The 57,671-nt window shown below is 59.3% G+C and carries 50 protein-coding genes (2 of these 50 cut by a window edge); 20 read left to right on the forward strand and 30 right to left on the reverse strand.

Annotated elements, in window-relative coordinates; genetic code table 11:
• The 5 genes in view from AA105894_RS04080 to AA105894_RS04100 are tightly spaced (at most 1 nt apart) and all read right to left on the reverse strand, a layout consistent with a single transcriptional unit that may run on beyond the window.
• Positions 1–1,330, reverse strand: the 5' portion of a protein-coding gene (locus AA105894_RS04080; protein WP_267310601.1) for a gamma-glutamyltransferase family protein. Its footprint begins 248 nt before the window's first position; the window shows 1,330 of its 1,578 coding nt (coding positions 1–1,330); it begins with the start codon at positions 1,328–1,330; its stop codon lies off the left edge, out of view.
• Positions 1,330–2,655: an AtzE family amidohydrolase gene (locus AA105894_RS04085; RefSeq protein ID WP_267310602.1), complete on the reverse strand. Its 1,326-nt coding sequence runs from the start codon at positions 2,653–2,655 to the stop codon at positions 1,330–1,332. Before AA105894_RS04085 ends, AA105894_RS04080 begins: the two co-directional genes overlap by 1 nt.
• Positions 2,652–2,825, reverse strand: a complete 174-nt coding sequence (locus AA105894_RS04090; RefSeq protein WP_267310603.1) for a DUF4089 domain-containing protein — start codon at positions 2,823–2,825, stop codon at positions 2,652–2,654. The genes AA105894_RS04085 and AA105894_RS04090 overlap by 4 nt, the downstream gene beginning before the upstream one ends.
• Positions 2,822–4,264, reverse strand: a complete 1,443-nt coding sequence (locus AA105894_RS04095) for an NAD(P)-binding domain-containing protein (protein WP_267310604.1) — start codon at positions 4,262–4,264, stop codon at positions 2,822–2,824. Before AA105894_RS04095 ends, AA105894_RS04090 begins: the two co-directional genes overlap by 4 nt.
• A gap of 1 nt (position 4,265) precedes the next feature.
• Complete coding sequence (locus tag AA105894_RS04100; RefSeq protein WP_267310605.1) at positions 4,266–4,949, reverse strand: HAD family acid phosphatase; 684 nt, start codon at positions 4,947–4,949, stop codon at positions 4,266–4,268.
• A gap of 373 nt (positions 4,950–5,322) precedes the next feature.
• Here AA105894_RS04100 and AA105894_RS04105 point away from each other — a divergent pair, with 373 nt between their 5' ends.
• Together AA105894_RS04105 and AA105894_RS04110 are read left to right on the forward strand one after the other, a co-directional pair.
• The gene (locus AA105894_RS04105; RefSeq protein ID WP_267310606.1) at positions 5,323–5,925 is read left to right on the forward strand and encodes a TetR/AcrR family transcriptional regulator; all 603 of its coding nucleotides are present in this window, start codon (positions 5,323–5,325) and stop codon (positions 5,923–5,925) included.
• A gap of 299 nt (positions 5,926–6,224) precedes the next feature.
• A complete protein-coding gene (locus AA105894_RS04110; protein WP_267310607.1) occupies positions 6,225–7,508 on the forward strand; it encodes a M20 family metallo-hydrolase in 1,284 nt (427 codons plus the stop codon).
• On the opposite strand, the gene AA105894_RS04115 is transcribed toward AA105894_RS04110, so the two are convergent.
• A complete protein-coding gene (locus AA105894_RS04115) occupies positions 7,497–8,651 on the reverse strand; it encodes an MFS transporter (protein ID WP_267310608.1) in 1,155 nt (384 codons plus the stop codon). The genes AA105894_RS04110 and AA105894_RS04115 overlap by 12 nt on opposite strands.
• 108 nt (positions 8,652–8,759) lie before the next feature.
• On the opposite strand from AA105894_RS04115, the gene AA105894_RS04120 reads away from it, so the two are divergent.
• Positions 8,760–10,079 (forward strand): aspartate aminotransferase family protein, encoded by a 1,320-nt coding sequence (locus AA105894_RS04120; RefSeq protein WP_267310609.1) that lies wholly within the window; start codon positions 8,760–8,762, stop codon positions 10,077–10,079.
• 233 nt (positions 10,080–10,312) lie between these two features.
• On the opposite strand, the gene AA105894_RS04125 is transcribed toward AA105894_RS04120, so the two are convergent.
• The 4 genes from AA105894_RS04125 to AA105894_RS04140 form a co-directional block, all read right to left on the reverse strand.
• Positions 10,313–11,071: a CDP-diacylglycerol diphosphatase gene (locus tag AA105894_RS04125; protein ID WP_267310610.1), complete on the reverse strand. Its 759-nt coding sequence runs from the start codon at positions 11,069–11,071 to the stop codon at positions 10,313–10,315.
• On the reverse strand, positions 11,065–12,615 hold the full coding sequence (locus tag AA105894_RS04130) for a Ppx/GppA phosphatase family protein (protein WP_373316716.1): 1,551 nt from the start codon (positions 12,613–12,615) through the stop codon (positions 11,065–11,067). The genes AA105894_RS04125 and AA105894_RS04130 overlap by 7 nt, the downstream gene beginning before the upstream one ends.
• On the reverse strand, positions 12,572–14,755 hold the full coding sequence (locus AA105894_RS04135) for an RNA degradosome polyphosphate kinase (RefSeq protein ID WP_267310612.1): 2,184 nt from the start codon (positions 14,753–14,755) through the stop codon (positions 12,572–12,574). Before AA105894_RS04135 ends, AA105894_RS04130 begins: the two co-directional genes overlap by 44 nt.
• 197 nt (positions 14,756–14,952) lie before the next feature.
• On the reverse strand, positions 14,953–15,687 hold the full coding sequence (locus AA105894_RS04140; RefSeq protein WP_267310613.1) for an HdaA/DnaA family protein: 735 nt from the start codon (positions 15,685–15,687) through the stop codon (positions 14,953–14,955).
• A 96-nt stretch (positions 15,688–15,783) separates the two neighbouring features.
• Between AA105894_RS04140 and purM the strand changes: the two genes are divergently transcribed.
• Positions 15,784–16,839, forward strand: a complete 1,056-nt coding sequence (gene purM / locus AA105894_RS04145) for a phosphoribosylformylglycinamidine cyclo-ligase (protein ID WP_267310614.1) — start codon at positions 15,784–15,786, stop codon at positions 16,837–16,839.
• Positions 16,836–17,417, forward strand: a complete 582-nt coding sequence (purN, locus tag AA105894_RS04150) for a phosphoribosylglycinamide formyltransferase (RefSeq protein ID WP_267310685.1) — start codon at positions 16,836–16,838, stop codon at positions 17,415–17,417. Before purM ends, purN begins: the two co-directional genes overlap by 4 nt.
• 54 nt (positions 17,418–17,471) lie before the next feature.
• Here the strand turns inward: purN and AA105894_RS04155 are convergent, their stop codons facing one another.
• The 3 genes from AA105894_RS04155 to AA105894_RS04165 form a co-directional block, all read right to left on the reverse strand.
• Positions 17,472–18,869 carry a DUF2142 domain-containing protein gene (locus tag AA105894_RS04155; protein ID WP_267310615.1) on the reverse strand — a complete coding sequence of 466 codons (1,398 nt, stop codon included), beginning with the start codon at positions 18,867–18,869 and terminating at the stop codon, positions 17,472–17,474.
• An 82-nt stretch (positions 18,870–18,951) separates the two neighbouring features.
• Entirely contained in the window at positions 18,952–19,938 is a 987-nt protein-coding gene (locus tag AA105894_RS04160) for a glycosyltransferase (RefSeq protein WP_267310616.1), read from the reverse strand.
• A gap of 652 nt (positions 19,939–20,590) precedes the next feature.
• Positions 20,591–20,836: a hypothetical protein gene (locus tag AA105894_RS04165; protein ID WP_267310617.1), complete on the reverse strand. Its 246-nt coding sequence runs from the start codon at positions 20,834–20,836 to the stop codon at positions 20,591–20,593.
• Between the two features lie 140 nt (positions 20,837–20,976).
• On the opposite strand from AA105894_RS04165, the gene AA105894_RS04170 reads away from it, so the two are divergent.
• The gene (locus tag AA105894_RS04170) at positions 20,977–21,915 is read left to right on the forward strand and encodes a DMT family transporter (RefSeq protein WP_267310618.1); all 939 of its coding nucleotides are present in this window, start codon (positions 20,977–20,979) and stop codon (positions 21,913–21,915) included.
• 46 nt (positions 21,916–21,961) lie between these two features.
• Here the strand turns inward: AA105894_RS04170 and AA105894_RS04175 are convergent, their stop codons facing one another.
• Both AA105894_RS04175 and ndk read right to left on the reverse strand, forming a co-directional pair.
• Entirely contained in the window at positions 21,962–22,297 is a 336-nt protein-coding gene (locus AA105894_RS04175; protein WP_267310619.1) for a hypothetical protein, read from the reverse strand.
• Between the two features lie 509 nt (positions 22,298–22,806).
• Complete coding sequence (gene ndk / locus AA105894_RS04180) at positions 22,807–23,229, reverse strand: nucleoside-diphosphate kinase (protein WP_267310620.1); 423 nt, start codon at positions 23,227–23,229, stop codon at positions 22,807–22,809.
• A 116-nt stretch (positions 23,230–23,345) separates the two neighbouring features.
• Here ndk and AA105894_RS04185 point away from each other — a divergent pair, with 116 nt between their 5' ends.
• The 4 genes from AA105894_RS04185 to AA105894_RS04200 all read left to right on the forward strand — a co-directional run bounded on the left by AA105894_RS04185 (position 23,346) and on the right by AA105894_RS04200 (position 29,768).
• Entirely contained in the window at positions 23,346–25,238 is a 1,893-nt protein-coding gene (locus AA105894_RS04185) for an ABC-F family ATP-binding cassette domain-containing protein (protein ID WP_267310621.1), read from the forward strand.
• A gap of 44 nt (positions 25,239–25,282) precedes the next feature.
• Complete coding sequence (locus tag AA105894_RS04190) at positions 25,283–26,401, forward strand: AI-2E family transporter (protein ID WP_267310622.1); 1,119 nt, start codon at positions 25,283–25,285, stop codon at positions 26,399–26,401.
• Positions 26,402–26,968: 567 nt separating this feature from the next.
• Positions 26,969–28,321 carry a glycosyltransferase gene (locus AA105894_RS04195; protein WP_267310623.1) on the forward strand — a complete coding sequence of 451 codons (1,353 nt, stop codon included), beginning with the start codon at positions 26,969–26,971 and terminating at the stop codon, positions 28,319–28,321.
• A gap of 673 nt (positions 28,322–28,994) precedes the next feature.
• Positions 28,995–29,768, forward strand: coding sequence for a MerR family DNA-binding transcriptional regulator (locus AA105894_RS04200; RefSeq protein WP_267310624.1), 774 nt, complete (start codon positions 28,995–28,997; stop codon positions 29,766–29,768).
• Positions 29,769–29,857: 89 nt separating this feature from the next.
• Here AA105894_RS04200 and AA105894_RS04205 read toward each other — a convergent pair whose 3' ends face one another.
• The 3 genes from AA105894_RS04205 to AA105894_RS04215 are packed head-to-tail and all read right to left on the reverse strand — an operon-like array spanning position 29,858 to position 33,512.
• Positions 29,858–30,319, reverse strand: a complete 462-nt coding sequence (locus tag AA105894_RS04205; protein WP_267310625.1) for a hypothetical protein — start codon at positions 30,317–30,319, stop codon at positions 29,858–29,860.
• On the reverse strand, positions 30,316–31,473 hold the full coding sequence (locus AA105894_RS04210) for a DegT/DnrJ/EryC1/StrS family aminotransferase (protein WP_267310626.1): 1,158 nt from the start codon (positions 31,471–31,473) through the stop codon (positions 30,316–30,318). Before AA105894_RS04210 ends, AA105894_RS04205 begins: the two co-directional genes overlap by 4 nt.
• A gap of 53 nt (positions 31,474–31,526) precedes the next feature.
• A complete protein-coding gene (locus tag AA105894_RS04215) occupies positions 31,527–33,512 on the reverse strand; it encodes a polysaccharide biosynthesis protein (protein ID WP_267310627.1) in 1,986 nt (661 codons plus the stop codon).
• A gap of 124 nt (positions 33,513–33,636) precedes the next feature.
• Here AA105894_RS04215 and AA105894_RS04220 point away from each other — a divergent pair, with 124 nt between their 5' ends.
• Positions 33,637–34,641 (forward strand): glycosyltransferase family 4 protein, encoded by a 1,005-nt coding sequence (locus AA105894_RS04220; RefSeq protein WP_267310628.1) that lies wholly within the window; start codon positions 33,637–33,639, stop codon positions 34,639–34,641.
• A gap of 7 nt (positions 34,642–34,648) precedes the next feature.
• On the opposite strand, the gene AA105894_RS04225 is transcribed toward AA105894_RS04220, so the two are convergent.
• From AA105894_RS04225 to AA105894_RS04235, 3 genes are all read right to left on the reverse strand, one after another.
• Positions 34,649–35,179 (reverse strand): GNAT family N-acetyltransferase, encoded by a 531-nt coding sequence (locus AA105894_RS04225; RefSeq protein WP_267310629.1) that lies wholly within the window; start codon positions 35,177–35,179, stop codon positions 34,649–34,651.
• 168 nt (positions 35,180–35,347) lie between these two features.
• Positions 35,348–35,752, reverse strand: coding sequence for a MarR family transcriptional regulator (locus AA105894_RS04230; RefSeq protein ID WP_188425234.1), 405 nt, complete (start codon positions 35,750–35,752; stop codon positions 35,348–35,350).
• Between the two features lie 268 nt (positions 35,753–36,020).
• On the reverse strand, positions 36,021–37,430 hold the full coding sequence (locus AA105894_RS04235; protein WP_408868474.1) for a leucyl aminopeptidase family protein: 1,410 nt from the start codon (positions 37,428–37,430) through the stop codon (positions 36,021–36,023).
• A 90-nt stretch (positions 37,431–37,520) separates the two neighbouring features.
• Here AA105894_RS04235 and AA105894_RS04240 point away from each other — a divergent pair, with 90 nt between their 5' ends.
• From AA105894_RS04240 to fdxA, 3 genes are all read left to right on the forward strand, one after another.
• Positions 37,521–40,079, forward strand: coding sequence for a helicase-related protein (locus AA105894_RS04240; RefSeq protein ID WP_373316725.1), 2,559 nt, complete (start codon positions 37,521–37,523; stop codon positions 40,077–40,079).
• Positions 40,079–40,369: an RNA-binding S4 domain-containing protein gene (locus AA105894_RS04245; RefSeq protein ID WP_267310631.1), complete on the forward strand. Its 291-nt coding sequence runs from the start codon at positions 40,079–40,081 to the stop codon at positions 40,367–40,369. The genes AA105894_RS04240 and AA105894_RS04245 overlap by 1 nt, the downstream gene beginning before the upstream one ends.
• 153 nt (positions 40,370–40,522) lie before the next feature.
• Positions 40,523–40,855, forward strand: a complete 333-nt coding sequence (fdxA, locus tag AA105894_RS04250) for a ferredoxin FdxA (protein WP_025841814.1) — start codon at positions 40,523–40,525, stop codon at positions 40,853–40,855.
• A 172-nt stretch (positions 40,856–41,027) separates the two neighbouring features.
• Here the strand turns inward: fdxA and cyoD are convergent, their stop codons facing one another.
• From cyoD to cyoA, 4 genes are read right to left on the reverse strand one after another with little or no spacing between them, the layout of a single operon-like run.
• Entirely contained in the window at positions 41,028–41,363 is a 336-nt protein-coding gene (cyoD, locus tag AA105894_RS04255) for a cytochrome o ubiquinol oxidase subunit IV (RefSeq protein ID WP_188425231.1), read from the reverse strand.
• Positions 41,363–41,980 (reverse strand): cytochrome o ubiquinol oxidase subunit III, encoded by a 618-nt coding sequence (cyoC, locus tag AA105894_RS04260; protein ID WP_188425230.1) that lies wholly within the window; start codon positions 41,978–41,980, stop codon positions 41,363–41,365. The genes cyoD and cyoC overlap by 1 nt, the downstream gene beginning before the upstream one ends.
• 2 nt (positions 41,981–41,982) lie before the next feature.
• The gene (cyoB, locus tag AA105894_RS04265; protein WP_188425229.1) at positions 41,983–43,971 is read right to left on the reverse strand and encodes a cytochrome o ubiquinol oxidase subunit I; all 1,989 of its coding nucleotides are present in this window, start codon (positions 43,969–43,971) and stop codon (positions 41,983–41,985) included.
• A 6-nt stretch (positions 43,972–43,977) separates the two neighbouring features.
• Complete coding sequence (gene cyoA, locus AA105894_RS04270) at positions 43,978–44,907, reverse strand: ubiquinol oxidase subunit II (RefSeq protein ID WP_267310632.1); 930 nt, start codon at positions 44,905–44,907, stop codon at positions 43,978–43,980.
• Here cyoA and AA105894_RS04275 point away from each other — a divergent pair.
• A complete protein-coding gene (locus AA105894_RS04275; protein WP_264784256.1) occupies positions 44,907–45,041 on the forward strand; it encodes a hypothetical protein in 135 nt (44 codons plus the stop codon). The genes cyoA and AA105894_RS04275 overlap by 1 nt on opposite strands.
• Before the next feature lie 460 nt (positions 45,042–45,501).
• Here the strand turns inward: AA105894_RS04275 and AA105894_RS04280 are convergent, their stop codons facing one another.
• A complete protein-coding gene (locus tag AA105894_RS04280; RefSeq protein WP_267310633.1) occupies positions 45,502–46,284 on the reverse strand; it encodes a Bax inhibitor-1/YccA family protein in 783 nt (260 codons plus the stop codon).
• Positions 46,285–46,538: 254 nt separating this feature from the next.
• Here AA105894_RS04280 and thpR point away from each other — a divergent pair, with 254 nt between their 5' ends.
• Together thpR and AA105894_RS04290 are read left to right on the forward strand one after the other, a co-directional pair.
• Positions 46,539–47,102 carry an RNA 2',3'-cyclic phosphodiesterase gene (thpR, locus tag AA105894_RS04285; protein ID WP_267310634.1) on the forward strand — a complete coding sequence of 188 codons (564 nt, stop codon included), beginning with the start codon at positions 46,539–46,541 and terminating at the stop codon, positions 47,100–47,102.
• A 20-nt stretch (positions 47,103–47,122) separates the two neighbouring features.
• Positions 47,123–47,713, forward strand: coding sequence for a uracil-DNA glycosylase family protein (locus AA105894_RS04290; RefSeq protein WP_267310635.1), 591 nt, complete (start codon positions 47,123–47,125; stop codon positions 47,711–47,713).
• 30 nt (positions 47,714–47,743) lie between these two features.
• Here AA105894_RS04290 and AA105894_RS04295 read toward each other — a convergent pair whose 3' ends face one another.
• From AA105894_RS04295 to AA105894_RS04305, 3 genes are read right to left on the reverse strand one after another with little or no spacing between them, the layout of a single operon-like run.
• The gene (locus tag AA105894_RS04295; protein WP_267310636.1) at positions 47,744–48,466 is read right to left on the reverse strand and encodes a MarC family protein; all 723 of its coding nucleotides are present in this window, start codon (positions 48,464–48,466) and stop codon (positions 47,744–47,746) included.
• Positions 48,466–50,559: a lysylphosphatidylglycerol synthase domain-containing protein gene (locus AA105894_RS04300; protein ID WP_267310637.1), complete on the reverse strand. Its 2,094-nt coding sequence runs from the start codon at positions 50,557–50,559 to the stop codon at positions 48,466–48,468. Before AA105894_RS04300 ends, AA105894_RS04295 begins: the two co-directional genes overlap by 1 nt.
• Positions 50,560–50,595: 36 nt before the next feature.
• Positions 50,596–52,221, reverse strand: coding sequence for a lysine--tRNA ligase (locus AA105894_RS04305; RefSeq protein WP_188425222.1), 1,626 nt, complete (start codon positions 52,219–52,221; stop codon positions 50,596–50,598).
• A 177-nt stretch (positions 52,222–52,398) separates the two neighbouring features.
• On the opposite strand from AA105894_RS04305, the gene AA105894_RS04310 reads away from it, so the two are divergent.
• From AA105894_RS04310 to AA105894_RS04320, 3 genes are read left to right on the forward strand one after another with little or no spacing between them, the layout of a single operon-like run.
• Positions 52,399–55,287, forward strand: a complete 2,889-nt coding sequence (locus AA105894_RS04310) for an ATP-dependent DNA helicase (protein ID WP_267310638.1) — start codon at positions 52,399–52,401, stop codon at positions 55,285–55,287.
• Between the two features lie 13 nt (positions 55,288–55,300).
• The gene (locus AA105894_RS04315) at positions 55,301–56,365 is read left to right on the forward strand and encodes a glycosyltransferase family 32 protein (RefSeq protein ID WP_267310639.1); all 1,065 of its coding nucleotides are present in this window, start codon (positions 55,301–55,303) and stop codon (positions 56,363–56,365) included.
• 24 nt (positions 56,366–56,389) lie between these two features.
• Entirely contained in the window at positions 56,390–56,560 is a 171-nt protein-coding gene (locus tag AA105894_RS04320; protein ID WP_267310640.1) for a hypothetical protein, read from the forward strand.
• Between the two features lie 140 nt (positions 56,561–56,700).
• On the opposite strand, the gene AA105894_RS04325 is transcribed toward AA105894_RS04320, so the two are convergent.
• On the reverse strand, positions 56,701–57,671 hold the 3' portion of the coding sequence (locus AA105894_RS04325) for a TonB-dependent receptor domain-containing protein (RefSeq protein ID WP_267310687.1). The gene runs 1,981 nt beyond the window's last position; only the last 971 of its 2,952 coding nucleotides appear in the window; the start codon falls outside the window, past its right edge; it ends in the stop codon at positions 56,701–56,703.

Genomic DNA, 57,671 nt, shown 5'->3' on the forward strand with positions numbered 1-57,671 from the left:
GCAGGCTCAATCCGGCAATGACATTGCGCGCCACAATGGCCGCCTGTGTCTGGGGCTGCCCCTCCCCACCCATTGTACCGTAAGACAGAAGGCTTCCGTCGTTGAGCGCCGCCATGGCGGGGTTGAGCGTATGAAAAGGCTTGCGACCAGGAACGAGGCTGCGCAGGCGACCCGGCCGGAGATCGAAACTCGCCCCGCGATTCTGCCAGACAAGCCCGCTCTCGGGCAGCACAATCCCGGACCCGAATTCGAAATAGAGGCTCTGGATCATGCTGACAGACCAGCCCTTCGCATCCATCACACCAAACCAGGTCGTATCGCCCTGCTCGACCGGATGTGGCCAGGGTGCCGCGCGATCCAGATCGATTCTGGCCGCCATGGCATCAAGGGCGGCGCTGTCTGACAGCAAAGCCTGAGGCGACGTCTCCATGATCGCCGGATCGGCGATCTTCTGATCACGCCAGATGAAGGCAGCCTTGGTGGCTTCGGCCCAGCGATGGATATCCTCAACCGTATCCGCCCCCTTCACCCCAAGCCTCTCTGCAAGGGCCAGAATGAGGAGGGACGCCGCCCCCTGTGTCGGTGGGTTGACGTTGAAAAACCGTCCATGATGAAGCTGCGTCTCGAGCGGTGCTGAAACTACAGCTTCATGATGGTTCAGATCGTCGAGCCCGACAGGTGAACCACAGGCGGCAAGCTCTGCTGCAATCAGATCGGCGAGCTTGCCGTGATAGAAATCGCCAAGCCCCGCCGTGGCGAGACGCTTGAGTGTCCGCGCCAGTGCCGGGTTGCGATGGATGCTCCCCGCTATCGGCATGTCACCGAAGGGGAGAAACAACGCGCTGAAATTGGGCATGTAGCTCAGCACATCGAGATGCGCCGCCATGAGCCCGGCCATGCTTTCTGTCACCACCATACCGTGCTCGGCATGGTCGATGGCATCGGCCAGAAGTGTCGTGAGTGGCAGGCTACCACCGGCATAGGCAAGCGCCTGACTCCACCCGGCAACAGTTCCTGCCACTGTATTGGCGGCCAGGCCGCCGCGCCAGGGCACGGCATCAAGGCCGCTATAGAGTTCGGGTGTCGCGTTCTGGGCCAGTCTGCCACAGGCATCAATCGCCAGCATGGCCCCGTCGGGCCTGCGGATAATCCAGAACCCGTCTCCACCAAGCCCCGTCATATGCGGATAGACAACCGAGAGAGTCGCCGCGACGGCTACGGCTGCCTCGACGGCATTACCGCCCTGTTTGAGAATATCCCTTCCCGCCTGAGCGGCAAGATGATGCGGGGCGGTCACCATTCCCTTGCGGGAGCGCGCACTGAAAAGCATCAATCCTCCAGAATTCGCGCACGGGCCAGCCCCGATCGCTCAAGAGCTTCGCCAAAAGCGATGAGCCGGTCTTCACGTCCCGGCGCCGCGATGATCTGCGCGCCAAGCGGCAGCCCCTCAACCGCGAGCGGCACAGTGAGAACCGGAAACCCAGCCAGCGTGAGAGGCTGGGTGTAGAGACCCAGATTGGCGCGTGCCGGTACCGCCTTGCCACCAATCATGAGCACCGGCGCCTCGATGCGCGGTGCCTCACCGACGACGGCAGGCGCGATCAGAAGATCCGTTGTCTCGAAGGCCTCATGCATCCGGTCACGAAACCAGCGACGCAGCTTATGCGCCCTGAACACAACCGGTGCCGGAACAAGCGCTCCGGCGAGAAGGCGATCGCGCACTGCAGGATCATAAAGCGCCGCCTGACGACGCAACCGGTCGAGATGCAGCCCGCCACCTTCCGAAGCGCTGATGACAAAAGCAGCCGCACGGGCTGCTGGGACCTCGGGAAGCTGTATTTCACGCCCGACATCCAGAGCACGACACAACCCGGCAAGCGCCGCCTCCATTTCCGGCGATACATCGGTGGCAAACCATCCGCCCAGTCGCGCCAGACGCAACCCGTCCGTGTCGACCCGGGCGAGCGTTTGGCCTGTCAGCGCCTCCATCATGAGGCGCATATCGCCAGCGCTAGCTGTGAAGGGCCCAACCGTGTCGAGACTGGCCACGAAAGGAAAGGACCCTTCGGTTGGCAAAAGGTTCTGTGTAGCGCGCAATCCCCATACACCACAGAGCGACGCGGGAACACGGATGGAGCCATTCGTGTCCGACCCAAGGGAGAGCGGAAAATACCCGGCAGCGACACCGGCTGCCGACCCACCTGAAGATCCCCCTGCCAGACGGGTTGTATCGTGCGGGTTGTGAGTCAGACCGTAATGCGCATTATCGGTTGCAAAGCCGTAAGCGAATTCATCCATATTGGTCGTGGCGAGCGGGATCGCACCGGCCGCAATCAGACGACGTACAAGCAGGGCATCCTGAGTGGCTGGAGGCTCATTGGCCAGCACATGTGAGCCCGCTGTCGTGACAAGCCCCTCGACATCGAACAGGTCCTTGATGCCGAACGGCACACCAGCCAGAGGCCCGGGATCGCCCCCGCTGGCCACGACCGCATCGATATGGCGTGCCTGGTCGAGCGCCCGCTCGGCAAGCAGACGCGTGACCACATTGAGAGCCCCGTCACGCGCGATCACCCGGTCGAGACCGAACGTGATGACGGAAACCGCGGAGCGTTCTCCGGATCTGACCGCCCGCGCGAGTTCCGTTGCTCTCATGGATGATACTCGTAGGCTGGCTCAAGCCGCTCAGGCAGATCGACGGCGTTTATCAATGCCTCGTACTGCCCGATAAGCGCCAGATTACGCATGATCTCGGAACGATATTCTTCTGGAACGGTCAGGTCGAGCGCAGCAGCGCGCGCCACGAGTTGCTCTTCAGCTGTCATGCCTGCTCCTCACCCTGTCGGCCGAGGCTGACCAGTTCTTCAGTGTCGTAGGAGAGCAGGCTCTCAAGATGCTTTTCGCCATCCTGCACGAAGAGATCGCAGGCAATCGCCCGGGCAAGCCTGTCGACGCCGTAGCGCATGCCGCTGATCGAAGCGCCCGAAAGCCCCATGCTCGGCGTCGCGGCGAAGGTGAAATTATAGATCGCACCCAGCATTGCGGCGTCAGGATGCGCCGCATCACGAGGCAGGAACTGACTTTGCGGGCTGAGATAGGGGTAGGAATCGAGCACAGCGCTCTCTTCTCCCGCCGGGGCGGTAAAACGATCACCCCAAAGCGCGATATTGGACGCAAAGGACGAGGTTTCGGAACGCTTGCTGAAATCGATCACAAAACCCGTACCGATGATCAGAAAGTCGAATGTCTTTTCACCATGGGGCGTTTTCACGATCACGGTTTCGCCATCGCAACGGGCATCAAGCCAGGGCGTGTCGCCGTGAAAGCTGAATCCGTCATGACGGCTGCACCGCCAGAACGTATCCTGCGGCGGAGGCTGGTTGAGATCAAAAATACGACGCATGAAACGCCAGCGCGTCAGATCCGGGAGCGACGGAAAATGGCCGAGGAAGCCGGCATTTTCCATCCAGCGATACGGGTTGATGCGCGGCAGGGTCTTGCGGCGGATACAGACAGCAACCGATTGCGCCCCGGCTTCGAGCGCCGTCGCGGCATTGTCGAACGCAGACGCCCCGCCGCCCAGCACGCCAACCCGCTTGCCACGCAGAGCTTCGAAGTCGATTTCCTGATGCGTATGGGCATAAAGATGGGCTGGTACCGACTCACGAATGAAGTCGGGCACATGCCACGATCCGCTACCCTCGATACCAGTCGCCAGCACGATGCGACGCGCCCAGACCTCGCTGATTTCGCCATCCTGCGACCGGAAGGTGAGATGCAGCAACCCGTCCTGCCACACGACATCGGCGAGTTCACGATCATGCTGCACTGGCAAGGCGAGCGTCTCGCTATACCAGTCGAGATAGGCCTGCCAGTCGCGTCGGTCGATCTTGTCGAGCGAGACCCAGGCAGCTTCTCCGTAGCGCGCCTCAAACCATGAGCGTGGGGTCAGAGAGGGAATACCCAGATCGGGCCCGGTCACATGCTTGGGCGTACGCAGGGTAATCATCCGGGCGAACGTTACCCATGGACCTGCCTTGCCATGCTGTGCCCGCTCGAACACGCGCACATTATGTACGCCGATGCGACGGAGGGCGAAGCTTGTCGCCAGACCGCCCTGACCGCCACCAATCACTGCGACATCGAGAACCGGCTCGCCATGATGCGTCAGAACTGACGAAACCCACGGCCCTGAGGCATAGGCGATTTTCTCGAGATCCTCATGAACCTGTCTGGTGAGGGCTTTGAGCGCGTCATTCTGCATGTCAGGGGACCCGATAGAAGGGATTGGGAAGAAGGAAACCGCGTTCGGCATAGCCACCGGCAAGATCCGATGGCTGGTCACCGATATTGGCGATGATGTGATAGCCGTCCTGCTCGATTTTCTGGCGGGCCGCGCTCTTGTAGTTCGACGCTGAAGCCGTGTGGCTTCCATCGGGACGCAGAACCAGACCGGCCCAGTTGTGATAGCCGGACGCCTCGAGATTTCGGGCCGTCTCGGTGCGCTCACGCTCATAACGACCGGTCACAAAAAACACCGCAACGTCATGCTGCTGGGCCATCCCATAAAGGGCGAGCATCGCAGGAAACGCTTCGGCCTTTGCCGTCTGCTCCCATGCCTCGACACCGCAAGGACCCTTGGGCAGCGTGTCGCATCGCCCCTCACGGAAATAGGCAAACTGGTTGGCGGCTATTTCAGGCCAGTTCGACAGAGATGTCTCGTCGATATCGAGAACAAGCGCAGGTCTTCTGACATGCGCGGCGCGCAAACGCACCCATTCCGACGCCTCCTGGATCACCGAGGCAAAATCGCGCTCATAGGTGCCGCTGTCGTGATAGGCCTTTGCGGCAATGGCGGCATCGCCCACATTGACCGGCACGGCATGCGCGGTGACGGCGCCCAGAGCCGGAGCGCAAAGCATAGCGGCAATAAGCGCGCCCCTGCCCACGGAACGCCATCGCCCAAACGCGGACCGGCATGGTTGAACTGTCGCACAACTCACGTGATGACCAACTCCTGCATACGATCTCTTACGGTCTGACCCTCATCTTTGCTTTCCGGAGCGACGAGCGCAACCTCGCTCTTCGTCACTGCGTGAAAGCACTCTTGGATGGTATACCAATCAGGTACGGTATTAACATCTCGTTCTTTAAGTGAAACAGATCCTTACCCTGACGTCCAGCCCCGAAAACAGGTCCGGTCGCAGATACGTGTAATGTCGCTTCGATCAAAGTTTAACGAATAGCTTTGCAACTACTTGAAAAAACCACAATTACAAACTATCCGAAAGCGATAGGTTTTACCGAAATCAGGAGTTCGTTTTGGGCGTCCCGCGCGAAATAGCAGTCGTCACCATATTGGAAGCCGCCCGGAAAATCTTTTCTGAACATGGCTTTAGCGGAGCCAGCATTGCTGCCGTCGCCCGAGAGGCAGGCATACCCAAAGCCAATATCCATTACTATTTCTCTACAAAGGAAATACTTTACCACGAAGTACTGCACCGGACCGTGCAGGAATGGCTTGGCGATTGCGAGACATGGCTCCGGCCCGAATCATCGGCTGATACGGCGCTGCGCGGCTATGTCATGTCGAAGCTTGCTTTCTCCCGCATCAATCCGCATGCGTCACGACTTTTCGCGCATGAAATCCTCGGGGGCGCGCGCCATCTGGGCGGTTATCTCTCGACCACGCTGCGCGACGCAATCCACCCCTTCAAGGAAACTTTCGAGACATGGATGGCCCGTGGAGAAATTCCCAAAGGTGATCCGACCCATTTCCTTTTTTGTCTGTGGGCCATGACCCAATGGTATGCCGACATGCAGCCGCAGGTGACGGCATTGCTCGAAAAAGAGACGCTCGAGGAAAGCGATTTCCAGGTTGCAGCCGAGACCATTCTGTCTCTCGTCCTGCGCAAGACGGCCTGAGAGAACATAACCCTGGCCCGCCCCATTCATTCCTTGGAAGCAGACTCATCAACCGGGGTCTTTATGGGTGAAGAAAGACGGGTATTCGGGGCTGCTTTGACCACCACTGGTCGCGGCATCACGTTCACGCGTTCGTAGCGCCCCTCGACGCCTCTCCCCGGTTGTCCATCTCCCTCGGTCAGTTATGCTCCACACGATAATCGCCTGTTTCACGGGCAGAGCCGACAGAACCGGCGCTGTAGTCCGTGAGGCACGATACGCAGCAGAATGCGACCAGAGGATCGAGGAAGGATCACGACATGACGGATCAGGACCATACCCTCATGGGCAACAGCGCCATCGATTCAGACGCTCTGTGGCAAGACATCATGGAGACGGCGCAGTTTGGCGCAACCGAGAAAGGCGGACTCTGTCGCCTCGCCCTAAGTGCCGAAGATCGGCAGGTGCGAAACTGGTTTACACAGACAGCCGAAGCACTCGGGGCTACAGTCACGTCAGATGATATGGGCAACCAGTTTGCCCGTTTCGAGGGCACCGAGCCGGGCCTCGCCCCTATCGCAATCGGCAGTCATCTCGATACGCAGCCCACAGGTGGCAAATACGATGGCATTATCGGCGTGCTGGGCGGAATTGCCGTTCTGCGTACGCTGAAGGAAAGCGGGCGTCGCCTTCGCCATCCCGTCGAGATCGTCAACTGGACCAATGAGGAAGGAGCACGGTTCGCGCCTGCCATGCTGAGTTCTGGCGTTTTCGCGAAGATCTTCACAGCTGATTTTGCAAAAAGTCGCGTCGATGCGGAAGGTACACGCTTTGACGCCGCACTCGCCTCGATCGATGCGGCAGGCGACGAACCCTGCGGCGAACATCCTCTCGCCGCCTATCTTGAACTGCATATCGAGCAAGGCCCTATGCTTGAAGCAGAACACTGCACGATCGGTGTCGTGACCGGTGTGCAGGGCATGCGCTGGTATGAAGTGACGGTAACGGGTCGCGACTCCCATGCTGGCACGACACCGATGACCATGCGGGCCGATGCGCTTCAGGCGGCCTCACGCCTCATGGCCAGCGTACAGGAGATCGCGCTCAATCGCCCGCCCCACGCTGTCGGGACGGTTGGCATGGTGACGGTCAAGCCAAACAGCCGCAACACCATTCCCGGAGAGGTCATTTTCAGCGTCGATCTGCGTGACCCGAATGATGATGTGGTCATTGCCATGGAGAACAGCTTCCGCGATCGCGCCGGGGCGCTGTCGCGCGAATACGGGGTCAGCATCGGTATTCGTGAAATCTGGGACTCGCCGGCCGTGCATTTTGACCAGCGCCTGATCGACGCTGTTTCCTTCGCAGCCCGCGCGCAACATCTGCCGTCACGCGAGATCACCTCGGGCGCAGGCCATGACGCGGCCTATCTCGCCCGCATCGTCCCGACAACCATGATCTTCGTTCCCTGCGCTGGCGGCATAAGCCATAATGAAAGCGAATCTGCCACGCGCGAGGATATTGCTGCCGGGGCGAATGTTCTGCTGCAGACATTGTTCATTGCAGACAGGCAGCTCGACCCCGGCTCGTCTTCAGGCAGCTGATTTACGCCGATAAAACAGCACGATCAGGAAGGCGATCAGCGCCACGGCGGTGCCACTGACCGACACCGCCCCGTAGCCGAGACCGTGTGAGAGCACCGCGCCACCCAGCCAGGCGCCAAGTGCGTTGCCGAGGTTGAACGCTCCGATATTGACCGAGGATGCGAGGGCTGGCGCCTCATGCGCTGCCTGCATCGTGCGCATCTGGAGCGCAGGCATGATGGCAAAAGACGCCGCGCTCCAGACCAGGATACCGGCTATTGCGCCAAGGGATGAGGCTGCAAGCATCGGGTAAACGAGCATGATTCCCCCGAGAACCGGCAGCATGGTCAGAAGGGCAAAGCGCGTCGAGCGATCGGCAAGCCGCCCACCAAGTGCAGCACCGATGCTGAATCCTACCCCGATGGTCATCAGCGCCAGCGTCACGAGCGCGTCGCTTGCATGGGTGATGCTGTGCAGGAACGGTGCAATATAGGTGTAGAGCACGAACATGATCCCGGCGCCGAGTGTCGTGACTGTAAGGGCCAGCAATACCTCCCCACCCAGCAGGACACGCAATTCACCCAGGATATCAGGCTTGGGCGAACGCCCTCTTGGCGGGAGCGCGATGGAAAGCGCCAGAACGGCCAGCGCGCCGAGCAGGGCTGTCACGAGAAAGGCGCTGCGCCAGCCCATCGTGTCCCCAAGCCAGGTGGCTGCGGGCACACCGAAGATATTGGCGATGGTCAGCCCCAGAAACATGGACGCAACCGCTGAGGCCCGCTTCTCTGGCGCGACGACGCTCGAAGCCTCGACCGCGCCAAGACCGAAAAACGCACCGTGAGACAGGCTTGTGACAACCCGCCAGAACATGAGCAGCGCATAGCTGTGGCTCAGCCCGGCGCCGAGATTACCGATGATATAAAGCCCCATGAGCCCTATCAGCGCTGCCTTTCGCGACATGGCCCCCAGAAGCAATGTCATGATCGGCGCGCCGATCATGACGCCAAACGCATAGGCGCTGACGAGCCCCCCGGCCTTGGGCACACTGACATGCAGATCCTGCGCGATAACGGGCAGCAGACCCATCGGCGTGAACTCGGTCGTGCCAATCGCGAAAGCGCCAACAGCGAGCGAGAATAATGCGATACGCGGCGATGCCATCATGCCTCCAGAATATTTAAAGCTCACGCAACTTCTTCTTACTTTTCAGATCGTGCCGGTCATGCCACGACTTTACCGAGTGACCTCGCAACAGGAGCCGGAAAGAAGGCCATGAATTCCCATAACGCCGACAGCAATCTCGACGCCCTCTGGCTTCCTTTTACGGCCAATCGCCAGTTTCGCGACTCACCCCGCATGCTCGTCTCTGCAAAAGGCATGTACTACCGTGACGATAAAGGGCGTGAAGTGCTCGATGGTTGCGCCGGGCTCTGGTGCGTCAACGCCGGTCATGGTCAGCCACGCATCGTCGAGGCCGTGCAGAAAGCCGTCGCGACGCTCGATTTTGCCCCGGCCTTCCAGATGGGTCATCCCCTCGCCTTCCAGGCGGCCGATCGCATTGCCCGCCTCGCCCCGAATCCTCTGAACCATGTGTTCTTCTGCAATTCCGGTTCGGAAGCTGGTGATACCGCGCTCAAGATCGCCATTGCCTATCACCGCCTGCGCGGCGAAGGCACCCGCACCCGGCTGATCGGCCGCGAGCGTGCCTATCATGGTGTCGGGTTTGGCGGCATTTCTGTTGGTGGCATCTCTGGCAACCGCAAGCTCTACGGCTCGCTTCTGACCGGTGTCGATCACCTTCCCCATACGCTCGACCTTCGTCGCAATGCGTTTTCGCGCGGTCTGCCCGAGCATGGGGCAGAGCTGGCAGATGATCTGGAGCGGATCGTGGCGCTGCATGACGCCTCGAATATCGCTGCCGTCATTGTCGAGCCGATGGCCGGATCGACCGGCGTTCTGCCCGCACCCAAAGGCTATCTCAAGCGCCTGCGCGAGATCTGCACGAAGCATGGCATCGTGCTGATTTTTGATGAAGTGATCACAGGCTTCGGCCGTCTTGGTGCTTCTTTTGCTGCAGAAAAATATGGTGTCGTGCCTGACATCATGACCGTCGCCAAAGGGATCACCAACGGCACCATTCCGATGGGCGCCAACATCGTATCCGACGAGATTTTCAACGCCTTCATGCAGGGGCCGCGTGAAGCGATCGACCTGCCCCATGGCTACACCTATTCGGCCCATCCGATTGCCTGCGCTGCCGCTATCGCCACGCTCGATACCTATGCGGAAGAGCATCTCTTCGAGCGTGCCGCAGCGCTTTCGCCTTATTTCGAGGAAGCGGCCCACTCGCTGCGCGATGCACCGCATGTCGTCGATATCCGCAATGAAGGTCTCGTTGCCGGTATCGAACTGGCCCCTCGCAACGCCAAGACCACGCGCGCTTTCGAGGTATTCGAGCGCGCCTTCCATGAAGGGCTCCTGCTGCGTTACACGGGCGATATTCTTGCCATTTCACCGCCACTGATCATTGAAAAGAATGAGATCGACCGGATCTTCGAGATCATCGGCCGTATTCTCAAGACCATCGACTGATACGTCATCCCCCTCCCGCAAGCGGCATAGCCTTGCGGGAGGCTCCAGACTTCAGGCACAGCGCTCAAAGTGCGGAGTCACTGCGTTAATTGACGCGGCCGCCCCTAAAAGAGAGATGGTGCGACCGTCGCGCCTTCGCTGACCGCGCCCGGGAAATCGGCTTGTCACTTCAGGCACTGATCTGAAGGAAAAACCTCCGCTTTCGATCAGCCTCCTGTCGGAAGCCTCACCGATCAGCGCGTTCTCGGGACGGGGGCCTTCATCACAGCGAGACAGGCGTGATCCTGCAATTCCTCGCCTGAAGCGCGATCGCTGCCCTGCGCCACGTCATCAAGCAGGACATAGCCGGAACGCAGCGGCGCCACCACGAGCGTATGGTCACCCATCTCTGTCTCCGGATGCCGGAGCGATGCCGCCAGAACGAGAAACGGCGAGGCATCAAGGGAGGTCAGATAACGTGCCCGATAACGGTGACCATCGAGCGTGTCCGGCAATACCGCCCAGTCGGAGCCAATGCGCGACGCGTCACGATCTAGCGTCGCCCGTATTTCTGGCGCAAGGCAATCCAGATGAATATGCAACTGGTTCTGCGAACGCCCTCTGGCCGAGTTGATTGCCAGGGAAAGCATCGTTTCGGGAACGGGCATTCCGTAGGAGGCACCAACCCGATCGCGATAAGACCATGCTTCGGCAAAGTAATTGGGCTGGTTGGCCTGCAGCAGGGCTGCACTCTCCATTCCGGCCACCTTGTCAGTCGGGATCAGAAGATACTGACCACGCCCTTCGATGGAATGCAGAAGCGCTATATGGCGCGACTCATCGTAGACGGCGCAGGGTGCCGTGCCCTGCGCGCATCTCTGATGCACGATCTTCCAGAGCGCATCAGGATCATGATCCTTGTGCACCACGGTGGCAGCCGAGGCATAGGACACACCCGCAACCAGAGCCCCGCCCAGAATTGCGAGAGGCGATAGAAGGCGCGCGATCAGCACGTGCGTGTCTGTGCCGTCAGGGTCATGCTCTGGGCGAGGCGATCCAGTCTGCGCTTCACACCGCCACCCGCCGCAAAGCTGCTTTGCGAATCATGGCTCAGCCAGAGCGTACCGTCCTCAATGGCGAGCGACGTGTTCTTGAGCAGAGCTGCCGTGCCACCGCAGATCGTATAGGCAAGACGCAGCGCGAAGCCGAGCTGGATGGCGCGATCGCAATCATCGGGTGCGAGCAAGCGACGCGAAACCTCCATCAAGGGATCGGCCGGGTCGGCCTCATAGCGTACGGCCAGGGTCATGGCGACAAAAGCACGTGCCTGATGATCGAAGCCGACACCGTGCATACGCATCACGCGCAGATAGGTCTGTGCCGCCCGATATTCGGGATGATCGAAAGACCCGATATCGGACATGCGGCAGGCCATGTCGCGCAGAGACGTTTCGGAAGGCGTTTCATGCTGGAAGAGCGGCGCGGTCCAGCGTACCAGATCGCCCGGAAGCTCCATGCTGCGGCTGAGACGCTGTGAAGCCTCATCGGCCAGCGCACGACAAGGATCGAGCGAGGCCACGGCCTGACCCACCTTGCGCATATACCACCCCTCGCGGAGCCCATCGACGCTGAAAATGATCTGCGACGGCTGCACGATACGCATCAGGCGACGCAGAACGGTGGCCGAAAAAGGCACATCATCCAGTCGCTTGCGCGGAAAGCCCGGCAGTTTCTCCAGCGTCTTGCGGGGCGTATCGATGAGCCATGTCACCATCTCACGGGCCTCGTCAGCACCGAGCGTGTAGAGATGGACGATATTGAGCGGGTAATGCGTGCGCGCAATCTGCAATCGCGCCAGAGCGCGGAACGCTCCGCCGACCAGATAGAGCGGCTTGCCCTTGAGCGCAGGCAGCCAGTCCACATCGTCGAGATCGGCTTCCACCACTTCACGCGCCCGCTTGAGATCCCCTCCCGAACGATCGGAAAGGCGAATTACGCCGAGCGGCTTGGTGCAGGCCTCATGATGGCGACCATTGGCCACGCGGATCAGTTCAAGCGACCCGCCGCCGATATCGGCCACAACACCATCGGCATAAGGCAGACCACAGAGCACGCCCGTCGCAGCATAATCGGCCTCTTCCTCACCTGACAGGATTCGGATCGGCACGTCAGGCATGCATTCGTGCAGGGTCTCGACAAATTCATGACCATTGCTGGCATCACGCACTGCGGCCGTGGCCAGCACCTCGAAAGGATGGGCGTCCATGGCGCGGGCAATGGCGTTGAACCGGCTCATGACGTCACGCGACAGGCGCAGACCATCCTCATTGAGCCGTCCCGTGTGCTCCAGACCGCGCCCCAGACGCAAGGTCGCCTTCTCGTTGAAGATCGGAACAGGGTTGCGGGTAACACCTTCGAACACAACCAGTCGAACCGAATTCGACCCGAGATCGACGATGGCTGCGCGATGATGGCCTTGGGGCGCGTCAGAACCGGTCACTCTACCCTCTTTCTCAATCTTCGCGGATGCGCTCGGGCCGTTCGCGTCGACCCGCATCCTTGTCCAGCGGTTTTTCCCTCGCTGCCGACCCACGGCCGGAAAGCGAAGGGTTGTGCATGAAATACTCATGCGCCGAGAACGGATTAGCGCCCGGAGACACACGGTGCCAATCCCCTCGTGAGGAAAGCACCCAGCTTTGAAGCGTATCGCGCAGATCCATCGTCATGATCTGGCCCAGTATCTGCGCATGAACCGTCGGATTGAAGATCGGCACCATGGCCTCGACACGACGGTCCATGTTCCGCCCCATCCAGTCTGCCGAGGAAATGAACACCTTTGCCTTGTGCGAGGGCATGCGATGCCCGTTGCCGAAGGCGAAAATGCGCGCATGCTCCAGAAACCGCCCTACGATGGAACGGATCTCGATATTCTCTGAAAGGCCAGGCACGCCCGGGCGCAGGCAGCAGATACCACGTACGATGGCCACCACCTTCACGCCTGCCCGGGAGGCGCGATAAAGCGCATCGATCAGTGACGGATCGACAAGGCTGTTCATCTTCAACCAGATCTTGGCGGGACGACCTGCCTTGGCGTGATCGATTTCGCCATCGATCAGATCCATCAGCGTATCACGCAGCGTGATCGGGGCGAAAGCGAGCGCTTCCATATCCACAGGCGTGGCGTAGCCGGTCATGTAGTTGAACAGCTTGGCCGAATCGCCTGCAAGCTGTGGGTCGCAGGTGAAGAAAGAGAGGTCGGTATAGATACGCGCGGTGATGGGATGATAATTGCCCGTGCCGAAATGCGCGTAGGAGCGCAGCCCGCCAGCTTCACGCCGCACCACGAGGCTCAGCTTGGCATGGGTTTTCAGATGGGTGAAACCGAACACCACCTGGACCCCGGCCGATTCGAGCGAGCGCGCCAGCCGGATATTGGCTTCTTCATCGAAGCGCGCACGCAGCTCGACCATGGCCGTCACGGATTTGCCAAGCTCAGCCGCCTCGATCAGGGCGCGTACGATCGGGCTATCGCGGGACGTACGATAAAGCGTCTGCTTGATGGCCACGACATTGGGGTCGAGCGCGGCCTGCTTGAGGAACTGCACCACCACGTCGAAACTCTCGAAGGGGTGATGCACCACGATGTCCTTGGCGCGAATCGCAGCAAAACAATCGCCGTCATAATCACGAATGCGCTCGGGAAAACGTGGTGTGTAGGGCTTGAACAGCAGATCAGGGCGATCAGAGACGATCATCTGCTTGAGATCGACAACACCGATAATGTCGGGCTGGATGACCACGTCATCCTTGGCGACATCGAGCTCTTCAGCAAATTCGCGCCCCATTCCTTCAGGAATGGACGCATCAAGCGCCAGATGGATACCGACGCCACGGCGGCGCTGCTTGAGCGCGGTCTCATAAGACAGGACAAGGTCTTCGGCCTCGTCCTCGAATTCCACATCCGAGTCACGAATGATACGCAGCACCCCGCCCTCGGCAATCTCCATACCCGGGAAAAGACGCGTGATATGGAGGCGAATCACGTCTTCCAGCAGGACAAAGCGCACATCCGGACGGATATCCGGTTCTTCCTTATGCGGCGCTGGCAGTCGAATGAAGCGATCGATCTGCTGCGGCAGAAGAATAAGCGCGTCCATGGAAAAACCGGGAACGGACGGGTCATTCAGCCTCAGGGCCAGCGCCATTCCCAGATTGGGAATGAAAGGCATGGGATGAGACGGATCGATCGCAAGCGGCGTCAGAACGGGATAGATTTCGTCTTCGAATTTGGCGGCAATGCTCTCGCGCTCGGCTTCGGTCAGCTCATCGCGCGTGCACAGGCGAATACCCGCCTGCGCCAGCTCGCCCCGCAACAAACGCCAGATGCGCTGCTGGGCGGCGAAAAGCTTGGCAGCACTGCGTCTGACACTCGTCAGCTGGCGTGCGGGCGTAAGACCATCAGCTGAAGGGACGACCAGCCCCTCACGCACCTGCCCGACCAGCCCGGCGACACGAACCGAATAGAACTCATCCAGATTACTTGCGCTGATCGACAGAAACCGCAGTCTTTCAAGTAAAGGATGACGGCTGTTTTCGGCCTCTTCAATGACACGCTGGTTGAAATCGAGCCATGAGAGTTCACGATTGATGAATCGCGCGGGCGAGGTCACGATCCCCGGATCGGGAATACGTGCCACGGCCCTCGTCGCCCGGGCGGGACTTGAACGCCTGTTTCGGGCAGTTCGGGGTGCCTTGACCGAGGCAGCCTTTGACTCTTTTTCCGAAGACGACGTCACGCGATGCGTTCCCTGTTTCTGACCGTAGGAGAACTACAGCATCGGCTCAGGAGAGGCAGTACGTCAAACCCCTTAACCCAATCATCACAAAGACGTCGTCAGCAGAATGACTCCTCGTCACCCTCATCGAGCAGCCCTGACAGCACCTCCCTGGCAAGAGCCCGGGTCAGAGGACGACCATGAGCTAACCCGGCCTGATCGAGCCTCTCGACAGCCGTCACGATGGCATCGCCCGTGCGGGGCAGATGGCGAAGCAGCCAGTCCAGAATCGGCTTGGAGACAATCATCTGCCGCTCGGCAATCAGGCGCAGCAGCAAGGTAAAGCGCAGCGAATCTTCCGGCGACGCAATCGGCACGATTGTGACCGCGCGCAGGCGGCTGGCCAGATCGGGCAGAATGATTGCCTGTCGCATGGGCGAAACACGCGCCGCCATCAACAATGTGATCCGATGTTCGCGCGCCAGATTGAGCAGATGCAGCAAGGCCCGCTCCGACGTCACCCGGTCGATGGCGTCAAGGGCCAGCGCAGCCGGGGGGGCTTCGGCCAATGCGGCAATATCGGCGCGGTCGAGACTGGCAGCATCCAGCACGCGCGCGCCGCGTCGTGCGGCCCAGATATGCAGCAGATGGGTCTTGCCGCAGCTATCGGCCCCGCAGAGAAGAAGGCGCCTGTCAGGCCATCCGGTCTGGTTGAGCCAGAGCCGCGCCTGTGCGTTCGACGCGGCTGCGACGAAGTGGCGTGCGGCTACGCTCGGCGGCGGACGCAGCGCCAGAGCGAGCTGCCGAGCCGCATTCCCGGGGGACAAACCGTCATTTCGCGCCTCTTTGTCCATCCAATAGCCGTTCCGGTCCTTTCCGAGCCGGGTCGGCTCCAGTAGTAAGGGCGGATAGTAACGCAACCGGCCAGGTTTATCGAGCGAGGCGACAGCATGACCGACCCAATCTCTCCTTCAGCGAGCTATCGCGAGTCCGGTGTCGACATCGAGGCCGGTGACGCGCTGGTCGAGGCGATCAAACCCGCTGCAAAATCGACCGACCGGCCGGGCACCATGGGCGGGCTCGGCGGTTTCGGCGCCTTGTTCGACCTCAAGGCTGCCGGGTTCAGCGACCCTATTCTGGTCAGCTGCACCGATGGCGTCGGCACGAAGCTGATGGTGGCCATCGAAAGCGGCCAGCATGACACGGTCGGCATCGATCTCGTTGCCATGTGCGTCAATGATCTGGTCGTACAGGGCGCGCAGCCCCTTTTCTTCCTTGACTATCTGGCCACGGGCAAGCTCGCTGTCGAAGATGCTGCCCGCGTCGTGCGTGGCATTGCCCAAGCCTGCCGCGACACTGATTGCGCTCTGGTTGGCGGCGAAACCGCTGAAATGCCCGGCATGTATGGCCCCGGTCATTATGATCTGGCAGGGTTCAGCGTTGGGGCTGCAGAACGCAGCGCCCTTCTTCCCTCAGGCATCGCCGAAGGCGATGTCCTGATTGCCCTGCCCTCATCGGGCGTGCATTCCAATGGTTATTCGCTTGTACGCAGCATCAAGACCATGAGCGGTCTCGAATGGAACAGCGAAGCGCCGTTCGAGACCGGCAGTACGCTGGCCGAAGCCCTGCTGCGCCCGACGGCTCTCTATGTCCGAACCGTCATGGCCCTGCACAAGGCCGGTCTGCTGCATGGCTGCGCCCATATCACGGGTGGCGGTCTGCCGGGCAATCTGCCGCGCGTGCTGCCCGAGGGGCTGGGTGTGCAGATCGAGGCCGGTAGCTGGCCCGTACCGCCCGTCTTCCGCTGGCTGGCTCAGACCGGCAATGTCGCTCATGACGAGATGCTCAAGGTCTTCAACTGCGGTATCGGTATGGTTCTTGTCACGCCCGAACCCGACAAGGTTCTGGCACTGCTCGAAGAGCGCGGCGAAAAAGGCTACCGCATCGGTGAAATCACGGCGAATGGTCCGCGCTACGCGCTCGATGGCACGGTCGACTTCTCCTGATGACAAAAACGCCCATCGCCATTCTCATCAGTGGGCGTGGCAGCAACATGAATGCGTTGATCGAGGCCTGTGCGCGACCGGATTATCCGGCGCGTATTGCCCTCGTGCTCAGTAACAACCCCGACGCGCCCGGCCTTGAGACTGCGCGCGCAGCCGGGCTTGAAGCCATCGCCATCGATCACCGTCTGTTTCCGAAAGATCGCGACGGCCACGAAGAGGCTATCGACAAGGCCCTGCTCGACGCTGGCGTGGAGGTCATCTGCCTCGCAGGATACATGCGCGTGCTGACCCCCTATCTGGTCGGGCGCTGGCAGGGCAGAATGCTGAACATCCACCCGAGCCTTCTCCCGGCCTATCCGGGTCTGGACACACATGCCCGCGCGCTCGCCGCTGGCGATGCGGAGCATGGATGCACTGTGCATCTGGTGACGGATGGGGTCGACGAAGGCCCTGTTCTCGCTCAGGCGCGGGTCAAGGTGCACGAAGGCGATACCGAGCAGAGCCTTGCTCACCGTGTGCTTGAGCAGGAACACCAGCTTTATCCTGCAGCTCTCGCCGCTTTTCTGGACAGACGATAAAAAAAGCCCGGTCTCTCGCACCGGGCTTTTTTCATGCCTGCTGGCGTTACTCCGTCACGCCAGCCAGTAACGTGACGCCAGAACGCAGGTGAGCGTAACCATATCAATGGCAAGAAAGAGCCCCATAGCCAGCATCGCAATCTGATGGGTGCGCAGGGAAGAGGCTACCTGCCCCTCAACGCTGACCTTCGGAAATATAAGCGCCAGAAACGGCGCAATCGGCAGAAAATAGCGCCCCTGCACGCCATCGATTACCGGCGCACCGACTGGTGTCCAGATGACGTAAAGCGAGAAATAGACAGCGCCGATTGCCAGCAGGACAGCAAAAACAGCAAGAAATACTACCCGACCAGACTGACGAGCGCTCTTGTGATGAACGGCAGGATAGATACAAAAACAGCACGATGCGGTGATCGCGATGTAAAAAATGCGATAGAACCAATTCGGAAATACTGTATCAAGCCATCCCAGCACTCCAAAAAACTCATGAATATTATGTCTGATATGTGATTGAAGCGTATGCAGGGCGAGTGCTGGAAGAGTTGCAGGATGAGTCAGAACCCAATGCACCTGACCGCTGTCGGAAGTGCCGGAGCCGTCGAGGAATTGTATCTTCGCCGGATTGAGACCAAATTTCTGCCAGAAAAGAAATGCCAGCACACTCACAGCGAAAGGCAGAACATAGCGCCACCTGTGCGCACGGGCCATATAACCCAGCGGAATAAGGCTGCATAAAAGAAGGGGCGGCTTGCTGACAGCAAGAATTGCAAAAAGAGACGCCATGCCGAGCCAGAAACGCGAGGAGCCAGGATTGATCGTGTCCAGTCGGGTGAGAAGCGCTGCCGTAACAATCGCAAGCCCGATGAGTATACCATCCTGCGAACATGAGGCGCCGAGCGCTACAACCATTGGAAAGCTCGAAAGCACAGCCAGATAGAGCGCGCCCCGACGAGCCAGGGCCATACCCAGTGCGCATAGCGCTATCGCACAGATCACGTTGATCGTACGAACTGCGTAGCTGGTCTGCAGGATTGTTGCTCGCGTATGCCGGGCAACGAACGCCGCAAGTGCCCCCGGAAGATAGGTGATAGGCGCATAGATTGCCGTATTGGGAAAAGACACCCAGGTTTTTTCTCTGGACCAATGTCTTTCAGAGAGCGCAAGAAGCTCTTCGCTCGACACCTTGGCCTGAGGATTGAAGCGCAGAGAATTCAGTAGCTCCGATTCCGCCGGAATACCTGTGGGAAGATACCCTCCGGCGTCCTTGGTGCCCTTTTTGATAGCAACAAATCCACCCTGTGAAATCTGCGTGAGCCTTGCGAAGTGATTGCGCTCATCAGGCGTCTGACCGGGAGGGGTGAGCAGCACACATGCCATCGCCATCAAGGAGGCGAAAAAGACGTAGAGCAGTGACATCTGGACTGTCAGCCCGGTTTTCAGAAATAGGCGCAAGAACAGGGGCTCCGGGCTATTGGGGTGACACTGCGCTGCATCCGTTCACTCGGCGTTGTGTGATCGAACAGCCTGATTTTTTTTAAAACTCGATCCGGGGAGGTGCCGGAAGGGCCAGATAAGCCAGTCGCTTTGCCTCCTGACGACCGAGCGCAACGCTATTGAGAATGACACCGCACACCAGGGCCAACGCCGCAAGAATCTCAAACCCTGTCGCCAGAACCGCTGAAGGCAGATGAAGAACCGTGTGCGTTTCGATGAAATCCAGCACCGAGCGCATGCCGGTCACGCCACCAATTAACGCAAGGCATACACCCATGAGCCCAAAGAACAGGAAGGGACGTTCCTGTTTGAGCAGGTTGATAATCGTCCCAAGAATCCTGAAGCCATCACGATAGGTATTGAGCTTCGAAAATGAGCCCTCAGGGCGCTCGACATAACGTGTCGATACTTCACCCATGGACATGTTGAGCTGCAAAGCATGGACCGTGAGCTCGGTTTCGGTTTCGAACCCGGAGGAGATTGCCGGAAACGACTTGACGAAACGACGGCTGAATAGCCTGTAACCCGAAAGCATATCCGACTGGCCACGGCCGAAAAGCCTTACGACCAGCCCCGTCAGCACTTTGTTGCCCAGAACATGCCCCGCACGATAGGCTTCCGCACGCTCGTGCAGACGGACACCCATCACCGTGTCGTGAGCGTTTTCCAAAGCCAGGCGGATCATTTTGGGCGCAGCCGCAGCCTCGTAAGTGCCATCACCATCAATCAGAACAAAAAAATCGGCCTCGATATCGGCAAACATCCGCCTGATGACATGGCCTTTACCCTGCAAGCGCTCACGACGGATGATAGCTCCAGCCTCGCTTGCTTTAGCAATAGTGTGATCTGTCGAGTTGTTATCGTAGACATAGATAGCAGCATCAGGCAGTGCCATTCGCATGTCGCGCACGACAGTGCCGACTGTTACCTCCTCATTGTAACACGGTATCAATACCGCGACCTTCGGGCCGGTCGGGGAGGGTATTATTCTGGAGAACTTTTCCTGCTGAATATTATCTGGCTGCATCAAGCTCTCTACGAAACAATTCTTGTGTCCTGAGTATAGCATTTCTGCGGATGTCGGACCAGATCAGTGCAAGGCACCTGCTATCCCCTAATTCGTGATATCAGAGTCCGAGCGAAAATCATCTGTACCCCACCAAACACGGTGTTCGCGTCTCACCTACCAAACGCAGGTGAACAAAGGTTCTCATTGCTGATACAGCGTGATCTCTGCCCTCTGGGCATCGAATGACCCGAAGACTGCGTCGGGAAAGCCAAGCGGAACGACGCGATTGTTCCCTGCCGGTCGGAGCCACTCTAGGGCACCTCATTGGAACGGACGATGGACTTGGCTTTCCCGCAGTTCATCATCCCAATTCCGAGCCACCTCTCGCTGGCAGAATGCTGCAACAGACCGCGATGTCGGGAGAAAGAGTTTCGGCAAGGAACAGGAGGCAAACCAGAGGCGATAACGCTTTCTGTTCGAGCGCGTCGGGCCAAGGATGTGTTTCACCATCGACAGCCTCACAGGCTCACGTTGCGCACCCCACCCACCATGACGAACACTCCTGCCGAGGCATCGGCCGATATAGCGCTGTAGGCTTTTTAAAGTCGTTACATCCAGAAGGATCACGCCCGTTGCGCGTTCGAGACGCCGATCGAGGCAGGATGAATAATTACCGTCGATAATCCAGTGAAGAGGCGGCGATCGCCTGGGCATGATCGTGATGGAAATCGGTCAGGGAGCGCAGCCTGTCAAAGGTGCCGACTTCGTGGCGCAGAAGATCGAGATGGACGACCGGAAGGCCCGTAAGCCTTCCGATAGATACCGAGAGCGTCGATTTGCCGCTATTGCTCGGTCCCATAACAATCAATCGCGGACCGAGCATCCTCAGTGAGATATCGCAGGATTGATGGGTCATCGACACCGTCTCATGCCGCTGCGCCCCGGAAAACACGTTTGAGAACAATTCGTCGATCTCCATCGCTTGTGAGGGTGCGGCGACAAGCCTCGCATGGCAGAAGAACACGGATCGCAGAAGACTTTGAACAAGGACAAGACATGCATCGAGCGCATGACCGGGGTATGGGGCTGGAAGAATGGTGCCTATTGCTGGTTCTTGCCCTGCTCTGGGGCGGCTCTTTCTTCTTTTTCAAGATACTGGTTTCAGCCGTGCCGCCCTTCACGGTGGTGCTTGGGCGCGTGGGGCTTGCGGCGCTGGCGCTCAATCTGGTTCTGTTTTGCAAGAGCGATCGCCCGACCCTGGGGCGCTCTGTCTGGCTCAGGCTGCTTCTGCTCGGGGCGCTGAACAATATCATCCCCTTTTCGGCTATCGCCTTCGGCGAAACGCGCATCTCAAGTGGCGTCGCAGCCATCCTCAACGCAACTACTCCGGTCTTCACAATCATCGTGGCGCATTTTTTCACTCATGACGAGAAGCTGCGCTGGGGCAAGATTATCGGCATCATGATGGGCTTCTGTGGTGTGGGCGTGCTGATTGGACCGGCTCTGTTCGGCAGGGGCACACAGCAATCGCTTCTGGGCGAGATCGCCTGCCTCACTGCTGCTCTGAGCTATGGGTTCGGCGGGGTCTATGGCCGCCAGTTCAAGGGGCTGCCCCCTCTCAAGCTCGCGACCGGGCAGCTTACCGCCAGCACGGCGCTGGTTCTGCCTTTTTCGCTCTTGGTCGATCATCCCTGGGGCCTGGCTATGCCGTCAGTAACGATCTGGGGGGCTTTTGCAGGCATTGCCTTTCTCAGCACGGCCCTCGCCTTCATTCTCTATTTCAGACTTCTTGCGACAGCGGGTGCCACCAATCTTTCTCTCGTGACTTTCCTGCTGCCGATCATGGCGCTTATGCTTGGCACCGTATTTCTGGGTGAGACGATACGCTGGTACGCACTTGCAGGACTTGCCTTGATCGGCGCGGGTCTGGCCGCAATAGACGGTCGTCCCTGGCGGAAAGCACTAACTCTGCTACATCCAGGCCCACAAGGTTGAGATATCCTGACGGAGCGCCCCGCGAGACCAGGGGCGCCCTGCACTCCTACTGTTTTACCAGCTGAACCGATAAAAGGGCCACATGGCCGGGTGATTTACGAGCGAGGAAAAGCGTTCGCCCAGGCTCGATCCAGCGCATGTCCCCAACTGTCGCCGGATCTGACATGTCGGGGCATGACATGCTGATCTCGGACACCGCATCGGCCTCCGACATGATGATTTTTTCAATCACGGCGGCAGCAGTACCGCGAGATAACGCAACGCCCTCGGTAAGGTCTTGCTGATAGCAGAAAATCACCTGATGAACGTCAGGAAGAAGAATATAGCAACATTCGCTGCCCGACATGCCGAGCTTCTCCAGAACGCGACCGTCGTCGGTCATGATGCGGATCCCCGGATCGATTATCTCGACCTGATCCTGAGAGCCCTGCGCAGGCTTGCTCGGGAAAGGAACGACCGTGTCATGATTCGGGCTGACAGAATACCCGGATGCTGACACCATGCTACTCGACGACCACACCATACCAAATGCACTCTTTCTCTATTATTAATCGACTGGATAATCGATATTTTTTAGCATTACCTGCTCTCTGGCTCTGCTTTCCTCACGCGAAAACTAAGTAAATTTTTCGGAAACAATTATATCGAACGTTAATATTCAGTATCACCCAGTTTTCTTGATGGAAATTAACGTCAATTCTTCAGCGTTCCAAACCCGACCGCATTCTTTGTAGCGCAGGAAACAAAAAAGGCGGCACAAGGCCGCCTTTCATAGTGTTTCAATCGGACCATCTCTCAAGCGAAGCGACACGTCTCACAAGAGGTAATCCGAAATCCCAAAACCATGCTCTCGAGAAATTAAGAGAGGCGTGGTCCCAAGGGTAAAACAGCTTATGCGTGGATTTCTGTCTCGGCGAAGAAGAAAGCAATTTCGTTCTTCGCGTTTTCGAGGCTGTCCGAACCATGAACTGAGTTGGCTTCGATGCTTTCAGCGTAGAGCTTGCGCACCGTGCCGTCTGCTGCCTGCGCCGGGTTGGTCGCACCCATGACTTCACGATGACGGGCAACGGCATTTTCGCCCTGCAGAACCTGCACGACAACCGGCTCTGACAGCATGGAGGAGACGAGGCTGCCATAGAAAGGACGCTCTGCATGAACTGCATAGAAGGCCTTGGCCTGGTCTTCAGTCAGCTTGATGCGCTTCTGGGCGACGATACGCAGGCCGGCATCTTCGAACACGGCGTTGATCTTGCCGGTCAGGTTACGACGGGTTGCGTCAGGCTTGATGATCGAAAGGGTACGTTCCAGGGCCATGGCGGCATCTCCTGCACAAAAAAGAAAAGCGGTGAACGCCCCTCCCCTAGAGCAAAACAACACTTCCTGATAGTCCGCATGGCATCAAAAGCGTCCATCCTGTCTGGGAATTTGCCGTGAGCCTGCTGACCATCACCGATCTGACACTGCGTATCGCCGGGCGCGTGCTTCTCGACAACGCGTCACTCAGCGTCGACCCCGGCCGCAAGATCGGCCTTGTTGGACGAAATGGCGTTGGCAAATCAACGCTGCTGGCTGCGATAGCGGGCGATCTGCACCCCGATGGCGGCACGATCCAGCTATCGAACCGGGCCAGCATGGGTCGGGTAAAGCAGGAAACCCCTGAAGGCGAGGCTTCGCTGATCGAGACCGTGCTTGCGGGCGATCTCGAACGCGCCCGTCTTCTGCACGAGGCCGAGACGACCTCCGAGCCGACCCATCTCGCCGATATCCACGAACGGCTTCTGGTGATCGACGCGCACACCGCCCCAGCGCGCGCCGCCAGCATTCTTTCGGGACTGGGGTTCGATCATGAGGCACAGCAGCGGCCCGTCTCCTCATTTTCGGGCGGCTGGCGGATGCGCGTGGCGCTCGCCACAGCGCTTTTTCTCAATCCTGACCTGCTTCTCCTCGACGAACCGACAAACCATCTCGACATCGAGGCAACGATCTGGCTCGAAAACTGGCTCAGATCTTTCTCTGGCGCTGCCATCGTGGTCAGTCACGATCGCTCTCTTCTCGACAGCGTGGTCGACTCGATTGCCCATCTCGACAAGGGCAAGATCAATCTGACACCAGGTGGCTACGACGAATTCATCCGCATCCGTACCGAGCAGGCTCTGCAGCAGAACCGCGCGGCAGAGCGTCTGGCTGCCCAGCGCGCCCATATGCAATCTTTCGTCGATCGGTTTCGCGCAAAAGCAACGAAGGCACGGCAGGCTCAGGCAAGGTTGAAGGCCCTTGCCCGCCTTCCCCAGATCGATTCAGTAGTCGAAGACAGCCCGACGCGTTTCTCCTTTCCCGAACCGGCACCGCTCCCGCCGCCCATGCTGACGCTGGACAAGGTCACGATCGGCTATGACGGCCGCGCGGTTCTCTCGAATCTCTCCTGCCGCCTCGACCTTGATGATCGCATCGCGCTGCTCGGTCAGAACGGCAAGGGCAAGTCGACCTTCGCCAAGCTGCTTGCAGGACGGCTCGAACCCATGACGGGAACCATGCAGCACTCATCGCGGTTGCGCATCGGCTATTTTGCCCAGCATCAGGGCGACGAACTCGTGCTTACCGAGACACCGATCGACCATATGAGCCGCGCCATGCCTGAGGCGACCCCGGTGGCTGTCCGGGCGCAGCTCGACCGTTTCGGGCTCGATGCCGGCAAGGCGGAATCGCGCGTCGGCGATCTGTCAGGGGGTGAAAAGGCCCGCCTGCTTCTGGCTCTTGCCACTCGTAACGCCCCGCATCTTCTCCTGCTCGACGAGCCGACCAACCATCTCGATCTGGATGCGCGTGATGCCCTCATCAGGGCGTTGTGCGATTTCGAGGGCGCGGTGGTGCTGATCAGCCATGACGCGCATCTGGTGGAATCCGTAGCCGATCGACTCTGGCTGGTCGATGACGGCACAATCACGCCGTTCGATGACGACATGGACGGCTACCGAAGCTGGCTGAACGAACGGGCAAGAAAAGCGGCCAGCGAAGCACGCATCGAAAACAGCTCTGATAATAGCGGTCGCAAGGACCAGCGCCGCGACCGGGCCGAACAGAGACGCGCCCTCGCCCCCTTGCGCAAGGAGGCAAAAGCAGCCGAGCATCTCATGGAATTGCTGGGCAAGGAGCGGGCCAAAATAGAGGCGCGCCTCGCCGATCCAGCTCTTTATGAAAAAAGCGATGCCAGCGAGATAACGAAGCTCAATACGAGGCTGGCGGCGCTCGGCGCCGAAGAACAGGCCGCAGAAGAGCGCTGGCTGAACGCAGAAGCCGAGATCGAGGAAGCGAACCGGAGCTAGGCGTTTCCGTTATGCGCAGTACCGATTATCGAGAACGGGATAAGATGTCCGACCATCCTTCTGACGCCGCCCCGGCTGCCGGGCGCGAGCTGCTGCAGATCTTCAAGATCCTGCGCTTTACCCTGATTGTCACACTCGTCGTTCTGGCGCTCTGGCTGCTTGGCGATGTGCTCATGGTCGTTTTTGCAGCGACACTCTTTGCCGTCATCCTGCACGGGCTCGCGCGTATTCTGCGAGACAAGGCACGCATCCCTTACCAGCTCGCGGTTGGGCTCGTGGCGCTGATCATCCTGATCGCCATCGGGGCCTTGTTCTATTTCAGCGGTCCGCAGATCAGCGACCAGTTCGTGAAGCTCAAGGCGGCCCTCATCACGCAGTATGGTCAGCTACGCAGTCAGATGGGCACGAGCACCTGGGGTCAGTTCGCCCTCGATCATCTGCCGAAATCTCTCGGTGGAAACGAGCAGGGTAATGGCTCGTCTCTCGGCGCGGGCCTCGCCAATTCGGTGACCGGCATCCTCAGCAGCGCCTTCGGCCTGCTCGGCACGATCGCCGTCATTCTGATCGCCGGGCTCTATTTTGCCCTTTCTCCGGCAATCTATGTCGATGGCATGCTGCGCCTTGTCCCTGAAGGACATCGCCCTGCGGCACGCAAGCTCGTTCTGACCGCAGGCACGACATTGTGGTCCTGGACCATCGGACAGGCCTTCGACATGCTGGCCGTCGGGCTGGCGTCAGGGATCGGGCTCGGTTTCCTGGGTGTCCCCTTGGCCATGGCACTTGGCGTCGTCGCCGGACTTTGCAACTTCATCCCTTATATCGGCGCCATTCTCGGAGCGATCCCGGCGGTTTTGATCGCCCTCTCGCAGGGAACGCGAACCGGACTGATGGTTGCCGGTCTCTACTGCGTGATCCAGTTTCTGGAAGGCAACGTGCTGGCGCCCCTCATCCAGCGACATGCCGTGCATATGCCGCCGGCTCTCGCCATTCTGGCACAGACCGTCTTCGGCACCATCCTTGGCGTGCCGGGCTTGATTCTCGCCTCGCCTCTTACCGCAGCCCTGCTGGCAATCGGCGATACCGCAACCGCACCGCTCGAGGCCAAGATGCGCACCGGCAAAACGATGGGCGACTCCCCTCTCGCCCATGACGACGTCGACTGAAAACCAACGGCGCTGATGAATGACCTCACCTTTGGCGCGGTGAGGTTGCTCTGCCTTGGTGCCCAAATGCGCATTACACATTTCGCTACGGGCCGTCTGAACGACGGCTTCCTCAGTTCGAGACAAGCCCCCTGACATTTCCCATCAGATGGGAAGGGTTCGAGTCTTGGACTGAGATTCGGTTGAGCCGAAATGGTCTGCCTCCCTGCTCTCACAAGATCCCACCGAAGATACTTCCAATCTGACCCAACAGCAGCCGTGCGGTGGAGTTCTGTGCTCTGAATGGACAGCCACGGTCAACGCCCCTCCAGAATGATCACATGTCGTCAGGGAATACCGAGGACAGAAATCTGACCCCGCAAATGATGCGCTGGCGGGTCGATCAGGCAATATCTGTCAAGCCACAGACTTTGAAATATCCAGTAATGCCACCCTCCAGACCGAAGGAGATCCTCCAGGACAAATACTTGGCAACATTCTGTGTTTTTTCTTCCCAGATATTTGTTTGTAAATATGATCTGTGCGATATTGCGACATCCTAATTACTGAGAAAGCGTACGGAAACCAATGCTGAAAGTTCTGGTCAGCCATAATCTGAAAGTCTTTCTTGTGGAGGGAGAGAGCATCGTTCAGCGCGATTTTTCAAATATCACGCGTCCTGACGATGTTATCTGCTTCCACGACCGAAATGGCCTGCAGGGCTTTTGTACGCTGGGAGACGCAAATCGCTGGCTGGATCTCGAAACTCTCAATATTGCGCGCGCGATACCCAGTGTCATGATAGACTTGGACTATCACGGCAACGGACATTACAGCTTCAAATACAATGGGAAATTTGGACGCGCCAATCATCTCGGTGGTCTTGATTTTGTCTCCGAACACCGCAATCTCTGGGAAACATTCAAGCTTCTGGACATTCACGTGTTCCACGCGGCCACAAGGGTAGCCAGCCACCGTTGGGTTTTGGGCGGCAGCAACACGGTCGTGCGACTGAATTTGCGAGAGTCGAATTTTGACGAAGTGACTTTCGGAGACAAGAAGCTGCCTATGGACGCGTTCTTCAACAGTGCAGCATCCACGAAAAACCCTACCCGATTCATATTTTTCGATGAGTGGAAGGTCCACGAAGCATTCTTGCTCAATCCCGCGATCGTACTGGTTGTGTTCGGCCATGGAGCCGCTCTCAAACAATATTGCGAATGCATCCGCAGCATCGACCTGCTGGCGGAATATCGTGGCACGATTCTGATCGTCAGCAACATCCCAGAGGATCATCTCAAGGGCTTGGCCCCTGAGCCTCTACGTAGTCATATTAGAGTCATCCCGATGCAGGGCATGGATCAACTCGACTATGTAGGCGCTCGCCTAACCATCTTCAACACTTCCATACTCGATGAATACCAGCCGATACTTTATTCGGATGTTGATATTGCTTTTGATCTTCCGATCGAACCGTTCCTGATCAAAGCGGCCAAATCTCGACGGTGCAGCGCACAGGTCGAGTCGTTTCACCAGATCGCCACATCAGAACACACAGGGGCTACCCTGGTGCAGGCTGATCCGTTCTCGAGCGAAGGGCTGCATGGGTTCAACGGTGGCCTTCTGCTCGTGCCCAACATGGCAGATCATGCCCACTACATCAGGGCCGCATATCAAACTCTGATCCGATATACGTCCCAACATGGTCGCAAATCGATACCATTCTACGACCAGAGCGTGCTTAACTATGCGCTCTATAAGCTTGACGATTTCGATGCTGAGCCTGTCAGCGCACATACGCAGATAGGCGGTTACGATCATCCGACAGACCCTGCTCACCCTCGTGGCTTTATCCATTTCTGGAATACGGCCGACAAACATCTGGCCATGCAGGCATATATCGATAAAGCGGAGGAACTCCGGGAGCCTGCCAAATCCTGAGGTGATCCGCCTCTGTCGCCGCGTTACTGATAACGGCCACGTAAGAATTCTGGCTTTTTCTATTTCGCGGTGACAGCCTTCAACTCCCCCTGGACCTATCCAGAGATTCCGGGCGGATAGGAGACCGCGATAAGCTCACTCGGAATAGACAAGTTCTGGCTCAGGCCGTTTATGAGAGCAATCCAGGCCGGAACCTTTAGGCGGCAGCTTTTCGAGCAAACGACCTGGCGTGGCGTGCCTAACAGTTTCACAAAAAACTCCCTGTCACAGGCGGAAGGGTGAGGCGAATACGACCTTTCACGCCCACCCCGCGACTTTCTGCATTCCTTTCGTAACATCTTGCGGAACCATACATGGGGTATCACAAGGAGACAGATCGACTGTACCAAATGGCAACATATCGAAGCGGGTGACCGCACAGTTTTTGTCGCCGCACACACCTGCCCTGCCTGCCTCGATAGCGTTTTTCTGACGCATCAGGAGGTAGCGCCTCCATTATTCGCCGCCAGCGATCCGCACAGTGCTGCGACGGGCGGCCGCGCCATGAGATTGCGCGCCGACGAGACGTGCCTTTTTGCCGCAAACAGAATTCCGGTGCGTCAGTCATTTTTCTCTTGCTCCTGACACTGTGTCAGCATCGCTTCCTGCATCCGGCACCAAGGGAGGGGCTCAGATGACACGCAACAGATCGATCGGAGAGATGGCGGCGCAATGTGGGCTTTCACCACGCAGCCTGCGCCATCTCGAAGAAAAGGGCCTGATCAGCCCAAAGAGAAGCGAGGCGGGCCGACGCGTCTATGGCGCGCAGGAAACGAGTCTCGTCACGCGCATCCTGTTGCTGCGTCAGGCAGGTTATCGCCTGTCTGAAATATCATCCGCCATGCTGCACCCGTCTCTTGATGCCCGGAGCCTTATCGAAAGCCAGATCCTGTACCTGAGCGCGAAACAAAAGCAGGTCACCCTTATGCTGCGCCGTCTGCACGAGACCCTGACCTTGCTCGAGACGCGCGAAGCGCCGGATGTGGATGGGCTCTGCTCTCTCATCAAGGAGGCACAAATCATCATGTCAGACAAAGATTTCAAGGCCGTCGCGACGACCTATTTCACAGAAGAAGAGTGGGACCGCTGGAAGGAAACAGGCAGCAAGCTTTTTCCCGGCGACATGCGCACCCGCTACGAGCAGGGCTGGGCGGCACTTATTGCGCGCATTGAAAAAGCCATCGCGTCAGGTGTCATGCCCGGCTCGAGTGAAGCTCTCGCCCTCATGGAGGAATGGAGAATTCTGCAGCGGCCAATGGTCGAGGCTTTGGGCAAGGATCACTGGAACAAGGCTGCCAGAATGTATAGCGAAATGGATCAGTGGGAGACCGAGACAGCCAAGGCCCCGTTCAGTCAGGAAGTTTATCACTTCGTCTCGGAGACAGCCCGACTGGCGCGTGGGAACTGAACAGAAAAAGGGGGTAGACCCTGTCTGCCCCCTTCTTTCACTTTCGCTCATTTCTGCCTCGCCCGAAGACACCGCAATGAGATGCGGGTTCAGGGCACGTCCGTCTTCTGGAACCCCTGCCCATCTATGAGATGGTGGAGCACAGCCCAGTCTTCGTCGCTGAAGCTCTGCACTTTCAGACGCGCCTTCGGGTTGGCGCGTGTAATGGCCGTATTGTTCCAGTCGGCTCCGCTGATACCGGTCCAGAGTGCGAGTTCGAAGTCTCCGCCGTCAGGGTTGCGCCCCCTGATCACGACATCGCCTGTCGAAGGGGCTGGTGACGAGAGCGGCGCCCAGTGGCTTTTGTGACCCTCAAGCCAGTGATTGAGTTGGCCGGTTTCCTCAGCATTCAGCACGCGGGTCTGCCCGGTCTGCTCGATAGTGAGCGTCACATCGCTGAGCGTCTCGAATTTGAGCGGCCGCAACGACGGGAGCGCGAACGTCCAGATGACCGCGACTGTCGTCAGCACAAGGGCGACAAACCCGATAACGAGAAGTGTTTCCTTCCTCACGCGCCATGCTCCTGAGCGAAGAACCTCTGAACGGCAGCAATGATCCGTGCCACCTCGTCATCGGTCAGTTCGGGATGTAACGGCAGGGCCAGAATACGGGCGCCCAGCCCCTCCGAGACCGGCAGCGTAATCGTCTCGTCATGATGTTCTGCGTAGGCAGGCTGCTCGTGCAGCGGCTTGGGATAATAGACGACGCTCGGCACGCCCTCCTGCCCCAGATGCGCCTGAAGTGCGTTGCGTAGCGCCGCATCGGGAAGCAGGATCGAATAGATTGCCCAAGCGCTCTTTGACCCGGCAACGCGCTGTGGCGTCACAACCAGGCCTGAGAGAGCCGTGTCATAGCGACACGCGATTGCGTCGCGCCGCTCGAGCTCCTCTTCAAAACGGTCCAGCTTGGCAAGAAGGATCGCCGCCTGAAGCGTGTCGAGACGGCCATTCAGACCAATACGCAACACTTCATAGCGCGTGCGACCCTCACCGTGGCTGCGCAACGAGCGATAGAGCGCCGCCCTTTCGGCGTCATCCGTCAGGATAGCCCCGCCATCGCCATAGGCCCCCAGAGGCTTGGAAGGGAAAAACGACAACGTCGTTGCCAAAGCCTCACGCCCCAGCTTGCGACCATCAAGCGACGCGCCGAAAGCCTGGGCGCAATCGGCCATGAGAAGCAGATCCTGTTCGGCAGCAATGCGACGCAGGACCTCCCATGGTGCTGGCTGACCAAAAAGATCGACCCCGATGATCACACGCGGCTCAAGCTCTTCCTGCGCACGGATGGACGCAATGCGCTCCACCAGATTTGCCGGATCGATCTGGAAGGTCGCCGGGTCGACATCCACAAAAACGGGCGTCGCCCCCAGCAGGAGCACGACTTCTGCCGTGGCAGTATAGGTGAAGGCAGGCAGAAACACCGCATCGCCCGGGCCGATCTCTTCGGCCATGAGCACCATCAGCAGGGCGTCGGTGCCAGAAGAAACACTGATCGCATGGCCAGCGCCACTATAGGCACAGAGTCGCGATTCAAGCTCCTCGATCTCGGGGCCCATCACGAATTTGCAATGGGCGAGGACGGTGTCGATCCGCTCGCGCAAGGGGGCGCCCAGCCGGGCCTGTTGTCTTGGCAGATCGAGAAATTGGATGGGGGCTTTTTCGCTCATTGCACCTTGTTTCCATCTTCAGCCACCGAAGGCGACCCTCATTTGGCGCGGGACTATGACACAGACCCGTCGTTTTCCGAAGTCGGCGCGCGATCCCTGCTCCCGGCCTCGCCAGCCTGCAGACGACGCACTTCCCCCAGAGGATTATGCGCGAATTCAGGCACCAGCTCTTTCATGACGATCAGGGCCTGCTCGACCTCATCGCGATGGCTGACGCGCTCCAGTTCCTGAAGCAGTGCGGCCGCGGCGGTCAAATCGATCATGCGGGGAGTGGCCATCTTGAGCCCGGGTGCGTCGGTCGGCACAGGGGCCTCACGCCCGTGGAAAAGCTCTTCGTAGAGTTTCTCGCCGGGGCGCAGGCCGGTGAAGCGGATCGCAACATCCTCATCCGGCTTGAGGCCTGCAAGACGGATCATCTGTTTTGCCAGGCCGAGAATACGAACGGGCTCGCCCATATCGAGCACGAATATACCGCCCTGCTGCAGACGCATGTCTGTCTCGTCCGTCCGGTTGCGCAGGGCCGTACCCCGCACGCTGGCCTGCAAGACAAGCCCGACCGCTTCAGGCACGGTCATGAAATATCGCGTCATATCGGGATGCGTCACTGTCAGCGGGCCGCCCTGCTCAAGCTGGCGTCTGAACAGCGGCACGACCGAGCCAGTCGACCCCAGCACGTTGCCAAAACGCACGGTCACGCAGCGAAAAGCCGAGCCTCTGGCTTCGGCTGCCACGGCCAAGGCCTGACAGTAGATTTCAGCGCAGCGCTTTGACGCTCCCATGATGCTGGACGGGTTGACCGCCTTGTCGCTCGATATGAGCACCATGGCCGAAGCCATGTGACGTATGGCCGCATCGGCGACGATGCGAGTGCCAATCACATTGGTCAGCACACCCTCGCAGGGATTGGCTTCGACAATCGGCACATGCTTCAGCGCGGCCGCATGAAAGACCAGAGCCGGCTTGTGGACGGCAAAAACTTCCTCGATGCGGTCGGCGTCACGTATGTTGGCCACGATGACCTGACGCGGCACCGTCGGATAGCGTTCGGACATTTCTAGATCGATCTGCCAGAGCGCAAACTCACCATGATCGAGCAGCAACAGCTGGCTGGGGCCGAACTGGGCGACCTGACGAACCAGTTCGGAACCGATCGTTCCCCCTGCGCCAGTGACGAGCACCACCTGCCCCTGAATAAGACGCGCCATGCCTTCCCGATCGAGCGGCACTTCGGGACGGTTCAGAAGGTCTTCCAGAGCGATCGGACGCATCTGGATTTCTTCGGCAGGCGTCAGGCTGGTCAGCGAGGGGGCGCGCTGCACCGCAATGCCGTGCGCCTGCCCTGCATCGAGGACAACGGAAAGCTGCGAACCACGCCACTCGGGATCGGTGACGATCACACTATCCGGCAGGGCGTCATCCTGGCCCATGCGTGCAAGAACATCCGAGAGATCATTGGCGACACCCAGAATCGGCACGCCATGCAACCGGCGCCCCTGCTGCCCCGGCGATCTGGTGACCAGACCGAGCACATTGTAATGCCGATCCGAAGCGCGTTCGAGCGCGCGCATGAACAGATCGGCGCTCAGATCAGAACCGGCCAGCAATACCCGGACCTTCTGCCCCTGAGCCTGCTGCCGCATGGTGCCGTAGACTCTGGTCAGCAGACGACCGCCGCCAAGCCCCACGAGCAGAACAAGCGCATAGATCAGAGGAAAAGTGGGAGACGGAAGCGGAAATCCCGTCAGAAAAATCATGAGCGAGAAAAGCGCGGACCCGGCGACAGACGCAGCCGCAATCCCCCTCAGATCGGCCACACCGGAAAAACGCCAGTATTGCTGAGGAATGCGAAATGGCAGCCCGCTCACAAGCAGGGTGATGGACCCACCCATGATGAACCAGAGAGGGTGCAGTAGCCCGTCATGGGGCGCTGCCAGAAACCGCGCCACGGGCGCTGCCAACCCCGAGATCAGGCCATCAGCCAGAACATTGACCGCAATACGCCCGGTCGGTCGGCGGCGTCTCGCAACAGAGTAAGGCACAGGATCTGGGGTATGAGGATGTTGCTTCGCGTTCACACGACACTTATAGCCCGAAAAACTCTTCCCCGGCGATGGCCTCTCACCACGCTTTCATACTGCTCACGAAAAAAAAGCGGATCTGACAATGCTGCCCCTGATCATTTGCTGTCTCAGCGCCGCTGGCGTCAGCATCGCTCTCATCTGCCACATGATCCGGGTCGGGGTGATGGATGTGCCGGGCCATCGCAGTTCGCACACCCGCCCCACCCCGAAAGGCGGGGGCATTGGCATCGTACTCGGGTTTCTTCTTGTGTTCCCCGTCAGTCAGCTCTGGACGCAAGGCGATCTGCCGGGGCTCTCGCTGCTGCTTCCCCTTCTGGCCATTGCGCTTTTGGCTCTTTTCTCCTGGCTGGACGACATCCATTCCTATCGGGCGTCCCTCAAGCTGGGTGTGCAGGCTATCGCCGCGCTTATGGTTCTGGCTGGCATGGCATTCGGCAGCGTCTCCCTCCCGAGCGTTTCGCCGCTACTCCTCGCCTGCCTTGTCGGAACCGGGTTCTGCTGGCTTGTCTATGTCACCAACGCGCTCAATTTCATCGACGGTATCAACGGTCTTGCCTCAGGCAGCATGGCGATCAGCGCGCTCATCATGGCCTGGCTTTTCGACGATGCCGGCCAGATCGGCCTCACCCATGCCGCGCTGCTACTGGGCGTCTGCCTCCTTGCCTTTCTGCCATTCAACTTCCCGAAAGCGCGTATTTTCATGGGTGATGTCGGCAGTCAGGGGGCTGGTCTGGCGCTCTCCTGGTTCGGGCTCGAGGCATCTCTCAGCACACCCTATCCGCTCATCATGCCTTTTTTGCTCTGCGGCATTCTGTTCGATGTCGCCTTCACGCTGGTGCGACGTGCCATTGCGGGAGACCCGCTGGCGCAGGCCCATCGCAGCCATCTTTATCAATTGGCGACACGCGCCGGCATGTCACCTGTCTTGGTGACCCTCATCTACTGGTTCTTCGTCATCTGGGGTGGCATCGTCTGCGTACAGCCCCTGCCCTTTGGCTCGAGACTCGCCCTGCTCCTAGCGCCACAACTGCTCTGGATGGGCGTGATCATTCACCGCGCGCGCAATGCCGCTCTGGGCAAGTGGTGAGCCCGTCTCAACAGGACCTGAAACGCTCCAGCACGCAGATTTCCTCACCCTGATAGAGTGATCGCGCAAAAACGGTAAAGCCATTGAGCGCAGCCAGGCCGAAGGAGGCAGTGTTCTGCGGGTCGATGATACAGACTGATCGCGTAAATCCCGTTTCGCGATCGAGCCACGCGCAGGCGGCAGCCACCGCTTCCTTTCCGTAGCCCTTGCCATGACACCATGAGGCAAGAAGCCAGCCGGCCTCAGGATAGCCATCGAGAGAAGGCTCGATGCCGCGCCTGTTCTCGCCGAAACCGACCGTCCCAACGAAACGACCCGATTCGCGCTCTCGCACAGTCCAGAAACCGAAGCCGAGAACCTCCCAAAATCCGCGATAGCGCATCAGGCGCTCCCAGCTCTCGCTGACCGTGGCGGGAACACGCGTCGTATAGCGCGCGACGAGGGGGTCAGCCCGCATCGAGGCAAACGCATCGAAATCACGGCGCGCCGGAAGCGTCAGAACCAGGCGAGCTGTCTCGATCTCGCGCTTGTCACCCATGGTGCGTTACCTCTGCGGCTGGAATCGATCCGCGCTTGCGAACAGATCAGCAAGGAGTAGCCAAATCGACCCAAAAAAAAACCGCCTCCCTTGCAGGAAGCGGTTCTTCTGTTGCGGGGTCAGGCAGGGCTGCTCACAAGGAGACCCTCACCCAAAGCCACACGGCTATCAGCCAGCGATGCGACGCACATTCATGCGCTCAACCGAGCCGCGCGTGGTCTTGGCGACGGGCTTGGTCGTGCCCGAAGCTTCGCTCATCAGCGAACGCATTTCGCGCAGGAAGGCCGAGCCCTTGAGCGTGCGCTGCACCAGAACCGAACGACGATCCAGCGGATCAACCTTTCGACGGGCCAGATCCAGCTCGCCAAGGCGATCAAGGGCACGCGTGATGGCGGGCTTGGAAACATTGAGTTCCTGAGCAAGGCCGCGAACCGTGTGCGCGCCGTCCTGCAGGTAGCAGGTCAGAAACACACCAAGCTGACGTGCCGAGAGATCAGGGCCATCCTTGCGAACCAGCGAAACGATCGTGTCGCGAAGAAGGTTCAGCATCTGGTCATTCTGTGCCTGGGCCATCAAAAAAACTCCTAAATGCGTCGCGCAGGTGGCGCGGCTGAAATGGTCTTACCCGTCGCCCAAGTAAGCCACCCCGGATAGGCCAGCAGGCTTTTCCGGAGACGCCACGCCTTGGGTGCGTGTCCTATCGGCGCTTGCTCTAGGAATGGGGCGGGTTACGTCCCGATCAGCGTTGCATTCCTACAACATGCGCCAAACGATACGCAGTCATATAGGTTCGTTTTGGTAATCGGTTTAGTATCTTTTTGTTGAAACTCAGGGACTAAGCTCACTGTGACCCTGCCTTTTCATTAATCATTCGTAATGTCGCCTCCACCAAGGCGCGAAGTGCGAGCGTTTCTCCACCCTCCGGACGGCCCGGAATTGAGCTGTCATTCCACGCGTAAGTGTCGATATGTGCCCATTTTACAGTGGGTTCGACGAAGTGCTGCAAAAACAGCGCTGCGGTGATAGCGCCTGCCATGGGCTTGTCGGTGACATTGCCGAGATGGGCATTTTTGCGGCAGAGCCATGCGTCATAGCCATGCCAGAGTGGCAATTGCCACATGGCATCGCCAACCACTGCCCCCGCATTCAACAACAATTGAGCCAGTTGGGGGTCGTTGGAGAACAGCGCAGGCAGATCGGGGCCGAGAGCGACACGCGCCGCACCCGTCAGAGTCGCGGCATCAAGCAGCCAGTCGGGCTGCTGTTCGCAGGCTTCGGTCAGCAGATCACTCAGCACCAGACGTCCCTCGGCATCGGTGTTGCCCACCTCGACAGTCATCCCGGCGCGCGTTGTCAGAATGTCGCCGGGGCGCATGGCATGACCCGAAATGCTGTTTTCGACACAGCCGAGACGCAGCTCCAATCGGATAGGGAGATCCTGCGCCATGATGACATGGGCCAGAGCCAGCATCAGCGCCGCCCCGCCCATATCCTTCTTCATACGCAGCATGCCGCTCGCAGGCTTGATGTCATAGCCGCCCGTGTCGAAACACACGCCCTTGCCCACCAGTGACAGAAGAGGGGCATCATGCGGCGCCCTGCTACCCCGCCATATCGCCTTAACAACCTGGGCAGGCCGGTCGGAGCCTGCGCCAACCGCCGCGAGACAGGGATAGGCGCTGACCAGCGACTCACCCGAGACGATCTCGCAGGCAGCGCCCTGAGCCGAGACCACGTCGGCAGCTTCCTGGGCGAGTTCTTCCGGCCCGAGCAGATTGGCAGGCTGGTTGATCAGGTCGCGCCCCAGCCAGATGGCCTGAGCCATGGGCACTACGGCGCGCGCATCCTCGGTCAGTACGAGACGGGTGGGGAATACGGTTTCACGCCCCAGGGCAAAGCGATAGGCGCCCATGCAGAAACCGAGTGTCGCGTCATGCGCGATCTCGGGACAGAGTGTAAGAGCTTCTGCAGCAATGGCGAGCTTCCAGTCGCCTGCGGGCAGTCCGGTCGCCAGCGCACCGAATCGCGCTGCGTCGCGCCTTGAAGCATCGATAACGAAAACCGCCTGCGCAACGCCCTCGACGCCGGGAACGAGATAGAGCCTGCCGCATTGCGGCTGTCCGACCATCTCGAAAAGAGCGCTGGCATGAACGCCAAGCAGGTCGCTGAAATCCTGATCCGGCAGAACGATATGCACGGCTCTCGCCTTGTCGGCCGTATCCACCAGACAGAACTGTTCAGGATTGCGCATTCATATCGCCCTTTCGCCGTCATTCACGATCCCACAGCGGGATTGTCTGAGCTGTGCCAGTCGCAGGAGCGTCTTGCAATTCCGGCGCTCATGCACAAGCATCGCAGCATGAAGACCCAGCACCATGTCATGCCTCGCAGGGTTCGCGCCGTGCTCGGACCCACCAATACCGGCAAGACCCATTATGCGCTGGAACGCCTTCTGGCCCATGAATCGGGCATTATCGGCTTTCCGCTCCGTCTGCTCGCGCGTGAGAACTACGAGCGCATGGTGCGGCTCAAGGGCGCGCGCCGTGTTGCCCTGATCACAGGTGAGGAAAAGATCGTCCCACCCGATGCCAGATGGTTCTCTTGCACCACCGAGGCCATGCCGCTCACCCGAAAGGTAGAGTTCGTAGCGGTCGATGAAATCCAGCTGAGCAGCGATCCGGACCGTGGGCACGTCTTTACCGACCGGCTTCTCAATGCACGTGGCAATGTCGAGACCCTGTTTCTTGGCGCCGAGACCATCCGCCCGCTGCTGCAACGTCTCGTCCCCGGCATCGAGATCGATACCAGGCCGCGTTTGTCGAGCCTCGTTCATACCGGCCATACCAAGCTCTCGCGCCTGCCTGCGCGTTCGGCCATCGTCGCGTTCTCGGCGGCAGAGGTCTACGCGATAGCCGAGATCATTCGCCGTCGTCGCGGAGGCTGCGCCATCATCATGGGGCAGCTCTCGCCGCGCACGCGTAATGCCCAGGTTGAACTCTACCAGAACAAGGATGTCGATTATCTGGTAGCGACCGATGCCATCGGCATGGGTCTCAACATGGACGTCAATCATGTTGCCCTGGCCTCTCTGACCAAGTTTGACGGTGCCTCTCTGCGTCCGCTGACCGCGCAGGAATGTGCCCAGATCGCAGGGCGTGCCGGTCGCGGCATGAAGGACGGCACATTTGGCACCACGGCCGAGACGCGCCCGATGTCCGAAGCGCTGGTGGATGCCATCGAGGCGCATCGCTTTGACCCGATCGAGCGGATAAGCTGGCGCAATGCAGCTCTCGATCTGGCCTCGCCGGATGCCCTGCTGGCCAGCCTGAACGCTGCCCCGCCACGCCGCGGTCTGGTTGCCGGTCGGCCAGCATCGGATGTGCTCACCCTCGAAAGCCTGTCCGGTGAGCGCGATATACGAGACGCCGCACGCGGCAAAAAGGCGACTTCCCTTCTCTGGGAAGTCTGCCAGATCCCCGATTTCCGCAAACTGGGCGACGACTCCCATGTCAGGCTCTGCCATCGGCTATTCATGCATCTCCTGAACGAAGGCGGCATTCCGGCGCAATGGTTCGAGGCGCATATCGCCGGCTTCTCCCGTCTGGAGGGCGATATCGACACGCTGATGCACCGCCTGACGGGCATTCGTGTCTGTGCGTATGTCGCGGCCCGAACCGAATGGAGCGACCGCGCCCAGCACTGGCAGGAGCGCACGCGCGAGGTTGAAGACCTTCTCTCCGACGCCCTTCACGAGCGCCTGACAGCGCGCTTCGTCGATCGTCGGGCGACCTCTTTGCTTCGCCGCCTCGACAGTGATGGCGCAAGAGATCTGCTTTCGGCTGTCACCAAGGATGGGCAGGTTATTGTCGAAGGCCATGCCGTCGGTACGATAGAGGGCTTCACCCTCAAGCCCGATCGGGAAGAGGGCCTGCCCGAAAAGAAACTCATGTTGCGCGCCGGGCGCAGGGCCTTGCTGCACGAGATCCCCCGACGGGTTCAGGCCCTTGTTGCCTCGCCCGACAGCGATTTCGCACTTGATGACCATAATGGCACGCTCTCATGGCAGGATGTCGTTATTGCGCGTCTTGCGCGGGGTACGACGCTGCTCGATCCTGGCATCCAGATTCTTGGCGGCGAATTTTCAGACACCAGGCAGCGCGATCTGGTTCAGGAACGGCTTCACGGCTTCGTTCGTGCCATGTTGAGAGAAACGCTGGCGCCACTCTATGCCCTCGCCGCAACGCCTCACCCCTCTCCTGCCCTACGCGGCCTTACTCATCGCCTGATGGAGTATGGAGGCGTGGCACCACTTCTCCCAGCCGAGCCCGGCAGTCACGGCCAGCAGATGATCGGCCATCTCCGCCGTCTTGGCATCCATTTCTGCCCGTTCGGAGTGTTCATGCCCTCGTTGCTCAAGCCGGGACCGATGGCCATACGTTCTATGTTGCTAAGCCTCTGGCATCGAACAGCGCGCCCTTACGTCAACGCAAGCCAGATAACACTCCAAGCGCCCTATAACGCGGTTCTGGCGCCTCTGGGCTGGGTCAATGCCGGTGCCCTGTGGCTTCGCCTCGACCGGGTTGAAAAACTGCTCGGCGATCTGCATCGCCTGACCCGCTCTGGCCCTCGCCCCTTGCCTGACGATTTTGCCTCGCGTCATGGACTGGGCAAAAAACAGATCGGGGATATTCTGCTCGCGCTTGGCATACGCTTGCGACAGGCGGCTCCTCTGCCAGCCAATCAATTCGGGCCGGCCGCCCCGCCCATGCTTCTGGGTGCGGCGAGGCGACAGGAAGCACGAAAGAAAAAAGGCAGAGAACCGTCGAAGCCGCAGGGATTTGTGAAGGACAGTCCTTTCGCGGCACTTGCAGCCCTCACGCTCCGGTCGAGACAAACCTGATGGCAGAGCGGGATTATGAACGTCTGGATCTGTGGCTCTGGCATGCGCGCGTCTGCCGTCACAGGCAGGATTGCGCCGCCCTGATCGAAAAAGGGGCGGTGCGCATTAATCGACAGGTCACCCGAAAACCGCATAGCAAGATCAGGACGGGCGATGTACTGGGCCTGCCTGGCCGCCAGCGAGACGAGGTGCGTATCTGGCGCGTCACTGCGCTTGCCTCTCGTCGCGGCTCGGCCACCGAAGCCGCGCTGCTTTACGAGGTCATCACCGAAAATCAGGGCGAGAGCTGAACTTTAGCGGCAGCCCTGTAAACATATGCTTGCCAGAACGGGAAACTTCCGCCTATCTGCGGCATCCCTTTTTGGAAAATCCCTGACGGGGTCACTTGCGCCTCCTGGGATCCTCTCGGGCCGTCAGGCCCCAGCTTACGATCGGAGACACCAATGGCCTATGTGGTCACCGAAAACTGCATACGCTGCAAATACACGGATTGCGTCGAGGTCTGTCCGGTCGATTGCTTCTATGCTGGCGAGAACTTCCTCGTAATCAACCCCGATGAATGCATCGATTGCGGCGTCTGCGAACCGGAATGCCCGGCGGAAGCGATCTTCCCCGATAGTGACGACCGCGCGACGCCCTGGCTCGAAGTTAACAGCAAATACGCCGCCGTCTGGCCGAACATCACGCGCAAGATCGACTCAATGCCTGATGCCGATGAGTGGAAAGACAAGCCGGGCAAGGACGCCATGCTTTCACCAGAACCCCACAAGGACTGATCAGACAGACAGCCGGCCCGATTGGGTTGGCGGGGCATCAACCAATGCCCCGCTCTGATGCGAGCCATAAAAAAAGCCCGGAGGGATATCCCTCCGGGCTTTTTTGTTACCGGCACTGACCGAAATTCCAGACCTCGCCCCTTCCGGGGGCGAAGCCTGAAGACCGGACATGTCAGCGCGACATCATGTTCATGCTAACGTCATGGATGATGAAGATCGTTCCACCGACGATGATCAAAACGCAGATGACGGCAAAGGCAAATGCCGTGTTGTTCCAGGACTGGCTCGAGCTGGCGTTCATGTGCAGGAAGTAGATCAGATGTACGAAGATCTGAACCACTGCTAGACCGGCAATAACCCCGAAGGTCATGCCGGGCGTCATGAGGTGCATCTCGACGATTGCGAAAGCCGCAACCGTCAGGATGGCCGCGATCACGAAGCCGATGATGTACGAGGCGAAGCTGCCGTGAGACTCGCCTTCGTGTTGATGGGTCGATGCTTGGCTCATCAGATCACACTCAACAGATAAACGAAGGTGAACACGCAGATCCAGACGATGTCCAGGAAGTGCCAGAAGAGGCTCAGGCACTGGAGCTTGTCCATATAGCGTGTGCTGAAAACCTGCGAGCTGAAGCTCTGGGCCATGATAACGGCGATCCAGACCAGACCACAGGTCACGTGAAGACCATGTGTCGCCACCAGCGTGAAGAACGCAGACAGGAACGCGGAGCGATCCGGGCCAGCGCCTTCATGAATCAGATGGGCGAATTCCTTGAGTTCGAGAACAAGGAACCCGAGGCCGAGCAGGAAGGTGACTGCCAGCCAAAGAAGCATGGCGCCCTGCTTGCGGGCATAAGCCGAAAGCATGCCGAAGCCGAAGGTGATCGAGCTGAGCAGAAGGAGGGCCGTTTCCAGCCCTACCCCGTTCAGATCAAAAAGCTCCTTGCCCGTCGGGCCGCCAGCAAACTGGGTGCGCATGACGGCAAAGGTGGCGAACAGCGTTCCGAAAAGGAGGCAGTCCGTCATCAGATAGATCCAGAAACCAAACACATTATTCGTGTGGTGGTGTTCGTGATCGTCAATGCCGTGTGCTGTGCCGTGCGGCGTTGCTGAGATATTTGCCATTGTTATTCTGCCGCCTGTGCTGTCAGCGAGCGGACATATTTGGCCTGGTCGCGTTCGATTTCGCTGACCGGGACATAGTAGTCCACATCATTGTTGTAGCTGCGCAGGATGACCGTCGCGAAGACGCCAACAAGGGCGATCGCTGCGAGCCACCAGATATACCAGATCGCTGCGAAACCGAGCACAAAGCTGAAAGCGCCAACAAAGAAGCCTGCAGCCGTGTTCTTCGGCATATGGATCGGGGTCAGCGTCTTGCCTTCATAGCTGCGACGGCCAAGCTGCTTCTCGGTATGGAACGTATCGATACCGTGAATGTCAGGAAGGACGGCGAAGTTATAGGACGGCGGAGGCGAGGACATCGACCATTCGAGCGTGCGTGCATTCCACGGATCACCCGTGAAATCACGGTTCTCCGGCAGGTTGCAGTCACGGATCGACACATAGATCTGCATCAGCTGGCAGACGACACCCAGTGCGATGATTGCTGCGCCAACGCCTGCAATCTGCATCTGAACATGCCAGTCAGCATTGTCGTAATGGTTCATACGGCGGGTCATGCCTTCGAAACCGGCAATATAGAGCGGAACGAATGCAACGAAGAAGCCGACGAACCAGCACCAGAAGGCGCGCTTGCCCCAGGCTTCGTTCATCTTGAAGCCGAGAACCTTCGGCCACCAGAAGCTCAGACCTGCGACGTAACCGAAATACACACCGCCGATGATGACGTTATGGAAATGGGCCACGAGGAACAGCGAGTTATGCAGCACGAAATCGGCTGCCGGCATCGCCATCATGACGCCTGTCATGCCACCGATGGAGAACACAACCATGAAGCCGATGACCCAGTACATGATACCATTGAACTGGATACGGCCCTTATACATGGTGAAGAGCCAGTTGAAGATCTTCACGCCCGTCGGGACGGCGATGATCATCGTGGCAACACCGAAGAAGGCGTTGACGTTCGGGCCTGCGCCCATGGTGAAGAAGTGGTGAGCCCAGACGATGAACGACAGAACGCCGATCGCAAGGGTCGCGTAGACCATCACGCGATAGCCAAAGAGCGGCTTGCGCGAGAATGTCTGGGTAACTTCCGAGAACACGCCGAATGCCGGCAGAACCAGAATGTAAACTTCCGGGTGACCCCACGTCCAGATGAGCGAGAGATACAGCTGAACGCTGCCGCCGCCATCATTGGTGAAGAAGTGCATGCCCAGATAACGGTCGAGAGCGAGCTCGGCCAGGGTAACCGTCAGAACCGGGAAGACTGCCATGATCAGAACGACCGTGACGAGTGCTGTCCAGGTGAAAACGGGGAGCTGCATCCAGCCCATGCCAGGAGCGCGCATCTTCACGATGGTGACGAAGAAGTTCACACCCGTCAGCAGCGTACCGACACCGGCGAGCTGAACCGCCCAGATATAGTAGTCAACGCCGACACCGGGGCTGAACTGCTGCTCGGACAGAGGGGGATAAACCAGCCAGCCGCACTGCGCGAACTCACCGATGAACAGGGAGACGTTGATCAGAACGGCGCTGATCGTGGTCATCCAGAAGCTCAGCGAGTTCAGGAACGGGAAGGCAACGTCGCGTGCGCCGATCTGCAGCGGCACGATGACATTGAGCAGACCCGTCATGAACGCCATGGCCATGAAGAAGATCATGATCGTGCCATGGGCGGAGAAGATCTGGTCGTAATGGTGCGGCGGCAGATAGCCCGGGTTGCCGTTATAGGCAAGGAAGAGCTGGCTGCGCATCATGACTGCGTCGGCAAAGCCGCGGAACAGCATGACCAGGGCGAGCACGATGTACATGATGCCCAGACGCTTGTGGTCGACCGAGGTCAGCCATTCGCGCCAGAGATAGCCCCATTTGCCGAAATAGGTAATCGCGCCGAGGACGGCAAGCGCGACGATAACGACGCCAGTAAACGTGCCGACAAGGATCGGCACATCCAACGGTATCGCAGAGAGGGTTAACTTACCTAGCATGTGTCCCTATTCCTTCATCTGCATGTCGGACATGGCGGACTGCATGTGCATGACCTGACCTGTCGACTTGTCGATGACCGTACCGTTATTGTACTTGGCCACGATGGTGTCGAAGAGGTTAGGCTGAACATGCGCGAAATACTTGACCGGAGCTGCTTCCTGCGGAGCGGCAACCTGCGGGTAGTTGGCTGAATCGAGCGAGTCAGACGCCCCCTTCACCTTGTCGACCCACTGGTTGAAGTCGTCATCCGTCATCGCAAGCGTACGGAACTTCATGTCCGAGAAGCCACGGCCCGTGTAATGCGCTGCTTCACCCAGATAGTCGCCCGGCGCACTGGCCAGAAGATGAAGCTGGGTCTGCATGCCTGCCATCGCGTAAACCTGGGTACCCAGGCGCGGGATGAAGAACGAGGTCATGACAGCGTCAGACGTGATACGGAAATTGATCGGCGTGTTTACCGGCACGGCAAGCTGGTTGACCGTAGCGACACCCTGGTCAGGGTAGATAAACAGCCATTTCCAGTCGAGAGCGACAACTTCGACGTTCAGCGGCTTGCGACCCGCAGCTTCAGCCGAGTGAAGCGGACGGTACGGATCGAGCGTGTAGCTCGTCCAGATCGCGATAGCGCCCAGAATCACGATCACAACGGCAGGAACGCCCCAGACGAAGAACTCGATCTTCGTGGAGTGATCCCAGTTCGGCAGATACTCGGCCGACGTGTTGGACTCACGATATTTCCAGGCAAAAAAGAGCGTCATCACGATCACGGGGATGACGATGCACAGCATCACACCCAGCTCGATCAGGATGACGTTACGGTTCTGGATTCCTACCGGGCCACGCGGATCGAGAAGATCGAGCGTGCAGCCTGAGAGGAAGAGTGCCGGCGCCAGCGGCAGAAGCCGCCGCAACTTCGGCAAAAGTCTATTGTTCATTGTCTGCCCCGCTCGTTGAACCGACCGTCAAGCTCTGTGGCTGCGCTACGCTGCCGCTCAACCCGACCTCGGCTTGGTCGAACATGGCGACAACACCTTCAGGGGATGTCATCCATCTCTCCTATTCCAGTTGAGGGCGCGTATCGCTCCGCAACGTGACACCAGCGTGCGACCCCTGCCGCCCGAAGATGTAACATTACGTTTGCCGGTGCCTTGTGGGCGCCCGACTGCAATCCGCGCCATCGTTGCCTCGCCTTAACTTCAGCAGACAGAGCCTTCGTCAGAAAACCCGCCCGCCTGCACGCTGGGCGTGAATGCCCAGCTCTGTTGTGTTGTTTCCGCCTGATTGGCGCGCAAAGCAAGCACTCATAACAAGTTTTCACAGTCACGTTCACAATTTGAACACATGGAAAACGAACTGTTTTCAATAAGTTAAAGGCAAGAAACGCTTTTTCGCCGCAATTCATTGCGGATTTTTTAGGTTTGGTTCAGATAGAAAAGTCAAGTTAATTAGACTGAAATAGTCTGGATAAACAAAAACGGGATGCGTCTGAGACGCACCCCGTCAAATAAAACCATGTCTGAGACAGCTAGTTATCCGTTGTTATTACTACGGACACCCATGAACTGGAGCAAAAAGGTGAACAGGTTGATAAAGTTGAGATAAAGCGACAGGGCATCATAAACACTGCGCTTGCCCATTTCCTCGGGCCCGACATAGCTCAGATAGTATTGGTAGGTCGAACGGATGCGCTGCGTATCGAAAGCAGTCAGCACCGTGAAAAGACCCACGCCAACGATGCTCACGAGGAACGACATCGCTGCGCTGTGCATGAACATGTTCACTGTCGTGGCGATGATCAGGCCAATCAGCCCCATGAAGCAGAACGAACCGAGCGAGCTCAGGTCACGCTTGGTCGTATAGCCCCAGAGCGACATCGCCGCGAAGGTTGCCGAAGTGATGAAGAAGGTGCTTGCCACCGATGTATGCGTGTAGACGAGCAGAATGTTCGACAGGCTCGCACCCATCACGGCGCAGAAGCCCCAGAACAATCCCTGAGCCGCCTGGCGCGACAGTCGGTTCACACCGAACGACATCACCAGAACGAACACCAGCGGCGCGAAGATGGTCAGCATACCGAGACCCGTGGGGCGGGTGATGATGCCGCCCGACGTGATGACCTGATGATAGAACAGGTTGCTCAGCGAGGTTTCGGCTACGGCATAGGCGACCACGCCGGTGAGGACCAGACCGGCCGTCATCCAGTTATACACGCTGAGCATGTAGGCGCGCAGACCGGCATCGACCGTATCGAAGCTGGCGGTTCCCGCCTGGGGAGAAGAACCGCTAGAACGAGAATTGGGAACGAAAGCCATGACACCCTTTCCTGAAATCTGGCCAGAATGGCCGTTTTCTTTTCTAAATGTGGCGCTTTAGATACAACGGTCAAGTCGAACAGCGCCCCGGACATTCTAAGATACATAGGACGCCCGACTGAAACCGGGACGTTTCACCGCGTTAATCATGCTGGTTATACAACGAGGCCAGCGAGCCGCGCCATAGTTTTGAAAAGACCGACAAACCTGCCAACGCAGCCCAGCCGTTATCCCATCGCACTCAGGATCGCTTCATGCGCCTTTTCGCAGCCCTCGACCTACCCAACGAGCAAAAGCGCCTCCTCTCATCCCTGCGTCGATCGATAGCGGGTGTGGTCTGGTATCCCCCCGAGAGTTATCACCTCACCCTTCGCTTCATGGGGGAGGTCAGAGGGCGGCCGCTACTGGAAGAAATCGATCATGCCCTCGCCGGCATCACAGCAGCCCCCGTGTCGCTGGAACTGAGCGGCGTCGGGGTCTTCACCCAGGCAGGGCGCTCCCGCCTCTGGGCGGGTCTTGTGCCATCCGATGCGCTGACAACCCTGCAGGCAAAGGTTGAAACCGCCCTGAGGCGCGCCGGTCTGGCCGCCGAGAAGAGGCGCTTCCAGCCTCATGTCTCACTCGGCACGTTTCAGGGGGATCCCGATCCGGACATCATTCGTTGGGTCCAGAATCATAATCTGCTTCGCAGCTCGATGATCGAGATCGAACACATAACGCTCTTTCATTCACACAAGACGAATGACGAACCGCACTATGAGGCCTGCGCCGACTATCCCTTGAGCGCCCTGGCTCATACGCCGCTCCGGGCTTCATGAATACAGAAGGCCAGGCCGCCTTGGTTCGTAGCAACAACGAGACACTCGACTCCCTCGTCGCCCGTGTGCGTGCCTGCACGATCTGCGCGCCTGAACTGCCCCTGGGGCCAAAGCCGCTGATTCATGTGTCACGAAAGGCGCGGATACTGATCGCCAGCCAGGCGCCCGGCACAATTGCTCATGAGAGCGGCAAATCCTTCTACGATCCCTCGGGCAGGCGCCTGAGAAGCTGGATGAACCTGTCGGAAGACGATTTCTATGACACCAGTAAAGTGGCAATTCTGCCGATGGGCCTGTGCTATCCCGGTCGCCTGCCCAATGGGGGCGACAAGCCGCCCCGGCCAGAATGCGCGCCAGCCTGGCGAGATGAGGTGCTGTCCCACCTGACATCGCTCAGGCTGATCCTGCTGGTAGGGAGCTATAGCCAGCACTACACGCTCGGTCGCGGGTCTGTAGGCGAACGGGTAAAAGACTTTCGACGCTATCTGCCCCGTTATTTCCCCCTGCCCCACCCCTCTTGGCGAACGGGTGTGTGGGAGAAACGGGCGCCGTGGTTTCAGGGCGAGGTGATCCCTGCCCTGAGAGAAGAGATACAAAAGGCGCTCGCCTGAAACTGACCAGCCCGCGCGGGGATCTGTGTGTCAGGCCAGCAGATGCGCGTGTTTCAGCGCCGACATCACGAAGCCCTCAAGCCCCGCGAACAGGATTTGTATGCCGATACAAAGCAGAATGAGAGCGGCCAGTCGGCTGACGATACGCGCGCCAGTTCTCCCCAGAGAGCTTACGATACGTTCCGCATAGGTATAGAGCAGAACGACAGTCAGAGCGACGGCGCACACTGCCAGAGACAGTGCCAGAATATAGCTTGCAGGCGACGCACCAAGCGTACGACCGGAACTCAGCGCAATCGCGACCGCGATGCTGCCAGGCCCTACAGTGAACGGCATAGCGAGAGGGAAGAAGGCGCGATCACCGAGATCGCTCTCCTGACCCGTATTGTCATGATCGAATACCTGACGCTCCTTGCGCGCCTCATTTTCTTCAGGAGCGAGCAGAAGTGTCCAGGCGCGTGACGCCACGACCAGCCCGCCAGCAACGCGCAGGGCATCGATACTGATGCGGAAGAAGCTCAAAATCCAGCCGCCCAGCCAGACCGAGACCATGAGGATGATGAAGGAATAAAAACCCACCAGCCGCGCCAGCGTGACGACCTCGCGCTTTGGACGCCCCAGGGTCATCTGCGCAAAAATCAACGATGCCCCAAGCGGGTTGACGATAGAGAAAAGGGCCGAATACGCCATGAGCCAGATGGCGGTCACATCACTGAAATTGACCGGCTGCGTCAGCACATGGGGCACATGCATCACCCGGCCCTGTCTGTACGTGCCTTGACCGACAGGAACCCCTTGGCGTTGAGAAGACGCTTCAGACGCTTGTGCTCGCTGCCCAGCACGGCTTTCACCGCCTGCAGATCCTGCGCAAGGCAGCACAGAACGCCTGATTCACCGGGGCCGTTCGGGCACACCGTCATCCCGATATCATGGTAGACGCCAATCAATGCCTGCCCGACCTTGATGAAGACAGGGTGACGCCCCTCCTCCATGGCAAGATCGCGCAATCGCCAGATTGCCGCAATGCAGTCATTCTCTGCCCCGGCCGGATCGCCAACACCGATAATGAACTGCCCCGTCCTGAGAAACGGTATCCCGGCCCGGCCGTTGTCATTGAGTATGAGACCACTCGGACGGCGAGGACCCAATTCTTCGAGCGCATGCGCAAGGCTTTTATAGAGCGTCTCGCTCTCCCGATCCCAGGGCCGTACCAGAACCTGGCTGCGTCGCAGCATCTGAACGACAGCGACAATACCCAGGATGGCAGAAATACCCAATGCCCAACGCACGACAGAGGTATGCGCATCATAGATGAGCGAGCGCCACCAGGCATGGCCCAGATGCTGACGCAGGGCGAAAAGGCCGACGCTTGCGAGACTGACGACCCATAGTGTGACGGGCGCCATCAGGGTCGGGCTGAGGGGCTCGGAGAACAGTCGCGCCTTGCGATAATAACAGGCGCGGAAAGGCGCAATCAGGAACATCACAAGCGCAAGGCTGAGCGATATACCAAGCGGCCCCTGACGCAGAATGACCAGCGGAATGGCAAGACCGAGCAGGGTCAGTGACGCGCGCCATGCCGCAGTGACACGCTGGGCCAGGCCTGCCGCAACCCCCACGAGCATGACACCTGTAAGGCACAGGAGAAACTCTGCCGCTTGCAGCAGAAGATGCGCGAATGGCGTACCCAGAAGCGGAGCGGGCACCGCAACGGCGTAGAAGACGAGAAGAATGCCCGTCCCTGCCACCACCCCAGTGGCGACCGTCACGGAGAAATCGGCTTCCGATTCACGCACGACCTGACTGGGACGCCGCATCAGGGCCACACCCGGGATCGCACCGCGGCGCTTGGCCCAGGCGGCATCGCCACGCAGGAAGAGTTCGTGCACGGCAAACATGATGCCCGCCAGCACCAGCGGAATGATGTAATAGAAAAGCCGGAAAGTCAGAACGACGCCCAGAATCTGGGGGGTGGGCATATAGGGGCCAAGCGCCAGCAGCATCGCCCCATCGAAAACACCCAGACCGCCCGGCACACTGGCCACCAGACCTGCCGTGTAGGATGCGATATAGATCGCGAGAAACGCCGGAAAGCTGATGGTCGCCTGAGGCGGCAGCAACACGAAGGCGATAAGAGCCGTCGCTGCCATATCGGCCGAGCTCACCACAACCTGCGCCAGGGCAACACGGAAGCCCGGCACGTCAAGCGTATAGCGCCAGATCCGCATCTGGCGATAGCGCACCGAGACGACAAGATAGGCCAGAACGGCCATCCAGGCAGCGGCACCACCGCATTGCAACAGCAGATGGGGGAGATGATCGATAAGCGGAATATGGGATGGCTCGAAAAGCAGCACCCCACCGATCAGCGCCATTGCCCCAAGAAGATAGGTGGTCGAGCAGAACGCGATGATCTGGGCAATACCGCCCGGAGAAACATCCCAGTTGCGATAGAGCCTGAAACGGACCGCTGCGCCTGAAATCGCCGAGCATCCAAGATTATGCGACAGCACATAGGAGCAGAAGGCAGCGAAAGCCGTTCTGAGAAAAGACTGCTTCGACCCGATATGATAGCAGGCCAGCCAATCGTAGAATGAAAGAATGAAATAGGACAGAACCGTGCAGCCAACACCCGCCGCGAGTGCCTGGGTAGGAATGGCCGCGAAGGCAGAGCGTATCTCTGACAGCGAGAGCGATTTCAGCTCTTTCTGGATAACAAAGATCGCCGCCACAAGCAGAACGAGGCCGACCAGCGCCGGAAGGCGGCAGGCCAGCCGACGCCATGGGCTGGTCTGCTTCGCCTCGCCTTCTTCACAGCAGGATGTTGTCTGTTCCTGAACGGTCATGAACCCTCGATCAAGGCTGACGATCGTCTCTCTTTCTCACTGAACCGCTTCCTCAACATGGGCGTCGCGGGCAAGCGCCCCTTCGATCAGCGCCACGGTTTCCGGCAAACCGAAAAGTGAGGCGAAGATACCGAAACGCGGCCCTTCAGTCTGACCCAGAAGCACTTCATAGAGGCACCCGAACCATGCGCGCAGCGGCTGGATCTGATGCTTCTTGCCGATTTCAAAGACGATGTCCTGAACTTCAACCGGAGATAGGCTCGCATCAGCCTGTTTCAAGGCGTCTGCCAGATCCTGCAGTGCCACGCGCTCCAGATCGGTCGGCGCGCGGAACGTCTTGGCCGGACGAACGAATTCCTTGAAATAGACCAGCGCATGGCCGACCAGACGGTCGACATAAGGATGGGTCTCGGGCGAAAGCGACGGATCATAACGACGAAGGAATTTCCAGAGCGTGTCGCTGGTTTCGGCATTGGCGACCGAGGCCAGGTTGAGCAACGCCGTGAAAGAGACCGGGCTCGACAGACCGCTATCGATTTCGCCGCCATGAATGAACCAGGCCGGGTTTGCCTGCAGAACCAGCGGGTCCTGCGTCTCGACCGCCTTGTCCAGATTAGCCAGATATTCGTCCATGGCCCGCGGAATCACGTCAAAAAACAGACGCTTGGCGCGCGTGGGCTGGTTGAACATGTATTGCGCAAGGCTCTCGGGCGGTGCGTAATGCAGCCACTCATCAATCGAAAGCCCGTTACCCTTGGACTTGCTGATCTTCTGTGCGTTCTGATCCAGAAACAGCTCGTAGGTCAGTCCGGCAGGCGGTGCCTTGCCGAGGATACGGCAGATCTTGCTCGACAGCTTCACGCTGTCGATCAGATCCTTGCCCGACATTTCGTAATCGACGCCCAGCGCGAACCAGCGCATGGCCCAGTCGGCCTTCCACTGCATCTTGGCGTGACCGCCCAGAACGGAGGTCTCGAAGGTCTCCCCTGTCTCCGGGTCTTTCCAGGCCACCGTGGCGGCATCGGGGTCAACCTTGATGACAGGTACCTGCATAACCTGACCGGTGCGGGGATGAATGGGAAGCACGGGCGAATAGGTGGCGCGGCGCTCGGCACCGAGTGTCGGAGCGATGGTCGCCACGACTTCATCATGCACCTCGAGCATGCGGCGCAAAGCTGCATCGAAAACGCCGGAGGTGTAATAATCGGTCGCCGATGCAAATTCGTAATCGAAGCCGAAGCGATCCAGAAATTCGCACAGCATGGCGTTGTTATGCGCCGAAAAGCTCTCGAATTTGCCAAACGGGTCAGGAATGCGGCTGAGCGGCAGACCCAGATGCTGCGTCAGCATCTCCTGGTTCGGCACGTTGCCTGGCACCTTGCGCAGGGCATCCATATCGTCAGAGAACGCCAGAAGACGCGTCTTGCGGCCTGTAAGCTGCTCATAGGCCTGACGCACCCAGGTGGTACGGGCAACCTCGCCGAACGTCCCGATATGGGGCAGGCCAGAGGGGCCATAACCGGTCTCGAGCAGAGCAGGCGCCTCGCCACCGCGTGCCTCGACATGGGCCGCGATTTTTCGCGCCTCCTCGAACGGCCAGGCTTTTGGCAGCGCGGGAGCATCGGGAGGGAGCGGGGCGTTGTTTTGAATGCTGTCGGACATGATCGGATGAAAACTAGAAATAGTTCCTCGCCCGGTCAAGCAACATGGCGTTACACCCGTCCTGAATAGCGGTTTTTGACGCGGGTTCCTTTGGCTTTAGCCAAGCAGACGCTTCGAACGAGACCAGAGACGTTGCCTCGCTGGTAGTACGCCCCTCTAGCGTCTAGACTGACCGCGATGCCCACGCCTTCTCGCGCCTCGCCTTACGATGCCCCCGCCCTGATCTCAACACGCGCTCGTGCCTCGATCCTGACGCCGGATGGCGAAATCCTGTCGCTAGAGGCTCAGGAGGCAGCGTCGTTGCTCGCAACCCTGCCTGCGCCCCTGCTGATCCATGGCCCTGCAACGATCAGGCGTCTGGGGCTGACCCCACCGGGACAGGTCGTTCCCTGGTTTGATCTGCTCGAGCTTTTCATCTTCCTCTTTCCAACGCGCGCCGTCGTGCCGACACCGCGCGGCATGGGGCTGGCCCTTGGCCTCACCCCGCCCGAGCATTGCGAGGCAGATTTTCTCCTTCTCCTGCTCGAGAAGCTTCGGCAGGCCCTCGACTCCATGGTCACGTCGCGAAAAGTCGAAACGCCACGCAACCTTCTTCCCCTCCTCTCGCGCGCTGGATGGGCCTGGGCCAGCTTCGTGGAAGACGCTCTGGAGGCCCAGCCAAGCCAGCATCGTCACCCTTACGAGGCTCTGCGCGTCTGGCGACGCCTGCCCCGATGGGAGGAAATGGCCCAGAGACCGCCACCGGGCAGCCGACCAGTCGCTCCCGCTGAAGCAAGAGCGCGCCTGACGCGCATTCTTGGCGAGGGCGCAGAAACACGACCGGGTCAGGCCGATTATGCTTCGGCGGTAACGCAGGCCCTCGCCCCGAGAGAAGGCGCGGGCATTCCCGAGATCGTTCTGGCAGAAGCCGGTACAGGTACAGGCAAGACACTGGGCTATATCGCCCCCGCCAGTGTCTGGGCCGAGCAGAATGATGGCCCTGTCTGGGTCTCGACCTATACGCGCCATCTGCAGCGCCAGATCGAGCAGGAACTCAGGCGCCTTTATCCTGACGATGCCGAGCGTCGTGAGGCCGTCGTGTTGCGCAAGGGACGCGAAAACTATCTCTGCCTGCTGAACATGGAAGACGCGGTCAATACACTCGCCTCACGCCCCTCACCTGCACCTGCGGCGCTGATCGGTCTTTCGATGCTCGCACGCTGGGCTGAGGCCACAGAGGATGGCGATCTCATGGGTGGCGATCTGCCCGGCTGGTTCGGCGATATCTTTGGCGGCAGCGTTCTGTTCGGCATGGCCGATCGTCGCGGCGAATGCATCCATGGCGCCTGCCCGCATTACCAGACCTGCTTTGTCGAGCACTCCATCCGCCGCGCCCGGGGCGCACGTCTGGTCATTGCCAACCACGCTTTGGTTCTCTCCCAGGCCAGCTGGTCCAGCCTGGCCCGTGATGATGTGCCGGATGAGGACCAGCTTCCAACGCGCTATTTCTTCGACGAGGGGCATCATCTGCCCGAAGCGGCAGATAGTGCCTTCTCCCTCGCCCTTTCCGGACTTGAAGCGGCAGAACTCCGGCGCTGGCTGCTCGGCGCCGAAGGCAGCCGTTCACGTGCGCGCGGTCTGCGCCGCCGCCTTGAGGATCTCGTTGCGACCTCTCCCGTTCTGGATGCACCGCTCGAAGCCATACTGGGCGCTGCCCATGCCTTGCCCGCGCCCGGCTGGCTCGGTCGGCTGAACGGCGAGGACAATGCCCCCCAGCCCAGCGTGCCCGACCTTATCGCCAACCCTTCCGAGCAGTTCTTCCAGGCGCTGAGGGCGCAGCTCGAAGCCAGACGCGTCGGCACGCAAGGGCAGGATTCATCAGAATGCGGGCTGCATCCCGCAGGCGAGGCCCTGCGCGAGGCGACAGAGCCCCTGGACACCGCGTTACGCCGCTTGCTTACCCCGCTGCAAACCCTGGTCGAGCGCCTCAAATCTCTGCTGAGCGAGCCCGCTGACGCGCTCGAAGCCGCCCAGCGTCTGCGCGTAGAGGCCATGATCCGATCGCTCAGGCGTCGCGCCATCGCCCGTGTCGAAGGCTGGATTGCGATGCTCGACACGGTGCTGAGTGAGGAGGATACTCCGGAAGGATCGTTCATCGATCTGATACGCACGGAATATGTTTCCGGCAGGCAGGGTGAGACCGATATCGGGCTGCATCGCCACTGGCGCGACCCTACCATTCCTTTTGCCTCGGTCATGCAGGGACCGGCACATGGCATGCTCATTACCTCGGCGACGTTGCGGGATCAGACACCTGTCTCAGGTCCGAACGGGCCAGATCCCCGACAGGTAGAGCAAAGCTGGCATGCGGCCGAAATGCGGCTTGGAACTCCGCATTTTATCAAGCCGCCTTTCCGCGCCTCACTGCTCAGCCCGTTCGATTACGCGCATCAGACGCGCGCGCTGATCGTGACCGACGTGCCGCAGAATGACCTCAACGCGCTGGCCGGCGCCTATCGCCTGCTGTTTCTGGCCTCTCAGGGTGGCGCGCTGGGTCTGTTTACGGCCATCTCGCGCCTGCGCGCCGTGCACCAGCGCATTGCGGCATCCCTCGAAGAAGCCGGATTGCCGCTCTATGCCCAGCATGTCGACACGATGGATAATGCCACTCTGGTCGATATCTTCCGCACCGAACTGCATTCCTGCCTGCTCGGCACCGATGCCATGCGGGACGGCGTGGATGTGCCCGGTCAGGCCCTGCGCCTGGTCGTATTCGAAAGAACCCCCTGGCCACGGCCCGACATCCTGCATCGCGAGAGACGCAAGGCCCTCTCTCCCGATAACCCGCGCGACTATGATGACCGCCTGACCCGCATGAGGCTGCGACAGGCTTTCGGCCGTCTGATCCGCAAAGGGGATGACCGGGGTGTCTTTGTCATGCTCGACCGGCGCATGCCATCACGTCTGCTTTCGGCCTTTCCTGAAGGGGTCGCAGTCGAACGCGTCAGTCTGGCCGAAGCCGTGCGCCAGATCGGCGCCTTTCTGCCTGCCGACCCTGCAGCCACGCTGCCCGGACCTGATAAGTGAAAGGAGCAAGGCAATGATCGAGACGGCACTGATCACGATATTCGGTGATGCCCTCATCACTTCCGAAAATTTTTCGTCCGATGCGGCGCTCACCGGCATCGTGCTGGAACGGGGTCATGCAGGATTGCTCGGTATCAAGGAGAAACGCCTGGTCAACGCGCCATCCTCTTTTCAGCTCGCAGCACTGCGCCCAGGCGTCTATCAGCTGCTGGACGCACGAGGTGGGCTCTATTCACACGCGCCAGATGGCACACGGGACCACGAAATGACCCGACCGTCCTGGAGCGAACTCTCCTGCCTGCTTCTGAAGCGCTTCCCTTTACTCGCTCCAGCCTCTGACGCATCCGGCGCCATTCCCAGATTGCTGCATTTCATCTGCAACAACCGCAACACGCTCGACCCGGCCCTCGTTGCCAACATCACGAGAACTGCAGAACTCAATCCCGGCTGGGCTGTCCATATCTGGGATGAAGCATCGCGCTTTCAGTTCATATCGGAGCATTACGGCTGGGAGGTGCTGAAAATCTACCTGATGATCGGCGCCGAATATGGCGCGGCGAAAGCGGATTTTTTCCGCTATCTGCTGATCTATAGCCTGGGCGGGGTCTATCTCGACCTCAAATCATCCATGTCGCGCCCGCTCGATACGATCCTGCGACCAGATGACCAGTATTTGCTCTCGCAATGGAATGTGTCAGGCTCGGGCCGCTACGCAGGCTGGGGCCGTGGCGCCTCCATCGCCTATGTGGCGGGTGGAGAATATCAGCAATGGTTTCTGATCTCCCGTCCCGGTCATCCCTTTCTAAGACGGGTAATCCAGCTCGTCATGGCAAAGATATTGAGCTATCGCCCTGAGGTGCATGGTGTCGGTGCTGTTACCACCTTCAATATCACCGGCCCGCACGCCTATACCAAGGCGATTTATCCTGTCCTTGCGCAACACGCCTATCGTGTCTTTGATTCTGAGGCTGACGGCCTTCTCTATTCGACCGTGGAAAACCACCGCGACCGGAGCGGCAGTAATTACCGCGAAGCCCGCGGCCCGCTCGTGACGGGGAATGATTCCTATCTCTGCTAAAGCCTGCCCGAAGAATTCCTCGCGTTGCTCAAGAGCCGCGAGAATGAGGTCCGGCGTATAGTAGAAGCCGCCGACACGATCGAGGCATTCCGGCTGGAAACCGGACATCCCGCATACCCGGTCTTCTGGGACTTCGCCTATCTGTTCCAGAGCGACGCGAGCGCCGGTATTCTCATCGGATCGAGCTCAGACTGAGCGAGGCACTGCTGGAATAAACCGTCAGAATGAATCGTCGGAAACGACAAGCGGGAGAGCGGCCTTGCAGCCGCCTCTCCCGCTTGCCTCATAGCGCGAGGCAGGTTTTTCCCGACGCAGTACCGCGCCGGGAGGAAACATCAGAAGTTCACGCCAGCCTGCAGGAAGACATAGCGGCCCATATAGAGATCGCCATAAAGCCCTGCCGCACTGTTCGTTGAAGCATCGGCCACGAAAGGCGGTTGCTTGTCGAACAGGTTGTTGACGCCACCGGTGAAGTTCCAGCGGTTGAGGCGGTAATTGACCGTCAGATCATGCGAGAAAATGCCGGGCGTCTTGTAGCGACCATAGCCGAGCGCCGTGCTGAGATCCTGCGATCCGTTGTTCCAGACCATGCCACCCGTATATTTGAGCATATAGGTGACGCCCCAATTGCCATGCTGCCAGTTGAGCGTGGCATAGTCGCGCACGCGCGGCTGGCCCGTACCCGACTGATACATCAGACGACCGGCATAGTTATACCACTGACCGCCAGGCTCGTTCTGCTGCAGATAGCTGATGAGCTGCTGGAAGTTGTTGCCCAGCGTCACCACGTCCTTGCGCGTGACACGGATGCGATAATCGAGATCGAAATCGATACCGCTCGTGCGCAGGCCACCGATATTGGCGTAATAATCGGTCACCGAATTGAGCTGGCTGGTGCCGGAAACACGCGTGATATTGCTGCAATAGCTTGAGCTGGCACCCGTGTAGCACTGGTCAAGAATATACTGCGAGCTCAGATAGGAGATCATGTTCTTGATCGTGTAGTGCCAGTATTCGACCGAAGCCGACAGACCCGGAACCCAGCGCGGCGTGATGACCGTGCCGATCGTGTAGGTACGACCCGTTTCCGGCTTCAGCGATGCATTACCACCATAAAGCGTCGGCACCTGACCCGAATTGGCTGCCACGAAGGTCGAGGTGTTGATCCCTTGCTTGGCGCAATTTGCGACGACATTCGCCGACAGCGAACCATAGGAGCTTGCCTGTGCGCACGGATCGGTTGCCGAAGCATAGCCAAGGCTGCCACCCGAATAGAGCTCATAGACGTTCGGCTGACGATAGGATG

The organism is Asaia spathodeae NBRC 105894 (assembly GCF_025994195.1).
Lineage (GTDB): Bacteria > Pseudomonadota > Alphaproteobacteria > Acetobacterales > Acetobacteraceae > Asaia > Asaia siamensis.

Coding starts and splice junctions, on each gene's coding strand:
- AA105894_RS04085 (WP_267310602.1), bottom strand. CDS start 2,655: ATGAGAGCAACGGAACTCGCGCGGGCGGTCAGATCCGGAGAACGCTCC.
- AA105894_RS04090 (WP_267310603.1), bottom strand. CDS start 2,825: ATGACAGCTGAAGAGCAACTCGTGGCGCGCGCTGCTGCGCTCGACCTG.
- AA105894_RS04095 (WP_267310604.1), bottom strand. CDS start 4,264: ATGCAGAATGACGCGCTCAAAGCCCTCACCAGACAGGTTCATGAGGAT.
- AA105894_RS04110 (WP_267310607.1), top strand. CDS start 6,225: ATGACGGATCAGGACCATACCCTCATGGGCAACAGCGCCATCGATTCA.
- AA105894_RS04115 (WP_267310608.1), bottom strand. CDS start 8,651: ATGATGGCATCGCCGCGTATCGCATTATTCTCGCTCGCTGTTGGCGCT.
- AA105894_RS04120 (WP_267310609.1), top strand. CDS start 8,760: ATGAATTCCCATAACGCCGACAGCAATCTCGACGCCCTCTGGCTTCCT.
- AA105894_RS04130 (WP_373316716.1), bottom strand. CDS start 12,615: ATGCGGGTCGACGCGAACGGCCCGAGCGCATCCGCGAAGATTGAGAAA.
- AA105894_RS04140 (WP_267310613.1), bottom strand. CDS start 15,687: ATGGACAAAGAGGCGCGAAATGACGGTTTGTCCCCCGGGAATGCGGCT.
- purM (WP_267310614.1), top strand. CDS start 15,784: ATGACCGACCCAATCTCTCCTTCAGCGAGCTATCGCGAGTCCGGTGTC.
- AA105894_RS04160 (WP_267310616.1), bottom strand. CDS start 19,938: ATGCAGCCAGATAATATTCAGCAGGAAAAGTTCTCCAGAATAATACCC.
- AA105894_RS04165 (WP_267310617.1), bottom strand. CDS start 20,836: ATGACCCATCAATCCTGCGATATCTCACTGAGGATGCTCGGTCCGCGA.
- AA105894_RS04170 (WP_267310618.1), top strand. CDS start 20,977: ATGCATCGAGCGCATGACCGGGGTATGGGGCTGGAAGAATGGTGCCTA.
- AA105894_RS04175 (WP_267310619.1), bottom strand. CDS start 22,297: ATGACCGACGACGGTCGCGTTCTGGAGAAGCTCGGCATGTCGGGCAGC.
- ndk (WP_267310620.1), bottom strand. CDS start 23,229: ATGGCCCTGGAACGTACCCTTTCGATCATCAAGCCTGACGCAACCCGT.
- AA105894_RS04190 (WP_267310622.1), top strand. CDS start 25,283: ATGTCCGACCATCCTTCTGACGCCGCCCCGGCTGCCGGGCGCGAGCTG.
- AA105894_RS04195 (WP_267310623.1), top strand. CDS start 26,969: ATGCTGAAAGTTCTGGTCAGCCATAATCTGAAAGTCTTTCTTGTGGAG.
- AA105894_RS04200 (WP_267310624.1), top strand. CDS start 28,995: ATGACACGCAACAGATCGATCGGAGAGATGGCGGCGCAATGTGGGCTT.
- AA105894_RS04210 (WP_267310626.1), bottom strand. CDS start 31,473: ATGAGCGAAAAAGCCCCCATCCAATTTCTCGATCTGCCAAGACAACAG.
- AA105894_RS04220 (WP_267310628.1), top strand. CDS start 33,637: ATGCTGCCCCTGATCATTTGCTGTCTCAGCGCCGCTGGCGTCAGCATC.
- AA105894_RS04225 (WP_267310629.1), bottom strand. CDS start 35,179: ATGGGTGACAAGCGCGAGATCGAGACAGCTCGCCTGGTTCTGACGCTT.
- AA105894_RS04230 (WP_188425234.1), bottom strand. CDS start 35,752: ATGGCCCAGGCACAGAATGACCAGATGCTGAACCTTCTTCGCGACACG.
- AA105894_RS04235 (WP_408868474.1), bottom strand. CDS start 37,430: ATGCGCAATCCTGAACAGTTCTGTCTGGTGGATACGGCCGACAAGGCG.
- AA105894_RS04240 (WP_373316725.1), top strand. CDS start 37,521: ATGCACAAGCATCGCAGCATGAAGACCCAGCACCATGTCATGCCTCGC.
- AA105894_RS04245 (WP_267310631.1), top strand. CDS start 40,079: ATGGCAGAGCGGGATTATGAACGTCTGGATCTGTGGCTCTGGCATGCG.
- fdxA (WP_025841814.1), top strand. CDS start 40,523: ATGGCCTATGTGGTCACCGAAAACTGCATACGCTGCAAATACACGGAT.
- cyoD (WP_188425231.1), bottom strand. CDS start 41,363: ATGAGCCAAGCATCGACCCATCAACACGAAGGCGAGTCTCACGGCAGC.
- cyoC (WP_188425230.1), bottom strand. CDS start 41,980: ATGGCAAATATCTCAGCAACGCCGCACGGCACAGCACACGGCATTGAC.
- cyoB (WP_188425229.1), bottom strand. CDS start 43,971: ATGCTAGGTAAGTTAACCCTCTCTGCGATACCGTTGGATGTGCCGATC.
- cyoA (WP_267310632.1), bottom strand. CDS start 44,907: ATGAACAATAGACTTTTGCCGAAGTTGCGGCGGCTTCTGCCGCTGGCG.
- AA105894_RS04280 (WP_267310633.1), bottom strand. CDS start 46,284: ATGGCTTTCGTTCCCAATTCTCGTTCTAGCGGTTCTTCTCCCCAGGCG.
- thpR (WP_267310634.1), top strand. CDS start 46,539: ATGCGCCTTTTCGCAGCCCTCGACCTACCCAACGAGCAAAAGCGCCTC.
- AA105894_RS04295 (WP_267310636.1), bottom strand. CDS start 48,466: ATGCATGTGCCCCATGTGCTGACGCAGCCGGTCAATTTCAGTGATGTG.
- AA105894_RS04300 (WP_267310637.1), bottom strand. CDS start 50,559: ATGACCGTTCAGGAACAGACAACATCCTGCTGTGAAGAAGGCGAGGCG.
- AA105894_RS04305 (WP_188425222.1), bottom strand. CDS start 52,221: ATGTCCGACAGCATTCAAAACAACGCCCCGCTCCCTCCCGATGCTCCC.
- AA105894_RS04310 (WP_267310638.1), top strand. CDS start 52,399: ATGCCCACGCCTTCTCGCGCCTCGCCTTACGATGCCCCCGCCCTGATC.
- AA105894_RS04315 (WP_267310639.1), top strand. CDS start 55,301: ATGATCGAGACGGCACTGATCACGATATTCGGTGATGCCCTCATCACT.